General features: G+C 47.9%; 56 protein-coding genes (1 of these 56 running past the window's edge). 21 read left to right on the plus strand and 35 right to left on the minus strand.

Annotation, left to right across the window (positions count from 1 at the left end; all coding sequences use genetic code 11):
• The 5 genes from NG795_RS01590 to pdxA form a co-directional block, all read right to left on the minus strand.
• Nucleotides 1–1,309 (minus strand): WD40 repeat domain-containing protein (locus NG795_RS01590; RefSeq protein ID WP_367286917.1); only part of this gene is annotated, 1,309 nt, incomplete at its 3' end.
• Nucleotides 1,306–3,228, minus strand: a complete 1,923-nt coding sequence (locus NG795_RS01595) for an ATP-binding protein (RefSeq protein ID WP_367286918.1) — start codon at nucleotides 3,226–3,228, stop codon at nucleotides 1,306–1,308. The genes NG795_RS01590 and NG795_RS01595, both read right to left, overlap by 4 nt.
• A 185-nt stretch (nucleotides 3,229–3,413) precedes the next feature.
• Nucleotides 3,414–3,923 carry a hypothetical protein gene (locus NG795_RS01600; RefSeq protein WP_367286919.1) on the minus strand — a complete coding sequence of 170 codons (510 nt, stop codon included), beginning with the start codon at nucleotides 3,921–3,923 and terminating at the stop codon, nucleotides 3,414–3,416.
• Between the two features lie 343 nt (nucleotides 3,924–4,266).
• Nucleotides 4,267–4,479: a hypothetical protein gene (locus tag NG795_RS01605; RefSeq protein WP_367286920.1), complete on the minus strand. Its 213-nt coding sequence runs from the start codon at nucleotides 4,477–4,479 to the stop codon at nucleotides 4,267–4,269.
• A gap of 83 nt (nucleotides 4,480–4,562) precedes the next feature.
• Complete coding sequence (pdxA, locus tag NG795_RS01610) at nucleotides 4,563–5,609, minus strand: 4-hydroxythreonine-4-phosphate dehydrogenase PdxA (protein ID WP_367286921.1); 1,047 nt, start codon at nucleotides 5,607–5,609, stop codon at nucleotides 4,563–4,565.
• 475 nt (nucleotides 5,610–6,084) lie between these two features.
• On the opposite strand from pdxA, the gene NG795_RS01615 reads away from it, so the two are divergent.
• Nucleotides 6,085–6,654, plus strand: a complete 570-nt coding sequence (locus tag NG795_RS01615) for a plasmid pRiA4b ORF-3 family protein (protein WP_367286922.1) — start codon at nucleotides 6,085–6,087, stop codon at nucleotides 6,652–6,654.
• Between the two features lie 234 nt (nucleotides 6,655–6,888).
• On the plus strand, nucleotides 6,889–7,737 hold the full coding sequence (locus tag NG795_RS01620; RefSeq protein ID WP_367286923.1) for a hypothetical protein: 849 nt from the start codon (nucleotides 6,889–6,891) through the stop codon (nucleotides 7,735–7,737).
• 19 nt (nucleotides 7,738–7,756) lie between these two features.
• Here the strand turns inward: NG795_RS01620 and NG795_RS01625 are convergent, their stop codons facing one another.
• Nucleotides 7,757–8,677: a WD40 repeat domain-containing protein gene (locus tag NG795_RS01625; RefSeq protein WP_367286924.1), complete on the minus strand. Its 921-nt coding sequence runs from the start codon at nucleotides 8,675–8,677 to the stop codon at nucleotides 7,757–7,759.
• A 226-nt stretch (nucleotides 8,678–8,903) separates the two neighbouring features.
• Here NG795_RS01625 and NG795_RS01630 point away from each other — a divergent pair, with 226 nt between their 5' ends.
• Nucleotides 8,904–9,788: a DUF5895 domain-containing protein gene (locus tag NG795_RS01630; RefSeq protein ID WP_367286925.1), complete on the plus strand. Its 885-nt coding sequence runs from the start codon at nucleotides 8,904–8,906 to the stop codon at nucleotides 9,786–9,788.
• 5 nt (nucleotides 9,789–9,793) lie between these two features.
• On the opposite strand, the gene NG795_RS01635 is transcribed toward NG795_RS01630, so the two are convergent.
• The 5 genes from NG795_RS01635 to NG795_RS01655 form a co-directional block, all read right to left on the minus strand.
• The gene (locus NG795_RS01635) at nucleotides 9,794–9,916 is read right to left on the minus strand and encodes a hypothetical protein (protein WP_367286926.1); all 123 of its coding nucleotides are present in this window, start codon (nucleotides 9,914–9,916) and stop codon (nucleotides 9,794–9,796) included.
• The gene (locus NG795_RS01640) at nucleotides 9,903–10,382 is read right to left on the minus strand and encodes a pentapeptide repeat-containing protein (protein ID WP_367286927.1); all 480 of its coding nucleotides are present in this window, start codon (nucleotides 10,380–10,382) and stop codon (nucleotides 9,903–9,905) included. Before NG795_RS01640 ends, NG795_RS01635 begins: the two co-directional genes overlap by 14 nt.
• Before the next feature lie 152 nt (nucleotides 10,383–10,534).
• A complete protein-coding gene (locus tag NG795_RS01645; protein ID WP_367286928.1) occupies nucleotides 10,535–11,026 on the minus strand; it encodes a CYTH domain-containing protein in 492 nt (163 codons plus the stop codon).
• Nucleotides 11,027–11,123: 97 nt separating this feature from the next.
• On the minus strand, nucleotides 11,124–12,095 hold the full coding sequence (locus tag NG795_RS01650; RefSeq protein ID WP_367286929.1) for a carbohydrate kinase family protein: 972 nt from the start codon (nucleotides 12,093–12,095) through the stop codon (nucleotides 11,124–11,126).
• Nucleotides 12,096–12,232: 137 nt separating this feature from the next.
• Nucleotides 12,233–12,628, minus strand: a complete 396-nt coding sequence (locus NG795_RS01655) for a DUF4168 domain-containing protein (protein ID WP_367286930.1) — start codon at nucleotides 12,626–12,628, stop codon at nucleotides 12,233–12,235.
• A gap of 441 nt (nucleotides 12,629–13,069) precedes the next feature.
• Here NG795_RS01655 and pedR point away from each other — a divergent pair, with 441 nt between their 5' ends.
• The 3 genes from pedR (at nucleotide 13,070) to hisS (ending at nucleotide 15,063) form a co-directional block, all read left to right on the plus strand.
• Nucleotides 13,070–13,399: a photosynthetic electron transport-dependent transcriptional regulator PedR gene (gene pedR, locus NG795_RS01660; protein WP_367287146.1), complete on the plus strand. Its 330-nt coding sequence runs from the start codon at nucleotides 13,070–13,072 to the stop codon at nucleotides 13,397–13,399.
• A 13-nt stretch (nucleotides 13,400–13,412) separates the two neighbouring features.
• Nucleotides 13,413–13,691, plus strand: a complete 279-nt coding sequence (locus NG795_RS01665; protein ID WP_367286931.1) for an acyltransferase — start codon at nucleotides 13,413–13,415, stop codon at nucleotides 13,689–13,691.
• Nucleotides 13,692–13,764: 73 nt separating this feature from the next.
• A complete protein-coding gene (hisS, locus tag NG795_RS01670; protein ID WP_367286932.1) occupies nucleotides 13,765–15,063 on the plus strand; it encodes a histidine--tRNA ligase in 1,299 nt (432 codons plus the stop codon).
• A 230-nt stretch (nucleotides 15,064–15,293) separates the two neighbouring features.
• Here hisS and NG795_RS01675 read toward each other — a convergent pair whose 3' ends face one another.
• Together NG795_RS01675 and NG795_RS01680 are read right to left on the minus strand one after the other, a co-directional pair.
• Complete coding sequence (locus NG795_RS01675; RefSeq protein ID WP_367286933.1) at nucleotides 15,294–15,767, minus strand: helix-turn-helix domain-containing protein; 474 nt, start codon at nucleotides 15,765–15,767, stop codon at nucleotides 15,294–15,296.
• 101 nt (nucleotides 15,768–15,868) lie between these two features.
• Nucleotides 15,869–16,018 (minus strand): hypothetical protein, encoded by a 150-nt coding sequence (locus tag NG795_RS01680; RefSeq protein ID WP_367286934.1) that lies wholly within the window; start codon nucleotides 16,016–16,018, stop codon nucleotides 15,869–15,871.
• A 368-nt stretch (nucleotides 16,019–16,386) separates the two neighbouring features.
• Here NG795_RS01680 and NG795_RS01685 point away from each other — a divergent pair, with 368 nt between their 5' ends.
• Both NG795_RS01685 and NG795_RS01690 read left to right on the plus strand, forming a co-directional pair.
• On the plus strand, nucleotides 16,387–17,250 hold the full coding sequence (locus NG795_RS01685) for an SHOCT domain-containing protein (RefSeq protein WP_367286935.1): 864 nt from the start codon (nucleotides 16,387–16,389) through the stop codon (nucleotides 17,248–17,250).
• 259 nt (nucleotides 17,251–17,509) lie between these two features.
• The gene (locus tag NG795_RS01690) at nucleotides 17,510–17,668 is read left to right on the plus strand and encodes a hypothetical protein (RefSeq protein WP_367286936.1); all 159 of its coding nucleotides are present in this window, start codon (nucleotides 17,510–17,512) and stop codon (nucleotides 17,666–17,668) included.
• Between the two features lie 314 nt (nucleotides 17,669–17,982).
• On the opposite strand, the gene NG795_RS01695 is transcribed toward NG795_RS01690, so the two are convergent.
• From NG795_RS01695 to fabI, 3 genes are all read right to left on the minus strand, one after another.
• The gene (locus NG795_RS01695) at nucleotides 17,983–20,289 is read right to left on the minus strand and encodes a nitric-oxide reductase large subunit (protein ID WP_367286937.1); all 2,307 of its coding nucleotides are present in this window, start codon (nucleotides 20,287–20,289) and stop codon (nucleotides 17,983–17,985) included.
• A gap of 504 nt (nucleotides 20,290–20,793) precedes the next feature.
• Nucleotides 20,794–21,459, minus strand: a complete 666-nt coding sequence (gene hisB, locus NG795_RS01700) for an imidazoleglycerol-phosphate dehydratase HisB (RefSeq protein ID WP_367286938.1) — start codon at nucleotides 21,457–21,459, stop codon at nucleotides 20,794–20,796.
• Between the two features lie 194 nt (nucleotides 21,460–21,653).
• Nucleotides 21,654–22,430 (minus strand): enoyl-ACP reductase FabI, encoded by a 777-nt coding sequence (gene fabI, locus NG795_RS01705; RefSeq protein ID WP_367286939.1) that lies wholly within the window; start codon nucleotides 22,428–22,430, stop codon nucleotides 21,654–21,656.
• 482 nt (nucleotides 22,431–22,912) lie between these two features.
• Between fabI and ntcA the strand changes: the two genes are divergently transcribed.
• From ntcA to NG795_RS01720, 3 genes are all read left to right on the plus strand, one after another.
• Nucleotides 22,913–23,578 (plus strand): global nitrogen regulator NtcA, encoded by a 666-nt coding sequence (gene ntcA, locus NG795_RS01710; protein WP_436836017.1) that lies wholly within the window; start codon nucleotides 22,913–22,915, stop codon nucleotides 23,576–23,578.
• Nucleotides 23,579–23,988: 410 nt separating this feature from the next.
• Entirely contained in the window at nucleotides 23,989–25,746 is a 1,758-nt protein-coding gene (locus NG795_RS01715) for a DUF3084 family protein (protein WP_367287147.1), read from the plus strand.
• Between the two features lie 125 nt (nucleotides 25,747–25,871).
• A complete protein-coding gene (locus NG795_RS01720; RefSeq protein ID WP_367286941.1) occupies nucleotides 25,872–26,297 on the plus strand; it encodes a pre-16S rRNA-processing nuclease YqgF in 426 nt (141 codons plus the stop codon).
• A gap of 30 nt (nucleotides 26,298–26,327) precedes the next feature.
• On the opposite strand, the gene NG795_RS01725 is transcribed toward NG795_RS01720, so the two are convergent.
• The 4 genes from NG795_RS01725 to psbH form a co-directional block, all read right to left on the minus strand.
• A complete protein-coding gene (locus tag NG795_RS01725; RefSeq protein ID WP_015150867.1) occupies nucleotides 26,328–26,591 on the minus strand; it encodes a DUF3146 family protein in 264 nt (87 codons plus the stop codon).
• The gene (pth, locus tag NG795_RS01730; RefSeq protein WP_261208346.1) at nucleotides 26,588–27,223 is read right to left on the minus strand and encodes an aminoacyl-tRNA hydrolase; all 636 of its coding nucleotides are present in this window, start codon (nucleotides 27,221–27,223) and stop codon (nucleotides 26,588–26,590) included. The genes NG795_RS01725 and pth overlap by 4 nt, the downstream gene beginning before the upstream one ends.
• Nucleotides 27,224–27,527: 304 nt before the next feature.
• Nucleotides 27,528–27,797, minus strand: coding sequence for a TatA/E family twin arginine-targeting protein translocase (locus NG795_RS01735; protein WP_367286942.1), 270 nt, complete (start codon nucleotides 27,795–27,797; stop codon nucleotides 27,528–27,530).
• A gap of 107 nt (nucleotides 27,798–27,904) precedes the next feature.
• On the minus strand, nucleotides 27,905–28,108 hold the full coding sequence (gene psbH, locus NG795_RS01740) for a photosystem II reaction center phosphoprotein PsbH (protein WP_015150870.1): 204 nt from the start codon (nucleotides 28,106–28,108) through the stop codon (nucleotides 27,905–27,907).
• A gap of 82 nt (nucleotides 28,109–28,190) precedes the next feature.
• Here psbH and psbN point away from each other — a divergent pair, with 82 nt between their 5' ends.
• The gene (gene psbN, locus NG795_RS01745) at nucleotides 28,191–28,331 is read left to right on the plus strand and encodes a photosystem II reaction center protein PsbN (RefSeq protein WP_015150871.1); all 141 of its coding nucleotides are present in this window, start codon (nucleotides 28,191–28,193) and stop codon (nucleotides 28,329–28,331) included.
• A 283-nt stretch (nucleotides 28,332–28,614) separates the two neighbouring features.
• Here the strand turns inward: psbN and NG795_RS01750 are convergent, their stop codons facing one another.
• Both NG795_RS01750 and NG795_RS01755 read right to left on the minus strand, forming a co-directional pair.
• The gene (locus tag NG795_RS01750; protein WP_367286943.1) at nucleotides 28,615–31,239 is read right to left on the minus strand and encodes a two-partner secretion domain-containing protein; all 2,625 of its coding nucleotides are present in this window, start codon (nucleotides 31,237–31,239) and stop codon (nucleotides 28,615–28,617) included.
• Nucleotides 31,240–31,450: 211 nt separating this feature from the next.
• A complete protein-coding gene (locus NG795_RS01755) occupies nucleotides 31,451–32,170 on the minus strand; it encodes a glycosyltransferase (protein WP_367286944.1) in 720 nt (239 codons plus the stop codon).
• A gap of 85 nt (nucleotides 32,171–32,255) precedes the next feature.
• On the opposite strand from NG795_RS01755, the gene NG795_RS01760 reads away from it, so the two are divergent.
• From NG795_RS01760 to NG795_RS01775, 4 genes are all read left to right on the plus strand, one after another.
• Nucleotides 32,256–33,122: an SDR family NAD(P)-dependent oxidoreductase gene (locus NG795_RS01760; RefSeq protein ID WP_367286945.1), complete on the plus strand. Its 867-nt coding sequence runs from the start codon at nucleotides 32,256–32,258 to the stop codon at nucleotides 33,120–33,122.
• The gene (locus tag NG795_RS01765; RefSeq protein ID WP_367286946.1) at nucleotides 33,119–35,389 is read left to right on the plus strand and encodes a tetratricopeptide repeat protein; all 2,271 of its coding nucleotides are present in this window, start codon (nucleotides 33,119–33,121) and stop codon (nucleotides 35,387–35,389) included. Before NG795_RS01760 ends, NG795_RS01765 begins: the two co-directional genes overlap by 4 nt.
• A 161-nt stretch (nucleotides 35,390–35,550) precedes the next feature.
• Nucleotides 35,551–36,447 carry a HEAT repeat domain-containing protein gene (locus NG795_RS01770; protein ID WP_367286947.1) on the plus strand — a complete coding sequence of 299 codons (897 nt, stop codon included), beginning with the start codon at nucleotides 35,551–35,553 and terminating at the stop codon, nucleotides 36,445–36,447.
• Between the two features lie 485 nt (nucleotides 36,448–36,932).
• Entirely contained in the window at nucleotides 36,933–37,535 is a 603-nt protein-coding gene (locus tag NG795_RS01775; RefSeq protein ID WP_367286948.1) for a hypothetical protein, read from the plus strand.
• A gap of 242 nt (nucleotides 37,536–37,777) precedes the next feature.
• Here the strand turns inward: NG795_RS01775 and argH are convergent, their stop codons facing one another.
• The 9 genes from argH to NG795_RS01820 form a co-directional block, all read right to left on the minus strand.
• Complete coding sequence (gene argH / locus NG795_RS01780) at nucleotides 37,778–39,166, minus strand: argininosuccinate lyase (RefSeq protein WP_367286949.1); 1,389 nt, start codon at nucleotides 39,164–39,166, stop codon at nucleotides 37,778–37,780.
• Between the two features lie 107 nt (nucleotides 39,167–39,273).
• Complete coding sequence (locus NG795_RS01785) at nucleotides 39,274–39,528, minus strand: hypothetical protein (RefSeq protein ID WP_367286950.1); 255 nt, start codon at nucleotides 39,526–39,528, stop codon at nucleotides 39,274–39,276.
• Between the two features lie 120 nt (nucleotides 39,529–39,648).
• Complete coding sequence (locus tag NG795_RS01790; protein WP_367286951.1) at nucleotides 39,649–41,100, minus strand: PP2C family protein-serine/threonine phosphatase; 1,452 nt, start codon at nucleotides 41,098–41,100, stop codon at nucleotides 39,649–39,651.
• A gap of 659 nt (nucleotides 41,101–41,759) precedes the next feature.
• On the minus strand, nucleotides 41,760–43,415 hold the full coding sequence (ftsY, locus tag NG795_RS01795; protein ID WP_367286952.1) for a signal recognition particle-docking protein FtsY: 1,656 nt from the start codon (nucleotides 43,413–43,415) through the stop codon (nucleotides 41,760–41,762).
• A 131-nt stretch (nucleotides 43,416–43,546) separates the two neighbouring features.
• Nucleotides 43,547–44,176 carry a transcription antitermination factor NusB gene (gene nusB / locus NG795_RS01800; RefSeq protein WP_367286953.1) on the minus strand — a complete coding sequence of 210 codons (630 nt, stop codon included), beginning with the start codon at nucleotides 44,174–44,176 and terminating at the stop codon, nucleotides 43,547–43,549.
• Between the two features lie 26 nt (nucleotides 44,177–44,202).
• Nucleotides 44,203–44,937, minus strand: a complete 735-nt coding sequence (locus tag NG795_RS01805; protein WP_367286954.1) for a DUF502 domain-containing protein — start codon at nucleotides 44,935–44,937, stop codon at nucleotides 44,203–44,205.
• A gap of 586 nt (nucleotides 44,938–45,523) precedes the next feature.
• Nucleotides 45,524–46,396, minus strand: a complete 873-nt coding sequence (locus NG795_RS01810; protein WP_367286955.1) for a glycosyltransferase family 2 protein — start codon at nucleotides 46,394–46,396, stop codon at nucleotides 45,524–45,526.
• 306 nt (nucleotides 46,397–46,702) lie between these two features.
• A complete protein-coding gene (gene hpsJ-B / locus NG795_RS01815; protein ID WP_367286956.1) occupies nucleotides 46,703–47,521 on the minus strand; it encodes a hormogonium polysaccharide biosynthesis protein HpsJ in 819 nt (272 codons plus the stop codon).
• Nucleotides 47,522–48,030: 509 nt separating this feature from the next.
• Nucleotides 48,031–49,458 carry a TIGR04283 family arsenosugar biosynthesis glycosyltransferase gene (locus NG795_RS01820; RefSeq protein WP_367286957.1) on the minus strand — a complete coding sequence of 476 codons (1,428 nt, stop codon included), beginning with the start codon at nucleotides 49,456–49,458 and terminating at the stop codon, nucleotides 48,031–48,033.
• Nucleotides 49,459–49,711: 253 nt separating this feature from the next.
• Between NG795_RS01820 and pgl the strand changes: the two genes are divergently transcribed.
• The 4 genes from pgl (at nucleotide 49,712) to NG795_RS01840 (ending at nucleotide 53,664) form a co-directional block, all read left to right on the plus strand.
• Nucleotides 49,712–50,434, plus strand: a complete 723-nt coding sequence (pgl, locus tag NG795_RS01825; protein ID WP_367286958.1) for a 6-phosphogluconolactonase — start codon at nucleotides 49,712–49,714, stop codon at nucleotides 50,432–50,434.
• A gap of 166 nt (nucleotides 50,435–50,600) precedes the next feature.
• Entirely contained in the window at nucleotides 50,601–51,404 is an 804-nt protein-coding gene (locus tag NG795_RS01830; protein WP_367286959.1) for a double zinc ribbon and FHA domain-containing protein, read from the plus strand.
• Between the two features lie 575 nt (nucleotides 51,405–51,979).
• Entirely contained in the window at nucleotides 51,980–52,441 is a 462-nt protein-coding gene (locus NG795_RS01835; RefSeq protein ID WP_367286960.1) for an FHA domain-containing protein, read from the plus strand.
• A gap of 293 nt (nucleotides 52,442–52,734) precedes the next feature.
• On the plus strand, nucleotides 52,735–53,664 hold the full coding sequence (locus NG795_RS01840; protein ID WP_367286961.1) for a PRC-barrel domain-containing protein: 930 nt from the start codon (nucleotides 52,735–52,737) through the stop codon (nucleotides 53,662–53,664).
• 102 nt (nucleotides 53,665–53,766) lie between these two features.
• Here the strand turns inward: NG795_RS01840 and NG795_RS01845 are convergent, their stop codons facing one another.
• From NG795_RS01845 to NG795_RS01855, 3 genes are all read right to left on the minus strand, one after another.
• Nucleotides 53,767–54,801, minus strand: a complete 1,035-nt coding sequence (locus tag NG795_RS01845) for an RpnC/YadD family protein (protein ID WP_367286962.1) — start codon at nucleotides 54,799–54,801, stop codon at nucleotides 53,767–53,769.
• A 287-nt stretch (nucleotides 54,802–55,088) separates the two neighbouring features.
• Nucleotides 55,089–56,615: a ferredoxin:protochlorophyllide reductase (ATP-dependent) subunit B gene (gene bchB / locus NG795_RS01850; protein ID WP_367286963.1), complete on the minus strand. Its 1,527-nt coding sequence runs from the start codon at nucleotides 56,613–56,615 to the stop codon at nucleotides 55,089–55,091.
• A 364-nt stretch (nucleotides 56,616–56,979) separates the two neighbouring features.
• Complete coding sequence (locus NG795_RS01855; RefSeq protein WP_367286964.1) at nucleotides 56,980–57,231, minus strand: hypothetical protein; 252 nt, start codon at nucleotides 57,229–57,231, stop codon at nucleotides 56,980–56,982.
• 127 nt (nucleotides 57,232–57,358) lie between these two features.
• Between NG795_RS01855 and NG795_RS01860 the strand changes: the two genes are divergently transcribed.
• The gene (locus tag NG795_RS01860; RefSeq protein ID WP_367286965.1) at nucleotides 57,359–57,604 is read left to right on the plus strand and encodes a UPF0175 family protein; all 246 of its coding nucleotides are present in this window, start codon (nucleotides 57,359–57,361) and stop codon (nucleotides 57,602–57,604) included.
• A 64-nt stretch (nucleotides 57,605–57,668) separates the two neighbouring features.
• Here NG795_RS01860 and NG795_RS28410 read toward each other — a convergent pair whose 3' ends face one another.
• A protein-coding gene (locus NG795_RS28410) for a ParE family toxin-like protein (protein WP_436836018.1) crosses the window boundary here: on the minus strand, nucleotides 57,669–57,671 show its 3' portion. 267 nt of this gene lie beyond the right edge of the window; only the last 3 of its 270 coding nucleotides appear in the window; its start codon lies off the right edge, out of view — the gene reads right to left on this strand; its stop codon occupies nucleotides 57,669–57,671.

Below are 57,671 nucleotides of genomic sequence, written 5' to 3' on the forward strand. Positions count from 1 at the left end.
CGGTGGCCAAATCCCACAGTTTCAGGGTTTTATCCCTAGATGCGGAAACCGCTTGTTTCCCCCAAGGTGTGATGGCGACTGCATATACCCAGCTACTATGCCCCGTGAGGGTGGCCAGTTCCGACCCGGTGGTCAAATCCCACAGTTTCAAGGTTTCATCCCAGGATGCGGAAACCGCTTGGTTACCCGAAGGTGTGATGGCGACTGCATTTACCGGCCCACTATGGCCAGTGAGGGTGGCCAGTTCCGACCCGGTGGCCACATCCCACAGTTTGAGGGTGTCATCATTGGATGCAGAAACCGCTTGTTTGCCGTCTGGGGTAATGGCGACTGCGTTTACCGTGGAACGATGCCCGGTGAGGGTGGCCAGTTCCGACCCGGTGGCCAAATCCCACAGTTTCAGGGTGTTATCATTGGATGCGGAAACTGCTTGTTTACCGTTGGGGGTGATTGCAACTGCCATTACCGAGTCACTATGCCCGGTGAGGGTGGCTAGTTCCGACCCGGTGGCCAAATCCCACAGTTTCAGGGTGTTATCATTGGATGCGGAAACTGCTTGTTTGCCTGAAGGTGTGATGGCGACTGCATTTACCGACCCACTATGCCCAGTGAAGGTGGCCAGTTCCAACCCGGTGGCCAAATCCCACAGTTTCAGGGTGTAATCTCTGGATGCGGAAACCGCTTGTTTGCCCGAAGGTGTGATGGCGACTGCATTTACATCGTTACTATGCCCTATGAGGGTCGCTAGTTCCGACCCGGTGGCCAAATCCCACAGTTTCAGGGTTTTATCATTGGATGCGGAAACTGCTTGTTTACCGTCAGGTGTGATGGCCACTGCATTTACCCCGTCACTATGCCCGGAGAAGGTGCGAAGCAGGGGTCCTCCTGGGGGAGTGAGATGAGCCGTCAGGGGTCGAAACCAGGGTTTTCCTCGCCATTGTTTCGCTTGTTGCAGGAGGGTTAGAATCTCTGGGTCAGAAAATGACAACAACCGCCCCAACAACTGCCCTGCTAACTGGCTATTATCCTCTGCCAGCACATGAGCCGACAGCCGTAGCGCCCCTTGAATCCGTTTTAACCCCGGTTGCTCCTCTGCTGGCAGCAACGGCAAGAGTAAATCATAATCATCAATCAGGGCCGTGATTCCCACTGCGCCTAACTTCTGTTCCAAAAAGCCCCAATCCGTTAACCAGGCTTTCATCCGCTGCACCTGTTTTCCCTTTGCCCATAGACGGATTTGGTTGCGTAGTATATACAGCCGTTTTTGAGAGGACTGTTGCTGAATCCAAGCTCCTAATTTTGTCGTCATAGGGGCGCACCATCGGCTAGATTGTCACCCATGCGCCGGTTAATATCTTCTAAATCAATCCCTGAATCTTCCGCTTGCTCATTGAGAAAGTCGCTGAACGACGCATGATAAACGCTGTAGCACTTTTCTCTCTCAATCGTTTGAAAGCGCAAAAACTGCTCCCATTCTTCCAAAACTGAACGCACGCGAGATTTTGAGAGGCCCGCCAACTCCGCTAATAACGGGCGGGAAACAGGTTCTGGAGATTCTGAGAGAACATAAATGATGCGAATTTTATCAATCGGTAACGGGTCGGTATTCATCCCCATCAATCGCCAATGTTTTTGATAATACCGTTTCAACCCGAAGGGCAAACTGTCCAGGGTTTCACTCTCATACAGTCCCTTGTCAATGTCATTCAAGACATAGCGCAAATACATAAAATTATTTTCACTTTTCGCCACCAGTTCCGTAAAAAACTGCTCTGGGGTGGAGTGGCGCGATGTCACCCAGTCCTGAATCTGGGGACTCTGCTGCCAGCGTTTCTCGGCGTAGTGACGGGCATCCCGCGCACTTTCTGCGGGATACTGCATTAAATCAAAGGTGGTTTCATAGTCACACAGGGGCAGGGTTAGTTGTTTCGGGCGTTTGGAGAGGATAAAATAGACCTGATCCGGTAGGGTATCGGGTAAATAGAGGAGATTACTGCCCGGGGTTTGGCTGGAGGCATCCACCTCATCTAAGGCATCCACCACCACAATTAATTTTTGTCCTGGGGGTAAGGTTTTACTCGCTTCCCCCAACAATCGGGCTAACACATTGCCATCTTCTGTGGTCTTTTCTGGCAACTGAGGATAATCCAGGTGATAGCCCTCAATCAGTTGTCTGCAAATATTTTCTAGGAATTGTTGCGGCTTAATTATCCCTTGGGCTTGAATATTAAAATGAGTGAGACAGCGCCCTTGCCATACCTCGACTAATTTGGCGAGAATGGCACTTTTCCCTACTCCTGGGTCAGCTTCCAGGATAAAATAGCCCTTGGGGTTCTTGTGCAAAAAGTCCCGAATCGCGGCAAATACATATTTGCGCCCGACAAAATCTTGGATTTTCTCAGCAATCAGGGTTTCACATTCTTGAGGAATCGGTAAGCGGGGTTTGGTGAGGTCAAAATACTGCTGTAAAGTTCCCCGCAGTTGGCCCAGTTCGTCTCGGATGCCGGTCTCTAAGTGGGTTAAAATCTGGATGATATCTTGTTGTTTGAGCGCCTGTTGGTGGGTTTGGGCGAGATTATCCCGGAGTAAATCCAACACCATCCCACTAAACGCCGGTCCCCCTTCCCGGGCATCTTGTTTCAAGACTTCCCGCAGGTTATGGGAAAACCGTTGATGGAGATGTTGACTAATGGCATCGATCGCATCTTGGTATTCGCTAACCTCTGCCGGTAAATGGGGTTGGTGTTGTTCCATCAACCAGGTAATCAGCTTTTGCCAACTCTCTAAATCCAGAGTGGCGATCGCCGTTTCAGCAGCATTAGCGGCGAAAACATAGCGCAACTGGGGTTCTCGAATGGGGAGATAGTCCCCGGGACTCTGGCGATCGCGCTCAATTTGGAGCCAGTATTGTTCCGTTTCCTGGGCTAAACTCTTTAATACCGGGGCAATATCGCGATATTTGTCTTCTTGGGAGATATGGAGAATTCCCAAGGCGATCGCCCTTCCTGCCGCTTTGGGTAAATCTTCATTGGTTAAAACTTGGGAACTATCCCGCAGTTTTTTAGCCAAATCGAGTAATTTGGTAGCCGCCATGCTATTGAGTAGGGGTGAAGCAAACTCTGCTAACAGGGGGATTGCCGTTGCGCCACCGGCTACCACGGACCCGATGGAGAGGAAGGCGGTTACTCCTAAGAGTAGCTTATGTTCTTTAATAATCTGAAGCACCATAAGGAAGGCAAGGGGTATTAAGGGTGGGCAAAGTGGAAGTTGCGACTACAACAGGCTATCTGCTGTTTTATTGTACCCTTGGCAACCCACCCAGAAACCGGGTTTGGTGCATAACTTTTGCTACATCACCAAGATTGTCGAAAGAAACCCGGTTGATTGATGTCTTGGAATTAGGAAGAACTTTTTCAAGTCATCGGGACATCCGATCGCCGGTTAGTCCAGATTCCTCCAGGTTCCAGTGTCACCAGCCGATTATTAGGGGTAAATAACTCCCAATAGGACAAGTCAAAATCATCCTCTAAGTCGGGAAACACTTTCAACTGATAGCCATTAGTGAATCCCACAATCAGCACTAAATCAGGATAGTTCGTTTCAACATCCGTGATAGTCGTGCCTTCAATAACCTTCACTTTCTCCTTAAACACTTCTGCGGGTTCTGCTGTACTGGTAATGATACCACTAGCGGATTCCAGACTCCACTCAGAACCCCTTGTCCCTAATATCCATTCTCCTTTGTATTTACCCGCCATTACTTTCTGCTTATAAGGAATTTTCCCTCCGATATCCAGGGTTAGTTCATCCCCATAGCTTAAACGCGCTGCCCAACAGGTTTGACCAATAATGCTACGAATAATCGGTTTCAGTTCACTAAGGTCTGCATCTACCGTGATTTTTTGAATTGTATCTACTGTCATACTTTCCTCTTTCAGTCAATTTGATGAAATAACTTTGTATTTTGATAAAATAGTCTTACTCAACAACTTACTATTATAATATTGTTGATGCTTCAAATGACGGAATACTGTTTTCATCTGTTTAAGAATGGGGTAATTTTTGAGATTTACCCCATCCGTACTATTTTGTGAAGGTAAAGGTTTTAACCTCAAGTAGAATTAAAAAAATACTTCATCAGCAATTTTCTCCTAATAATTTACGACACATAAGGTTTCTTATCAATAACAGTTTTTGGGTATTTGTTTGAGATTTGAGGGATTTTTGGTTTAATTTTTCTTTTTTAATGATTAGGAGCTTATCAGGCTAGCTGGGTTCCCCAAAGAACTCACGAGCTTTTTCTATCAATTCTTCCCAGGTAAAATCCCCGCGATCCTTGCTGCCTCCACATCCGGCCTTTTTTTCAGCCTCAATAAAGTCTCCAAAGTCTTTTCTCTCGTCTCTGTTCATCCTAAATTTCCTGCCAATATCGTCAATTTGCTTTTTGTCTCTTTTAGGGGCCATTATTTTTTCATCCACGTAAAGTTACTGACCAAGCTCTTTAGCTTGGTTGAAAGGGTGTTTAGTGCCATAAGAAATGTACATCACTCCTTCGATATAGTTTACAAGTGACGCGCAGCTCCTCGCTGACTTGCTAACTCAGCGGCTAACTGCAACGCCGATTCCATACTAGCGCAATCGGCGATGCCTTGTCCGGCGATATCGAAGGCGGTGCCGTGGTCGGGGGAGGTGCGGATGAAGGGGAGGCCGATGGTGGTGTTGACGGCTTTATCGAAGGCCATTAATTTGACGGGAATTAAGCCTTGATCGTGGTAGAGGGCGAGATATGCATCATGGGCATTTGTAGCGGTTCCAAACCAAGCTTGGCCCGGTTTTACCCAGAGGGTATCTGGGGGAATTGGTCCATCAATTGTGGCTTGAGGATGGAGGGTTTGTTGTTGTTTAATCCAGGGAATTAACCAGTCTTTTTCTTCGGTTCCAAGTTGTCCGTTTTCTCCACTGTGAGGGTTGAGTCCGGAGATGGCGATGTGGGGGGTTTGGATGCCGAAATCTTGGCGCAGGCATTCGATTAAGAGGTCTAATTTCCAGGTGAGAAGTTCCGGGGTGAGGGCGTCGGGGACTTGGCGTAGGGGGATGTGGGTGGTGGCGAGGAGGGTGCGGAGGGTCCAGTGGCTGTGGGGGGATTTGGCGACGAATAGCATTCCGAAGCGTTTGATTTGGGCGCTTTCGGCGAGGAGTTCGGTTTGTCCGGGATAGGGATGTCCCGCAGCTTTCCAGCCGGTTTTGGCGATGGGTCCGGTGACGATCGCCTGGAAGTCTCCGGCAAGGGTTCGGGCGATCGCCGCTTGCATATAAGCAAAACTGGCGGCACCACTGGCAGCATTGCCGGTCCCGAGGGCGATCGCCTCCTGGTTAAGGTCAATATCTAGGATGGGAAACTGTTCAGGATCGGCGATCGCGGTTTGTGATTTGAGTTGTTGATAGCACTGTTGCAGCAGTTTCCGACTGCCGACGAGGGTGATTTGACAATTTTGGGCGATTTCGGGGTCTGCTAGGGCTTTGAGGATGACTTCCGGACCAATTCCGGCAGGGTCTCCGAGGGTGACGGCGAGATGGGGACGGTTGAGGGTTGAGGGTTGGGTTTCCATGAGGGTGCGGGTAGGCGATCGCAGATCCAGGCATATCTTCGTTACAACCCGCAGGCTAAAGCCTGGGGCTACACAGGCGAAGCCTGCCTTCGCAGGCTAATCCATAAAACCGACTGTTTACAACCAGATTTTGGTATTAAAAATCTATTGTACTCTTTAGCCTGCGAAGGCAGGCTTTGTTCGTGTAGCCCCAGGCTTTAGCCTGCGGGTTTTGGGTTCCTGGCCCTGAGTGGGTACTAATGGGGAGTTGTTTTGGCACGCAGCCCAGTTGCTAATATTTCTCAACCTGTTTGGTCAGTCGGTTGATTTCTTAAAACTTAACAATTTGAATGAAGTCTGATGGGATGACCATGATAATATATTAGAGGACAAGTGTTTGTTGCTATTTTAACGTTTTAGAGCGACGGCTCTTTATGATTATCGGTTAACAGCACGCAAACGATGCCTAAATAAAAGTTAACCCGGTTGGATCGCCATGAACCAGACAAAACCCAACGAGCATGAGTCAATTTATCAGTTAAAAGTCACCATCAAAGAAAGTGAACCTCTGATTTGGCGCGAAATTCAGGTTCGCAGTCACATTACCCTGTATAAACTCCAGCGGATTTTGCAAGTGGTGATGGGATGGGGAAATACCCATTTGCATCAATTCACCATTGATGGAACTTGTTACGGTCAATCTCACCCGGAATATGGCTTAGAAATGAAAACTGAGCGCAGGGCGAGACTAGATGAATTAGTGCCGGAAGAAAATGCCAGCTTTATCTATGAATATAACTTAGATGATAGTTGGTTGCATCACATTACTGTGGAAAAAATTCTGGAACCGACGCCTGGGGTACATTATCCCCGGTGTGTGGCAGGAGATCGCGCTTGTCCTCCTGAAGAATGTGGCGGCATTCGCGGGTATGCCGAGGTGTTAGAAATCCTCAAAAATCCTGAAGATCCAGACTATGCAGAAACCCGAGAATGGGTGAAGGAAGATTTTGACCCCGAGGTATTCGATATTGAGGAAGTGAATCGACAGCTTAAAGCGATTCGATAAATCCGCTTAAGGTTGGGGAAATAGACTCGACAATCTCTCTCGCCGTCTTGTCAGGGTAAATTTAAGATACCCTGACAATTGTGCTGTGGGAGAAGGGAGAAGGAGTCAGATGACCTCAGAGGAAAGGGAACAGAGATAAGTCCTCGGGGATTGGGCAAAATAGAGGGCGATCGCCTACAATTAACAAATCAGATTGAGGACCCTTGACCTTTTTATCAATCAGGACTTAGCATTATGGGGCTAACTATCAGTTATGATTTTGATTTAGGCTCAAACTCCATTGAACTGGCCCGGGAAAAAATCCACGCCTTGCACAAAGCGGCGATTAACTTACCCTTTGAAAAGGTGAGTGAAGTCGTGGAATTAGTCGCGGAACCCTGCCGAGATCAGCGAAATAAAATGGACGAACTGCATCGGTTTTTACAATTAGAGGCAGCCCGGGGGATAGAATACGAAAACTCCTACTTTTTTGTAGATCCAGTACAGTTGATTGCCTTTACTGTATTACCGGGAAAGGGATGCGAATCTGCTAATTTTGGACTGGCATTGTTTCCGGAAACGACGGAAATTAAACTCAGAAAACCTGAACCCGGTGCAGACCCGAATGAGATAAAACCCTGGGGTTGGGAGGATTTTAAAATAAAACTTGAGGAAAAAAGAACTGGGAAAATAGATGAGACCAAAGTAGAAATTCGTACTATACCCACAAATTTAACCCATTGGTCTTGGTCGAATTTTTGCAAAACCCAGTATGCCAGCAATCCGGAATATGGAGGAATGAAAAACTTTCTGAAATGTCACGGATTGGTTATTCAAATGTTAGATATTGCCCAGGACCTGGGAATTTTAGAATCAGTTTATGATGAAGGGGGATATTGGGACAGCCGCAACACCCAAAATCTCAGTCAGTCTGTGGGGAATTATAATGCGTTAGTTGCTGGAGTTGTGGGGGGATTGAAAACCCTATTGACCCAAGAGGGAATCAAGGCTCAAACCCAGGCCCCGATTACCGACTATCCCAATTATGAATATTTGGAGGCGGAAGGAGAACAGCAGATTAAGCGGCAGCAAGAGAGGGAATAAAGCCCCGATGAACTGAGGGTTAGGGTGGCGAGGAGGCGGGGTGAAGACGCCAGAGTTTAATGGTTTTATCATCACCGCCGGTGGCTAAAGTGCGTCCATCGGGGCTGAATGCGATCGCAAAGACATAGCTAGAATGGTCCCGCAAGGTTGCCAATTCTTCCCCAGTTTCTACCGCCCAAATCTTAATGGTTTTATCACTGCTGGCACTGCCTAAATAGCGACCATCGGGACTAAAAGCCAGGGAGCGAATTCCATCCGTATGTCCGGTTAAGGTATGAATTAATTCCCCAGTTTGGGTATGCCAAAGTTTCACCGTTGAATCGAGACTGCTGCTGGCTAACATTTCTCCATCGGGGCTAAATTTAACACATTCAATCGGATTAGAATGAGCCTGAATGGTGCGATAACTTTCCCCGATCGCCACGTTCCAGAGTTTGATTGTACGGTCCCAACTGCCACTGACTAAAGCCCTGCCATCGGGACTAAATGCCACAGTAACCGTGGGTTTTTCATGACCTCTGAGCGTTTGCAACGCCTGACCCGTGTTCGCATCCCAGAGTTTAATGGTGCGATCCCAACTGCCACTGGCTAAGGTTTGACCATCGGGGGAAATAGCGACAGATTCGATGGGTTTGCGATGACCTTCTAGGACCCGGGTGACCTCCCCAGTGCGAACCGACCAGATTCGCAGGGTTTGGTCGAGGGACCCACTGACGAGCACTTTACCATCACTGCGGAAGGCGATCGCGTTCACGAAGTCCGTATGACCGAGGAGGGTCTGACCTTCATCGCCGGTGTGGGGGTTCCAGAGGACGATGGTGGTATCCAGAGAGGCACTGGCTAAGGTATGTCCATCGGGACTAAAAGCCAGGTCAAGGATGGCGGCAGAATGGGCGGTGAGGGTGTGGCTACAGGTCCAGGTGGGAGAGGGATTGATCATGAACGTTGGCGATCGCGAAAATCTTAAATTTTTCAGAGTATCGAGTTCAAGGGTGCAATCGATGAATGCTAGATCTGCTCAACGGATCGGTGCGATCCGGCTCAAGAACCCCAATTGACTCATGCCGTATTCTACTATAGCGAGTTGACCCTAAGATAGACCTTAACCCTTTCACAATCACGAGACCCGGTAAACTGAATTAGAAGCAATTAATATGACAAGCACCATGAACCCTTCTGCGACCTTTGATTTCGAGGATGAAAAATTTAAGGCACCCCCATCTAAATTATTGCCTTGGTGTCAGATGATTAACCCCAGATTACATCTGGATGGACTCAAGCCTTATGGATTAGCGATTAAACTCGATCAAGCCAAGGCATCGGGGTTTACACCGGATGAAAATTGGCAACCTGTGGAACATGAATTTAGTACGGGGGCGATCGAAACCCTACTGATGACGACAACACCCAGAATGCTGATTGTGCGCCAGGGTCCAATTTGCTTAAAAGACCGGATGACTGGCGATATTGTCGGGCGGTTGTCGGATTTTTATGATGCATTTAAAGCCGCTCGCCCCAAATATAAAACCTTCACCCGCTATCTGATTTTCTTGGTGGGACAAGACCAAAAATTACTCCATCAAACTCCTCTGCGTTTAACCTTGAGTGGCTCGTCTGGAGCCGGTTTTGGCATGGCCTATCGCTATGGACAAGCCGGAACAGTCACGGGATTTACGGCGGAGTTGGAACAGGCTTATGCAGATTTTCGCAGACAACCCTATACTCCAAAAGGCTCGCTGTTTCATGCTCATGGCATTTTTTGTCCGACCTTTGAGGCGGTAGAAAAAGGAATGGGTAGTAATACAGCATGGGTGGCTAGTACCAGTGATTATGAGCATCCAACCGCCAGCAATTTAGCGGATTATATGATTCCGTCAAATTCGGAAGAATCCGCTTTAATTTGTGAGACTTTTGAGGAATATAAAGACTTTGGTCAAGATATTCCCAAAGTTGAGACACCGAAGGTGGAAACGGCAACTCCCACGAGTACGTTAGAGAGCAATGCTTATGCGTATGAGGATGAGTTTGAGTATCCGGAACCGCCTTATTAAGCGCATTAAGAAGGGTTCGGTCCCGGAAAATGCCCGGGAAAGATGCAAAAATGGGGCGTCTCTAGGGTGAAATTGGGGCGATCGCAGGGGGGATGATTTGCCGAGGCGATCGCCCTATTTTGACTCATCAACTGGGGGATTCTCCGTTTGCAGCCCGATCGCATATTTAACCTTGGTCCCGGTTAAATATGCGCCCCATAAATTTGCCCCGTCAAGGTTGGCAAAACTGAGGTCTGCTTCCGTTAAATCCGCCATTTTTAAATCCGCACCGCGTAAATCAGCGCGAGTAAAATTAGCCCCAAAAAGATTAGCACCATCCAGGAGGGCCTTATTCAGATTCGCCCCTTCTAAATTCGCCCCATTCAGAGAAGCTTCCAACAGATGAGCACCTTCTAAATTTGCCCAACTCAAATTTGCTTCAGCTAAAGAGACTTGCCTGAGATTTGCACCGCGCAGATCGCATCCACTTAAGTTGGCTCCATTCAAGTTACACTGACTCAGGTCAACTTGTTGTAAGTCAGCTTTGCTGAGGTCGATTTCGGAAAAAGTTCGGTCTCCTGCGGCATAGCGATCGATGAGTTCTTTAACGTCCATGTTTTATCCCTGAAAAAGCCATCTGATTAACTCCCTAGTCTACAAGGAATTGACAGATTTTTAAGCTGTTTTCAATACATTTTAGGCCGATCGCGCGCAAGAACCCGATGGATCGGTCGGTTTCCTGACGCCTTGGCGATCGCAGTCCTGTCTTATTCTGATGACACCGACTTGCCTTCACTCCACTGAGAATAGGGATAAGTAGACAAATTAACATTAAAGTAGCGCGGGTCATCAGAGACTTCTTGACCAATCCACTCCGGCAATTCTACCCCTTGATTTTCATTGGTGAGTTCAACTTCGGCCACAATTAAGCCTTGATTCTCTCCAAAAAATTCATCCACTTCCCAGAGTAACTCGCCCAATTTGATTTTATAGCGGTGTTTTTCAATTAAAGGGGGAGTACAGAGATGCTCTAACATAAATTGAGCATCTTCTAGGGGAATCGGATACTCAAACTCGGGCCGAGAATTGCCCTGGGATGGGCCTTTAATGGTGAGATAGCCTTGATTCCCCACCTGGCGCACCCGTACTGTGCGACCCTGACTATTGGCAATATAACCTTGTCGATAAGGAGTTCCCACAGCCAGCGATCGCCATCCTTGAGTTTTGACTAAAAATTTCCGTTCAATTTCTATAGCCATCTTTAAAGAAGATCTCCTCTAATTACCCTATTTTAAATTAGCCCGCAGATGCGGGCTTTGTCTTGAAAGAAACAGCGTTAAGGCTGCCAGACTTGATTTAATGACTCGCCAGAAAAGCCGTGACTTCCGTCGGAAGAGGTTGAGAGGCGATCGCACCGGGTCGGGTCGTCGTCAATGCTCCCACTGCCATCGCATATCGGACCACCTCTTTTGCCTGATTCGGGTCTTCTAAATATTTGACCCCATGCATACAAACCTGATGAATAAACCCGGCAACAAAGGCATCTCCGGCCCCCGTTGTATCCACCACATCCACTGAAAAACTGGGGATTACCCCTTCATTTTCCCCGAGACAATAGGTACAGTCTTTGGCTCCAGCGGTGACTAATACCCCTTCTACATTACCAAGACGATACTTAATCGCACCGGCATCAATCGTATCAAACAACCATTGCGCTTCATCATCGGAAATTTTTAAAAAATCAACCCGTTTAATTAGGGATTCAATTATCTCTTTAGATTCGCTCGGGTCGGACCAGAACATATCGCGGCGATTGATATCAATGGCAATTTTAATATCATATTGTTCCGCCATATCTAAAGCGCGGAAAACGGCTTTTCTGGACTCAGGAAAGGCCAGTTCTAAACTGCCTACAACTAGAAAATCTGCCTGAAAAAACAATTCATGGGGTAACTGATCCGCTTGCAGGCGAGTATCGGCAAATTCCGTGGTGTCAATTTTCCCGAACCCGGCAAAACTGCGATCGCCATCCTCAGAACGGACCACATACACCTTGCGGGTGGGGGCCGTATCATGACGCTGCACCCCGCTACAATCCACGCCAATATCCTTAAGCAGATTCACCAGTTCGTCCCCGGCGTCATCTTGTCCCACACAGCCAATAAATCCGGCTGGAGTCCCCAATTTCACCAAACCAGAGGCCACATTTGCCGGTGCACCGCCCGGATAGGGAGTCCAAGACTCAACCTCCTCATAAGCTTGACCCGGGCGATCGGCTAAACAATCAAATAGAATTTCCCCCAAACACAAAACTTGCGGATGACTCATCACTTTACTCCTAGATGGCAATATATGCTTCAATTTACAGCCTACAAGAAATCGAGCATCTCTCTCAAGTCAGGGATTGATGACCCTACAAGAAAATTAACCGGAGAGAATGGGGGTAACAACGAGTGGGTTGGGGTTTATTCTTGGTTTTTGGCTTCTTGAATTGCAGCAGCAATCCGTTCGCCAAATTCCGGGTCGATATTAGCCAGAGAAAGCATTTGTAAATACTCTTGTTTCGTCAATCCCGCTTGGGCGATCGCCTTGATTGAGGCGCTTTCAATTTCCCGTTCGATGCGTTGCGACTCTAGGGAAGTCGGTGCCGAGAGCAATTCTTGTTCTCGGCCCTCAATTTGACGCAAGACTTGTAAATAAGCCCGGACAAACTGAGAAACCTTCGCCGAGGGGATCGTGTTGGTATCAAGGGTTGGGCGATTGGGAGTCGCCTCGGATGCGCGGTCCGGGACGGTTAAGGGATCGGGAGCAGTTTCCGAGGCGATCGCGCCTCCGATTCCCCCGAACCATAAGGTGATCACTATTCCTAAAAGAACTATGAATTGCGGGAATTTTTGGGATATGAATTGCGGGAATTGATGCTGGATGAAATTTTTGATTTTTGGAGTCATGGTTTAGGTGATTTTAGGACAATTTTTGGGATAATTCATGGGTTGACAATCCCGGAGTCTAAATAGCTTCCCATACTTTAGGGATGGGGAGGATGGGGAGGTGGGGGAGGATGGGGATGATGGGGAGGATGGGGAGGATGGAGGGATAACGCCTGAAGGCGTTACTACGAACTGGGGATAACGCCTGAAGTCGGGATGTTGAACATCTCCCCCATCTCCCCCACCTCCCCCACCTCCCACCTGCCTCCAGATGACTAAAAGACAAATTAAGCGTAAAATCCATGAGATTTGAGACAGATTTCCGATAGAATCAGTACAATATAGGTAGATATACAGAGATAGGAAATGCTTATGACTGGCGGGGACTCTCAGACCCATGTAACCCTTTCGGAGCGAGAGCTACAGGTCATTGAACTGGTAGCATCTGGTTTGACCAATCAGGATATAGCAGAATCGCTAGAAATTAGCAAGAGGACGGTGGATAACCATATCAGCAATATTCTGAACAAAACCAAAACCGCGAACCGCGTGGCATTAGTCAGATGGGCCTTACAGTCGGGTAAGGTGTGCATCGATGATGTGAATTGCTGTACCTTACCGCAATTAAGCGACGAAGAACCGGAACCACAACCTGTTTATGAACGTATTGAAGACAGTCCAGAGATTGAGGACCTAGGGTAAGCAGTCATTAAAGATGGAAGAGTTAAAAACTCAGGGAACCGAAGACAATTCGGTGCAATATGAAATCCCAGGATTGCCATTAACGGTGTATCGAGAATTGGCAGCGCATCTGCGGCAGGTTCAAGGGGTAGAAGTTGAACTGATTCCCCAAACTGCCGCAGTGTTTAATTATTTTGACAGCCAAATCGCTGGACTATCAATCCAGTATGGACCGGATGCGGAACCGATCGCACCTCAACGGGTGGAACAAATCCTAGGATATTACCGCGATCGCCATCGTCGGAATTCCTAGGATATTTTGGGTCATAGAATCACCAACACGGGTTGATTTTATCTGGGAAATAGCAGCAATCGAAAACGAAGCAATGGGCGCAATTCAAGCATTACGAGGAACCCGAGACATCCTGCCAGCAGAGGTAGGTTATTGGCAAAAAGTAGAAGCCGTTGTCCGAGAAATCCTCGGCAAAGCCAGCTATCGAGAAATTCGGACGCCAATCTTTGAACTGACATCCCTATTTGAACGGGGAATTGGGGAAGCGACGGATGTCGTGGGTAAGGAAATGTACAGTTTCCAGAGTCGGGGAAAAAAACCCTACTCCATGACCCTGCGTCCCGAAGGCACTGCCGGAGTGGTTCGTGCCTATATTGAGCAGAAACTGCACGCCTCCGGGGGGGTGCAGCGGTTGTGGTACACCGGACCGATGTTCCGCTATGAACGACCCCAGGCGGGACGGCAGCGCCAATTTCATCAAATCGGGGTGGAAGTTCTCGGCAGTGCGGACCCTCGTGCCGATGTGGAGGCGATCGCGATCGCCACGGATATCCTGCAAACCTTGGGACTGAAAAACCTGCACCTGGACCTCAATTCCGTTGGGAATAGCGAAGACAGACAACGCTATCGAGAGGCTTTAATTGCCTATCTCACCCCTTATCAAGCCGAATTAGACCCAGATTCCCAGGACCGACTCACCCGTAATCCCCTGCGAATTTTAGATAGTAAAGACAAACGGACTGGAGAAATTGTCCAAGATGCGCCGAAGCTGGGAGACTATCTCTGCGACGAATCAAAACGGCACTTTGAGCGCGTCCAGAACCTGTTAACCCAATTAGGAATTCCCTATCAATTGAATCATCGCTTGGTAAGGGGATTAGATTATTATAGTCACACGGCTTTTGAAATCATTTCCGATGATTTAGGGGCACAAGCAACCGTCTGTGGCGGGGGACGATATGATAATTTGGTCAGCCAATTGGGGGGACCGGAAACTCCGGCTGTGGGTTGGGCGATCGGCTTAGAACGGTTAATTATTCTACTGCAAGAACTGGATACCCTTCCCCAAAGTCCCTTAGATTTTTATGTGGTTTCCCGGGGGGAACAGGCGGAAGAGAATGCCTTAGTCTTAGCCCAAAAACTGCGTCATGCCGGATTTAGCGCCGAAGTGGATTTAAGCGGCAGTGCCTTTGGCAAACAGTTCAAACGAGGCGATCGGTCTGGTGCCGCTGCCTGCTTAATTTTAGGGGATGAAGAAGCCCAGAATCAAACTGTCCAAATCAAATGGTTAGCAACCGGAGAACAGAAAGCAATATCTCAATCCGACCTCTTAGCCAACCCCGACGAACTCCGCCAACAATTACAAACCACCCATCCCCAACAATTGCCATAAGTTCGTAGTAACGACTTCAGTCGTTCTCTTCTATCTGTTAAAACTAACAGATTACACAGATTACACAGAGATTTTATCTGTGTTAATCTGTGTAATCTGTGGTTTATTAAGTGAATGGCATTCTGAATATGAAGGGAATTCATTATGAAATCCTAAGATATCCAAAAATCAAGGATTGATTAATCCAAGATTATCTTATTTATAAAACCTGCTTCTCAGATTGGGAATACCTAAATCTTAGGGTCAATTTCTGAGGCTTTATCGGTATTTTCCGAAATTGGGATTCGTAAATTTAAAACAATGACTAATTGATTACTTTGAATATTTATATTAGTGATATTTACCATGCTTTTATCCGGCAGTAAGTTATCGACAGCGAAGGATTCTCCTGAGTTAGTTTTATAGCCTGCTTCTTCCAACCACTCTGTAATATTCCTCCAATTTTCGACTTTACCATTAGTTTTACTAACTAAACCTTTCACATACCGATACAAAGTAGCACAAAGGTCTGTTTCCACACCCTTGGCATTCTTTCCTAACCGTTGTGCTATTTCACCCGGACTACAACCACAGAGCAATCCTCTTAGATGTAGCTTTTCGACTGGAGTCAGTCGCTTCCCCTTCGCTGATGCCAAATCAGTGTACAGCGCATCTAAGTCCCAGTGCTTTCCTGCCTCAATAAACTGTTCGTCAGTAGGTAACATTTGGTGGCTCCTCTGAATTCCTGATGGAATCTTAGCATAATTCCTGATGTAACTCAGGAAAATGTAGCCTTCTTCGCCACCGGGCCCTTAAATATTGCTGCTTAACAGGAAACATCTCCGCACCGTTGTACTATTTCTGGGGTAGGCCCCTTTCCCCTCGCTGATGCCAAATCGGTGTACAGCGCATCTAAGTCCCAGTGCGTTCCTGCATCCGGAAACTGTTCGTCAGCCGGTAACATTGGGTGGCCCATCTGAATTCCTGATGTAACACTAGCAAAATTCCTGATGTAAACCAGGAAAGCATTAATTAAAAACCGCTTATTCTAGAGTAGAGGAAAACCTCTAAAAGAGGGTAACAATGAGAGTCAATACAGACAATAGACACCAGATTAAGACCCGGGAAAGTAATCTTGATCTGCCTATAACCAAGCCAGACTAACTTCTTGAAATTTCATTCGGAAGTAAAGCCAATTACCCGACCTCAACAAGGTGAGTTGAAGGCTATACCTACTTCAAGATTTATCAATTTTCCCTGACTTTCTTTAGATTTTGTGTGCTTATGTCAATTCGTATTGACAAAAAATTAAACCCCGTGGTGAATCAATGAGGATCTTAAGTTATGACTAAGAAGACGTATCGAGATAAAAACTGCGATCTAGATGTCTTAAATAAACAGATCGAATCCTGGTTCTCAGACCAAGGATATGAAGTTCAAGGGAATAAAACTGCAGGGTCTTGGTATCTACAGGCTCAGAAAACAGAAGGCTGGAGAAAAGCAGTCGGAGCATCTAGAGCTTTTACAATTTTGATTGAGGGGCAGCCCAACGACTTCTCTGTTGAACTCGGAACCGGAGAATGGGCAAGCAACTTAGTGGCGGGTGGAGTAGCTGCGGTACTCACTGGAGGTGTAAGTATTATTGGGAGCGGTTTGGCAACTGGATGGGCTAAAAAGATAGAAGGGGATATTTGGAAGTTTATAGACGAACAGATTATTTTTAAAGCCAAAGTGAAATCCGAGCGAGAACTTACTCTATTAAAAGAGCAAGAATCTATGCAAGACAAGCTCAAGCAGCTACAGGATGCTTTCGACCAGGGTTTTATTGATGAAGTAGCTTATCAAGCCAAAAAACAGGAAATTGAACATAAAGCTCAGGATAATCTCAAAAATACTGAGTTAAATGAGAAACTGATAAAGCTTAAAAATGCTTTGGATTCGGGAATTTTAAGTTCCGAGGAATATGAAAATAAAAAAGCGGAATTAATTTCTCAATCTTCTCATGCAGAATTAGACAATAAGCTGTCTCAAATTCGAGCGGCTTTAGCCTCTGGAATTTTAAATCAAGAGGAGTTCGATATCAAAGCATCGCAAATTCAAAAAGAGATTGCTTTTGCTGAAAAACTTAAGCAATTAGAGAATGCTAAAAATGCTGGAGTTATCACAGTAGAAGAATTTGAGAAAAAGAAAGCCGCGTTACTTTCTTAAAAAGTGCAGATTCCATCTCGGAAATTAAGATAAGGGGGTAAAGCTATGTCATGCAATCTCTCCAGCTTTACCCCGCATCATCAATAAAATGAGCCAAAATGAATAGATTAAGGCAATGCTATTATTTCATCACTTAGAACTACTTCCCGTTATCATAGGACAACTTTCAACCTGTACCAGTCCTGACCCCACACAAATGGCTGCTATAGTCGCTTTAATAGGAGGAGTTTTCCTTTTTGGTGGTGCTGGTATTATAGCTATGTCGGCTGTTGCCACTATAATGGTACAACAAATCCTTGCGGGGGCTTCACTGATGGCGATCGCTGCTGCGATCGCCACAGATATGCAGACCACAGGGATGTCTTTAACTATTCTTTCCGGAATAGTCACAGAAATTAAAATGATATTGGGCTGCTAAGTTATGTGATAATTTTAAGCAAAAATTTCAACCAGACGGACAGCAAAAATGCTACATCCTCACGCAATTTATGTCGAGAGTTGTAACAACTTAGGCTTTTAAAAAATAGGACATATTGTCGGGATTTGGTAAATTAGGTAGCCTTGTCTAGGACCTCGTAGCCAACCCTGGCGAACTGCGCCAACAATTACCACCCACCACTCCCCAACAATTACTTGATGTTCAACCGAGGTAAAAAAACCACAGATTACACCGATTTTCCCAGAGATTTTATCTGTGTTAATCCGTGTAATCTGTGGTTCTTCCTCTAAAAATTATTTCTCAATCGGTTGAAATTCTTTATGGGGATAGGTTTTAACTGGGAACTGGAAGATGGCAAAAATGGCCTTCATGGTAAAGATAAACATGGATACGGTTCCCAAGGCGAACACAATATCCCCGGGTATCCTTAGCCAGACGGTCCATCGCATCCAGGGGGAACCGATGACTTCGGCACTTCGGGCGTACCAGGTTCCGTATTCTACGGATTGGGCGAGTTGATAGAATCCGTTGGGTATTAAGCCAAAGATTAGCATCATGACTAATCCGATATTAATGGCCCAAAATGCGAATTTAATCCAGCGATCGTCCCAAGCGTCATCCGGGACGAACTCGCGTAAGGCAAACAGCATCAGGGCGATCGCCAAGCAGCCATAGACCCCAAATAAGGCGGCGTGAGCATGAATCGGGGTGGTATTGATTCCTTGGGAATAATACAGGACAATCGGTGGATTAATCAAGAATCCAAACACCCCTGCACCGATTAGGTTCCAGATACAAGTGGCGATGAAAAATCGCAAGGGCCAGCGATAAAATCCTTCGGCTTCTTTGGACAATTTTAAGGTTTTTAAAATTTCAAAGCCTATCAGGGTTAGGGGTACGACTTCTAAGGCGGAAAAGACGGACCCGATCGCCGCAATAAAAGAGGGAGTTCCAGAAAAGTAAAGGTGATGCAAGGTTCCAATCACACCACTGCCTAAATAAAGCAGGGTGGTCAAATAGGTGGCACGCAGGGCCGATGACCGCCGTAAAAAGCCTAATTCACTACATAAATAGGCAATCACCACCGTGGCAAACACCTCGAAAAATCCTTCAACCCAAAGATGAATTACCCACCATCGCCAATATTCGGCAATACTCAAGGGCGTGTGATTAGTGTACATCAATCCCACGGAATAAAACAGGGGAATGGTGATGGCGCTATACAGGAAAAAGTGACTCAATCCAGTCGGGCTTTTTTCCTTTTGTAAAGCGGGTTTAAATCCGCGATACAGTAACCACAGCCAGAATATCATCGCGACAATCAGCAGGATTTGCCAGACTCGCCCGAGTTCAATATATTCATAGCCTTGATGTCCCCACAAGAAGCTATTTTTGACACTGAATAGCCCTTGCACTGCTGACCAAGACCCGATGAGGGAACCGACAACGACGACGGTTAATGCCCCCAATAAGATGCTATTGCCGAGGGCTTGTCCTTTCGGTTCATAGCCACTAAATCGCGGTGCAAAATAGAGTCCAGCGGCTAACCAACAGGTGGCAATCCAGAAAATTGCCAGTTGTAAATGCCAGGTTCGGGTGGCGGCATAAGGGAGATAGAGGTTGAGAGGAATGCCATAAAATCCTTCCCCTTCTACGGCATAATGGGCAGTAAACATTCCCATCATGATTTGTACGAGAAACAGTGCCATTGCTACGCCAAAAAATAGCGAGGTAACTTTTTGGCTGGGGGTGGGAATTCGCACGGCGGGACGGGCGGGTACGGGCAATACTTCGTCGTCATCTTCTTTTAAATAGATGAATAGAAAAATTCCCATTCCGGCAATTAAAATGATGACGGAAACGATGGACCATATCAGAAATTGGGCCGGGGGTTGGTTGCCAATTAAATCATCATGCGGCCAATTTGCGGTATAGGAAAAGGGTGCATTCGGACGATTGGCGGATGCTGCCCAAGAGGTCCAGGCAAAGAACGCGGTGACGTCGTGAATTTGACTATCATCTTTAAACCAACCGGAGGGGATGGAGTGAATTGCTGACCCTTTGGCTAGGAGTTCATGATAGTCTTTAAAAACCTCTTTAAGTCCTTGACTTTGAGCGTCAGTTAAGAGGAGTTCTTGGGTTTCGGGACTATACCGATTGGTTTTAAATTGTTCACTGACTCGCGCTTGCAAACTGGCGCGTTCGGGGGCGGGTAATGCTTCTAAATCCTTTTGAGAAAAGCTAGGATTGTTGTTGTATAATATGCCAGCGGTGGCTAATCCCCAGCGATGTAAGACATCAGCGGTCCAGTCCGGGGCGAGGTAGCTACCATGTCCCCAGATGCTGCCGATATCTTGTCCTCCGCGAGAGAGGTAGATTTCCTGTCCGGATTGGATGTTAGCTTGGGTGACGAGGATTTCTTGATTGGGCGATCGCACGATGTCGGGAACGGGTGGGGCATTTTTGGAAATGACCGCCCCCGCCCACAGTAATACACTAAAGGCAATGATACAAATCAGGGCTAACCAGGCGGGTAAGGTGAGTTGTCGCCTGACCGGACTGATTGCACCTTTGGCATCTAATAGGGTTGAATCTGCCATTGCAATATTTCCCCCAATTTATCGATGGATTATTTTCAACTAGCTCGATGGTAGCGAATTTAACTGGAAATTGACAGGTTTATAAAAGTTTATATTTTGATTAGGTACTTTGGGGCTAGAATTTGATGATTTCTACCCATTTGGTGTTGACAAGTTGCAGAAAACTGTCAATAAATGTAAGAATTTATGGGCGGAGGGAGAAAATCAATTCATACTTTATTTGGGTTGGGTATGAAGTGCAGAAGAGATGCAGGCCGATGATTGTATAGTTTAGGGGGTGGGATATAATCCCCCGTTGCTTGGTGCAACGGGGGATAACGACTGAAGTCGTTACTACGAACTGAAGAAACGACTGAAGTCGTTACTACGAACTGAAGAAACGACTGAAGTCGTTACTACGAACTGAAGAAACGACAGAAGGCGTTACTACGAACTGAAGAAACGACTGAAGTCGTTACTACGAACTGAAGAAACGACTGAAGGCGTTACTACGAACATTCAAGGTTAGAGAACGCCTTTAGAACTGGGGATGGTGGTGGCGCGACGGGGGTCGATTTCGGTTGCCATGCGGAGACTGCGGGCGAAGGCTTTGAAGGTGGCTTCGATGATGTGATGGGAATTAATGCCGTCGAGTTGGCGGATGTGTAGGGTCATTTGGGCGTGATTGACGATCGCCACGAAGAATTCCCGGACTAATTGGGTGTCATACGTTCCCACTCGTTGGGTGGGAATGTCTAAGCCATAGCTTAAGTGAGGGCGACCGGAAAAGTCTAAGGCAACTTGAATCAAGGCTTCATCCAGGGGGGCGACAAAGTGACCAAACCGGATGATGCCTTTGCGATCGCCCAGGGCTTTACCCAAGGCTTGACCTAATGTAATCCCCACATCTTCATTGGTATGATGGTCGTCAATTTCTATATCCCCGGTAGCTTTTACCTCCAGATCAATCAAGCCGTGAGAGGCGATTTGATGTAACATATGGTCAAGAAACGGTACACCTGTAGCAGCAGTACAGTGTCCTTGACCATCGAGATTAATCGTCACATGAACATCGGTTTCCCCGGTGGTGCGTCGGACGGTGGACATCCGGGGGAGTTGGCCTAAATTTTGTTCGGAGTCAGCTTTTGGGGTAGTTTCGGAAGAGGAAGTTGGGCTAATACTTGTCTGCATAATTGGCTTGGGTGGCGATCGCAAAAATAGTCTTAATCTTGATCTTATCTTGTCGGTGGGGAAACCTTGAAAAATTAAAATTATAGATGGCTTGAATCATGGAGAAGAGATCTCCCCAAACCCCCCCTTAAAAAGAGGGGCTTTTGGGAATTGAAGCCAGAGTTTTAATCCGTAAATTCTCTATTTTTCAGGGATTACATTCCCATGATGCAGTAGCCGGAATCGACGTAGATGATTTGACCCGTGATGCCGCTGGATAAGTCGCTACAGAGGAATGCAGCGGTATTGCCGACTTCAGTTTGGGTGACGGTCCGGCGCAGAGGGGCCATTTCTTCTACATGGTGGATCATGTCTAGGATGCCACCGACGGCAGAAGAGGCGAGGGTGCGGATGGGACCGGCAGAGATGCCGTTGACGCGGACATTTTGGGGTCCCATTTCAGCAGCAAGATAGCGGACATTCATTTCTAAGGCAGCTTTGGCAATCCCCATGACGTTGTAATTGGGGATAACGCGGACGCCACCGAGGTAGGTGAGGGTGACGATGCTGCCGCCTTGGGTCATTAGGGGTTTGGCGGCAGCAGCGAGGGAAACCAGGGAGTAGGAACTAATATCCAAGGCGCGGGTAAAGCCTTCGCGGGAGGTGTTGCTAAAGTCTCCGGAGAGTTCATCTTTACCGGCAAAGGCGAGGCAGTGGATCAGGATGTCGATTTTGTCCCAAGTTTCGCGGATGGTGTCGAAGGTGGCTTGAATTTGGGCGTCATCCTGGACATTGCAGGGGACGAACAAACTGGGGTTGAGGGGTTCGACTAATTCTTTGACTTTTTTTTCTTGACGGCCCTTTTCATCCGGGAGATAGGTGATGCCGAGATTGGCCCCAGCTTTGTGGAGTTGTTGGGCGATACCCCAAGCGATGGAACGGTTGTTAGCAATTCCGGTGACTAAGGCGTTTTTTCCTGTTAAATCTAGCATGGAGGGTTTATTCTAGTAAAAATTACTCAGGAGCACGGGTTGGGCTCCAGGGTGAGGCTGGGGGGATCTCAGAGTCCTCTCCACAGGAGGAGTCGCCCCTGATGGCAGTTGACCGGCTACGGTTGCAGCCTGGAAATGAGGCCAGAGGATGGACTCGTTCGAGTCTACCGTCCTGGGTCTGTTCCCTAATTTGATTGAATCACAACAGGGGACTCTGAAACGCGGGGATTCGCCGATCGCAATTCTGAGGAGGTGACCCCTCTTTGGAAATCGCAGATGAGAAGATTTTTATCCAGGGATTAGCCAACTGGGGGCAATTCTGTATCCCCAAGCACAAAAAAACCGCGAATCGTCCGTTTAAGTAATGTAAAGTACAAAAGTCAGAGAACTCTAACAAGAGCGGGTCGGTAATGACAATAAACCGTTAGCAAGTTATCAAAAAAGAAGATACGACATGACAACTAGAAGGAACGGATATGGTAATGACCCAAGATAGACCGCTAGCCGCAGTATTCCGTCAGATGGGAAGTGGATCGTTTCCCCCAGTGGTGGAGAATTACGAGCGAGGAAAGACCATCTTTTTCCCTGGGGATCCCGCTGAACGGGTTTATTTTTTACTCAAAGGTGCCGTTAAGCTGTCCCGAGTCTATGAAGCGGGAGAAGAAATTACCGTGGCCCTGCTGCGGGAAAATAGTGTATTTGGGGTACTCTCCCTGATTACGGGCCATCGTTCGGACCGCTTTTATCATGCCGTTGCCTTTACCCCAGTCGAGTTGCTTTCGGTCCCGATCGACCAGGTGGAAAAGGCTCTCAAGGAAGATCCTGAGTTGTCAATGTTGATGTTGCGCGGCCTATCTTCCCGGATTTTACAAACGGAAATGATGATTGAAACCTTGGCCCACCGGGATATGGGATCGCGGTTGGTGAGTTTTCTGCTGATTCTGTGTCGGGATTTTGGGGTGCCGACTGCGGAGGGGATTACGATTGATTTAAAGTTGTCCCATCAGGCGATCGCCGAAGCCATTGGCTCAACTCGCGTCACAGTCACCCGTTTACTCGGGGATCTGCGCTGTGAACAGATGATCTCGATTCATAAAAAGAAAATCACCGTTCATAACCCGGTGGCGTTGAGTCAGCAATTTACTTGATTTGAACAAAACAAAGGTCAACCTTAACAGCATAGGGTTCAGAAAATCAGGGGATCGGGGATCGGGGTGAGAATGAGTTCAGTCTTCCGTTGATTTTCTGCCCTGGGGGGATGGTCACTGGATACCCTTGGCTTGAAGTTGTTTGTCCCAAAACCGAGGTAATCAGGGGACGGGTAAGGAAAGAAAGGGCGATCGCCTCGGGATCGGGAACCGATGATCTGGGCATCGGGTGTGAGAGGTTGAGTCCATGCAGGCATTCAGCGAAAAAAGGGGAGAATACTGCTATCAGGATCGGCATTTGGATCTGTTATAGTGCAAAAGAGCGGAGCTTTGCCGGAGGTCCTAGCAGAGTGTTTTAGCTCCGAAAGTTTTTGTCTTGGCTAGATCTGGACGGAGTTGAATAAGTAGTGATGACGAGCGCATACGTCCTGATACTGGCTGTCTTAGTCTTGGGGGGGTTGCTCGCCACCCTGGGCGATCGCCTCGGCACTAAAGTCGGTAAGGCCCGGTTGAGTCTGTTTGGTTTGCGCCCACGACAAACCGCTACGGTGGTCACCATTGTAACCGGATTAATGATTGCTGCCTCCACCTTGAGTATCCTATTTGCCACGAGTAAATCGTTGCGAATCGGTGTGTTTCAACTGGATGAAAAACTCAAAGAATTGCGAGAAGCTCAGAAGGAACTCGTGGCAGTGGTGACGCAGAAACAGCAGGTGGAAGCTGAACTCAACCAAGCCCGAGAACAGCAGGAGGTGGCGCAACAACAATTAAATGAGATTGATCGCTCATTGCAAGGGGCGCTCCAAAAACAAGCGCTGACTGAGGCTCAACTGAATCAGACTCAGGGCGAACTGACTCAAACTCAGACCCAACTCAGCGGCATTCAAACCGATTTTCAGAAAGCTAGAACCGAGCTGAGTGTGATTGAAGGGAAATTCGATGGCGCTCAAACTCAGCTTGAGGAAGTCTCCCAACAGGCGCAGAAGTTGCGGGATGATATTGCCACCCTGCAATTGGAACGCAAGGAGTTGATTGAACAGGGGGAGCGCGTTAGAGCGACGATTGTCCAACGGGATCGGGAACTGGCTCTCAAACAGGCTGAGATTGAGGAGCAAAGGCAGGAAGCAGCACAGCAACGGCAGTTGCTCACGGAACAGAAAAGCCAACTGGATGAGCAAATTCGCCAACTGGCGCAACAGCAGCAGCAAATCGCTGTTCAAGAAGGGGACATAGCCGAGCAACAGGCGCAAATGGCGGCACAGGCGGCAGAAATTGCCGAGCAAAAGCAGGCGATCGCAACTCAGGAACAGGAGTTACGGGAACAGGAGGAGGAAATCGCCAGCCAGGAGATGGAGATTGCCCAACAACAGCAGGCGATCGCCCTACAGGAGGAGGAAATCGCCCAGCGCGATCGCCAGATTTCTGAGCAGGAAATGGCAATCTCGGAACAGCGCACTTTGTTGAAACAGTTAGGCACTCAACAAGCATTTCTCCAAGGGGAAGTTCAAAGTCTGGAACGGGATTTTCAACTGTTGCGGGAAGGAACAGTTGCCATTCGCCGGAATCAGGTGTTAGCTTCCGGGGTCCTGCGGGTCCTGCGCCCAGAAACTGCTCCCGAAGCGACGAAGCAATTGTTAACGGAAGCAAATTTGGCGGCGATCGCCTTGATTCGTCCGGGAACAACTCAACGGAATGAATGGGCGATCGCGATTACAGAGACGGAACTGGAGCAACTGATTGGTCAGATTGATGATGGTCAAGATTATGTGGTCAGAATTCTCTCCGCTGCCAATTATTTGTTAGGGGAACGGCAGGTAAATGTGTTTGCCGATGCAGTACCTAATCAGGTGGTTTTCAACGAAGGTGAACTGGTGGCAACGACTTCGGTTCGCCCCGATGAAATGAGTGAAGATGAGATTAAAGAACAATTGAATTTATTGTTAGCAGCAGCGAACTTTAGAGCAAGGCGATCGGGGATTTTAACCGATGCGATTCAAGTGGGAGATGGTCGTCTGGCGGCTTTGATGGAATTTATAAAGCAGCTTCCCGACAATAATGAACCGGGCATCATTCAAGCAATTTCTGCTGGTCCAACCTATACCTCGGGTCCACTGACTTTAGAATTTACGGTGGTTCACCAGGGAAAAGTTGTGTTTCGCACAGATTAGGGGAATCGGGTTAGCTTTTGCCGGTTTGGTTCAGGGTTAATCTGAATTAAGGCCAAGGAATAATAGCTGGAGTCATTGCCAGATTAGTTTCCAGTGATAGGGATAATTTAAAAGGAAAAGAAGCAATGGGTAACCCTCAAACAGACCGAGTAATTTTGGGCTTCGATCCGGGCCGGTTAAAGTGTGGAATTGCCGTGATGAATAGCCGGGGCAAACTGTTGGTCCATGAAGTGGTTCCGGCAGAAGAGGCGATCGCGGTGATTGAATCTTTTTTTCAACAATTTGGGGTTGACCTGCTGGTGATTGGCGATCGCACCACCTCGAAAAAGTGGCAAGAACATATTACCGAATCCCTGTCTATCCCGTTACCCATTGTGCAAGTGGATGAGCGCTACAGCACCTTAGAGGCGCGCGATCGCTATTGGGAAATGTATCCGCCTCGGGGATTGACAAGACTAATTCCCCAAGGAATGCGCCAACCTCCCAGGGCGATCGATGATATCGTGGCCATTCTCTTAATTGAGCGATATTTAGCTACCTTACCCGGTTGAAAATTCATCCCTCAACCCAAGGCAACACCGCTACAACTGCGCTCGAATGGTGAAAGAATAGTCTCCCCCGGGTTCGAGTTGATAATCGCATTTTTCTAAAAACCGTCCCAAGGGTTCTTGAATTAAAGCGCGTCCTTGGGAGGGTTCGATCGCCAATTTACCCACACGAAAACACCAGCGGAAACTCCAACTAAAATCTCCGGCACTGACTTCCCCTTCTAGGGTGCCCCGTTGCCAAGACTGATTCAGCACTCGAACATGGGCAGTCGTTCTAGGGACTCGCTTCCTACTCACGGCTTTGTTCCGACCACACTGCGACTATTGTAAAGACTCATGGCTTTTTCGCAGCCTTCCTTGAGACTGAGTTCGATCGCATCCCGAACCAAGTACATCACCTCCGATACCACAGGTTTCTCATCCGGGGTAAACTTCCCCAACACATGAGAAATCGTATCGGTTTCCGCTTTCCCATCCCCGGGTTTGCCGATCCCCACCCGTAACCGGGGGAAGTCCTGGGTACTTAAATGGGCGATCGTGGATTTGATGCCATTGTGACCCCCAGCGGAACCAGAAAGGCGCATCCGCAACCGTCCCACCGGCAAATCCATATCATCATAAATCGTCAGAACCGATTGGGGGGGCAGTTTATACCAATCCGTCACAGCGCGAATCGCTTGTCCGGACCGATTCATATAGGTAAGGGGCTTGAGTAGATAAATTTTATTGCCTTTTGGCCCTCGACCCTCGCCAAATAGCCCCTGAAAACGGCGGTTTTCTGCGAGGGAAATTTGCCAGGACCGGGCGAGCATATCGACGGCAGCGAACCCGATATTATGGCGGGTTTCATGGTATTTGGCTTCTGGATTTCCCAATCCAACAATCAGTTGAGGAATCACCAGAGGAACAGATGTCTCGCTTGCTGTCATGGCAGTTTTGAAGTCAGGTGTTAAGGTTTTGGGTTGAGATTGTCGGGGTGGTTGCTGATTTGTTCATGCCGCCTCACCTAGACTGGGATGGCACCCTGCGGGAGATAGGGGGAGGCATGAAACGAGGAATCCCGCCAAGGTAGGGGCTTGGGCTGGATTCGCCCCCTTCCTTCGTGGGATAATTTTAAGATTGGCAATGGAGCATGACAAGGGACAAGAAGCTGAGTTTCTACCATCGGGGTAGCTTTTTGGGTCCAGATTAGGTCAAGAAACTCAGTCGTCTAATCGTTACTGTACCGACACTCTAGCCTTGTTCAGAGGACGGAATGGCTTCTTCGCGGGAGACGGAACTAGCGACTTTCTGAGATTCAGCGGGTTTAGCCGGTTGAGATGCCTCAATTTGTTGTGCCTCGCGCTTGATTTCGCTTTCAAATTCCCGACTGGCATCCTGGAATCCGCGAATCGCTTTTCCCAGACTGCGACCGATTTCCGGCAACTTTTTGGGTCCAAAAATGAGAAGGGCGATCGTCAGAATCACCATGATTTCGGGCAAACCCATGCCAAAGATATTCACGCAGACCTCCAACAGAGCACTGGTTATTAGTATAGAAAAAAAAATCCCGGTCAAACCGGGAAAGCAGGGATACGGAGGATCCCTGCTCTAGGGGCGATCGCCGTAAGTTAGCGCCCGAGGGTGGTCCAATCCACATCGACTCCATTGAGGAGCAACGAAGAGTTATAGATTTGCAGGATAATCACTAAGAACAGGAAAAATAGCAGCATGAACACGCCCATCAGAGGGGTGGTGCCCCAACCCGGGGAGACTTTACCATATTCTGCGTTTAACGGTCTGAGTAGATTTCCCAATTTTGTTTGCTGTGCCATGCGTCACCTCGTTATTCTGGACGGCGAAAATTAATGTTTTGTAATATTCTATAGGAATCGGTCTCATAATTTTACTCAAAATATGGAAAATCTCGAACCGGCAACCGTTCTTAGCATCGGGATTGGCGCGATCCTCGTAGCGATCGCGGCTTTTTCTATCTACACCTCCTTTGGCCCCCCCTCTAAGGAATTGGCTGATCCCTTCGACGATCACGACGATTAACCCCTGGATCCAGCGTCTCCGGGCGCTGGACCGGGCTTAATTCAGCCCCTTGGTTTTCTTATCGATGAATCAACCCAGGAGGTTCGCCTGAGATAGACTACCCACGGTCAAATAAACCGAGGCGATCGCTTCCTTTCATTTCAACCCCTCAACCTAAACCGATATAGGTCTGTTTCCATCATTTAGACAATAAAGTTAATCGGTTAGAGTATTGAGCAATTTGCCCCTACATTTAGACGGGCTAACAAGAAAGAGTCAATGCCCAGTCTGGCGCTATTATTCTTCACATCTGAATCTGAGAAGTGGGAACACAGGGCTGTTTTGCTAAACCCCTTGAATTTTGTACCCTACCCCGAGAATTTCTTGCCACCAGTTCCATTCGTCCTTGAGAATTCATAATCCATCCTTCTGCTTCTACCAATTGCTCCATCGAGGTTGATTCAATTGAGGTGGATGCAACAGACTCAGAGGGAATTCGGCTATTTTTTCGAGGTAATTCTTCTAGGCTTTGCGGTCCTAAGTCTATCAAAAGAGCTTCATCACTAATCGCTTCCATCGGATTAGGAGGAAGACCACCCCTCCCTGTTATAATAAATTCACTTTGTTGCTGACCTGAACGACAACTAGAATCAATTTGTTGCGCGGGGTCGGCTAAATTAACCGCTAACTCAACTAATCCGGAGGTGGGGTCAACTTCCGGGGTATTAATTCTAACGGTTCCAATCAGGGAAGAATTGGCACCAGTTGCCGTAATATCACTCGTTAAATCATTGGTTTGGACTCTAAATTCGGTTCCAAAAATCCCTTCGGCTTGAATCGTGACAATACCTCCCTGGGATTGCTCAGAATTAGCGCTGATGTCACTATTTTCAAAAGCCCCCAGAATAGCGGTATCCAATATAATATTCCCACCTGTGGCGCTCCCGGTGGCGTTCGTGGTAATCTGGCTATGACGGCGCAGGAGAGTTGAATTTGCGGCGATCGTGATGTTACCTTGGCTACCGGATTCCGTTTCACCCAGTAAACTTGCTTGGTTGTCTAGCAAAATTTCACCAGCCCTCACCGTCAGCATCCCTGGAGAAAAAGCACCTTTAGCGCTAACTCGGATTTGAGATCCATCAAAAAGAGAGACTTGCTCCGCAGTAATAGTCACATCTCCTGCATTTCCATTTCCAATGGTTTCAGAAGAAATACTCGCGCCATTTAAAAGTAATAACTGCTCAGTTTCTACAGTAATACTTCCGGCATTACCCGTGACCCCGGAATTAACAAATGTCTCTAATTTGCTCCGGTTTCCCCAACTATCGGAACCCCTCAAGGTTACCGATTCACTAGCGCGCACTGTCAGAGTACCGGCATTACCTCGGGCATCTGTAGAAGAAGAAATGACGGCTCCATCTGATACGGTTAACTGAGTTGTATTAATCGTGATGGCACCCGAATCAGCCAAAATTTCCGGATTGGGAGTAACTTCAGTCTGAATGTCCAGGGAATTTTGAACTTCCATCGCAGAGGAAACAGAGGGTTCGGTTTCTACCTCAAGAGAACCCGAACCCGTCTGGATATAGCCGCCAAATCCTTCCCCATCTACCCCACTCATACTCACTGACTCCCTAGCCCAAATATTCAGAATTCCTGCATAACCTTCGCCAAAGGTTGTAGCTGAGATAATTGCTCCATCTAACAGGGTTAATTGACCCGTTTCTATCGTCACAATTCCCGCATTGCCAGTTGCATTGGAACGAACTTCAGCAAATAACCCACCGAATCCCCCGGAGGTATCTAACCCACTAAATTTAATTGCTTCAGTTGCCAGAATCGTTAAATTTCCTCCGTTCCCTTGACCCCGAGTAGAAGCAGAAATTAAGGCTCCATCAAAGGTTAAAACTTGGTCGGCTTCTACTCTTAAACTACCCCCATTTCCTGTAGCACCTGGAAAGACTTCTGCGATCGCCACACTGGGAAGCCCCAAGGAATTAGCACCGCTGAATTCCACTTGATCAGAAGCCAATAACCGAATATCTTGCCCGGGTTGATTTCCCAAGGTTAACGAAAGCAGGGCTGACCCTTCCTGGACAAAAAGCGATCGCCCTTGCAATGCGATCGGACCCCCCCCTTCACCGCTGGTATCTAACGAGGCAGCAGTTAATTTAATATCTCCAAAATTTCCCGCCTCTGAATATCCAAATTCCCAGAAAGGGTTTAAAAGGTTCAATCTAACGTAGCTATTAGCCCCCACACTTCCTAGTTCAATCTGTCCTCCAATGGCGGTTAAATTTCCTCCAATCAGCTCAATTTCACCCCCAATTAACGCTAAGGTATTATTCTGAACTTGTAAGCCGGTTGGTCTATTTTCCCTCAGAAGAGACCCCCGAACTGGCTCAGTTAAGGTCAGATTATTTCCCGGTCCCTGTACCATAATTTTCCCGGGATTTGGACCCATTTGTAAACCCACAGGTAGGCTCACTGTTAGTAAGGGTATAGTCTCAGTGGGTAAGGTACTGAAAGAGGTTCCGTCGGCAAAATTAAGGCGATCGGCGGTAGAAGCAAGAAAAGAACCCCCTATATTTAATTGGGCATGGGGTCCAAATACAATCCCATTGGGATTTAGGAAAAATAAATTTGCACTCCCATTTACCCGAATTAACCCATCTATATGAGAAATAGAAGAACCTGTAACCCGACTAAAGATATTTTCAATATCCAAAGGGTTGTCAAAAATTACTTGATTATTAGTAGGCAAAGAAAACTCTTGAAAACTATGAAATATATTGCCTTCAATTTGAGTTCCCCCGTTAATAATATTCGTGGTTCCTTGATGGATTACGGTAGTATTCACAGGTAGGGTAGCATCGGGGATAATTTGAGCTTGTACTGGGGAAGCACAACTCCAAAAAATCCACCCCAACAATTTACATGAATATATAATTACAGAACTTTTACAGCTAGGATAATTGTTTTTATTTTTGGACCTATTACTTCTGTTGAATTCGGGATAATTATTCATTCATCTTTCTCCCTAATGTTTCCCTATTGAGTTATTTTACTGATTGAACCCTTTTTAAAAGTAGAGGGGTCCTTATTAGATTCTGGTTTAACTCCAGAAACTATAACAAATTTTAGCATTTATTATAAAGCAGTTTATGCTTATTTCTTAAATAATGAATTAATTTAGCTTGGTTTTCTGGAATTAGGCACCGAGTGACCATTGAGTTGGCACGGACGCGGTAATCAAATAAGACTTCGGGGATATGATAAAACTCCCACCCTTGTTCTAGGGCACTTAGCCACAAATCCCAGTCTTCAAAACCTAATTTATGGGGAATATTGGGGTCATATCCGCCGCAGTCTTGCCAGAGGGTTTTTCTAAAGATGGCACAGGCATCGATATAGTTGCCTTGCAATAATCGAGTGGGGTCAAAGTCGGGGACTTGCCAAATTCCGGTGCGATCGCCCATAAATTCCACATCCCCATAAACCACTCCCACCCGAGGAAATGGGTCTAAAATATCAAGGCCCTTGATAATATAATCGGGTCTAATTTTATTATCAGCGTCTAAGGGTAAAATATACTTCCCTTGGGCTAGTTCTATGCCGACATTCCGGGCAATCGCCAACCCTTGATTTGATTGATGGATGAGTTTGTATTGTTGTTTTTGTAAATAATCCAGCACTTCCAAGGTTAAGGGTTCCGTTGACCCATCATTGATGATAATCAATTCAATGATAGCCTCAAAACAGTCCTCAACGCTGGCGATCGCATCTAAAAGATATTCCCCTTGATTGTAACAAGGAATGATAACAGAGAGCGCAATTTCATCCGGTTTTCTTGTACTCATGGTTGTTGCTTTGATAGGGATTGTCACAGGTTACCCAATTTTGCTACAATGCCGCAAGTAATCAAGAGCATAACCTGTATCTAAAATGGATATCAAAGTGTCGGATCATCCTAAACCCTTAAGGGGTAAAGTAGCAGTGGTGACGGGGGCGAGTCGTGGTGCAGGGCGAGGAATTGCCTTGGTTTTAGGGGAAGCGGGGGCGACTGTCTATGTGACGGGACGAAGTGTGCGAGGTTCGGCAACGACGGATCATCTGCCGGGGACGATTGAGGAGACGGCAGAAGCGGTGACGGCGCGAGGAGGCGTGGGAATCCCAGTGCGTTGTGATGCGACGCAGGATGAGCAGGTGGAGGCATTATTTAACCGGATACAAAGTGATGGACAGTTAGATATTTTGGTGAATAATGCCTGGGGGGGTTATGAAGGCTATGATGGGAAAAATTGGGCGGATGGGACGGAGTTTTTTGCGCCGTTTTGGGAGCAATCTTTGCAGCGTTGGGAGGGGATGTTTAACGCAGGGGTGCGATCGCATTTAGTGGCGAGTCGTTGTGCGGTGCCCTTGATGTTGTCCCAGCAGCAAGGGTTGATTGTGAACACGATCGCCTGGGACCGGGACAAGTATTTGGGGAATCTGTTTTACGATATGGCAAAACACGCGATCGCCCGGATGACGTTGGCGATGGCACGAGATTTGGAAGCGTATAAAATCGCCACAGTGGCAGTGGCACCAGGTTTTATGCGAACGGAACGAGTCTTAGATGCGCCGGATGTTGACTTAGCACAAACCGAGTCTACGGAGTATATCGGACGGGCGATCGCCGCCCTCGCCACAGACCCCAATGTGCTGGAACTTTCAGGAACTGTGCTGACAGTGGGGGATTTAGCGGTGGAATATGGGTTTACAGATATTGATGGCAGGCAAATCGCAGCATTTCGTCTGGAGGATATGTGAGTTCTCAACTGGATATCCTGTTAGCAGATGGGTTTACCTTGTATGAGTCGGGTTCTTTGACCCTTGCCGAACAAAAGTTTTGCCAAGTCTTAGGGATTGATGCAAGTCACCCCCAGGCATTGTGCGGGATGGGAATGCTGTATTATCAGCAAGGACGATATGAAGATGCCCTGGATTACCTAGAACAGTCTCTAAAGTTCGATGCAAATCAGGCAATTTGCCATTATACTCGGGGGTTAGTATTGGCAAAATTGGGTTATCTGGCAGAAGCGAAAACTGCCTATTATCAGGCGGTTATAGTTGATCCCAGTTATCTAAATGCCTATTCTGAGTTAGGAAATGTCTGTATAGAAATCGGAGAATTGACCCAAGCGGAATCTGCCTATCGAGAAAGAATTGCTCTAAGTCCAGATTGGCATAGTTATGTGAGTTTAGGGCATTTATTCATCGCCCAGCAGCGGGTTGATGAGGCAATATCCGCCTATCAAACCGCCTTAGAGCTCCAACCCCGTCATCCCGAGATTCTCTCGTCCCTTGGGATTGCTTTTGCTGCCAAAAATCATCCCAATTCTAGTCTGTATTTAGGGTTTGCTGCCTATCGCAAACAGGAGTATGAAACCGCCATTGCCCATTATCAACAGTTTCAAAACACTGACGAGGGAGAGATAGAGTTTTATCTCGCTCTTGCTGACTGTTATCAACAGTTGAATCAGTGGGAAGAAGCAATTTCCACTTATCGTCAAGGGATTGCCCTCCATCGGGAAGCAGTCGAACTTTATTTATCTTTTATTTTAGCTTTACAGAATTGGGGTAAAATTGAAGAAGCGCGGCAAATTGCCGATGAAGGCTTAGTATTTCGGCCCTATTGCTTATCCCTAAAATTAGAAAAAATTCGTCTGTTTCCAGTTCTATATGAAAACTTAGAGCAATTAGAGTTTTATCGAAACCGATTTATTACAGAATTGGATGATTTGATTCAAAATTGCGCTTTAAATACAGAATTCGCTCAAGCACAGGCATTAAATGCTATAGCAGTCAATACTAATTTTTATCTCCAGTATCAAGGTAAAAATGATTTGGAGTTGCAGCAAAAATATGGACAATTCGTGCATCAGGTGATGGCAGCAAATTATCCCCAGTGGGTCAAACCGTTACCGATGCCAACCCTGAAGTCTGGGAAACGAATTAGAATCGGCTATATTTCTGCTTGTTTGCAGTGGCATACCGTGGGAATGGTGTTTTCCGGGTGGTTGGAACATCGGAACCGGGAGGAGTTTGAGGTGTATTGTTATAATGTGGGACAACAACGCGATCGCCTCACGGACTGGTTCCGCATCAACAGTGACTCCTTTTATTCTATTCCCGATGATATTCCAGCAGTTTGTCAGCAAATCCAACAGGATAGTTTGCATATTCTAGTCTTTTTGGATATTGGAATGTATGCACCCATGACTCAACTGGCGAGTTTACGTTTGGCCCCGGTTCAATGTGTTGCTTGGGGACATCCAATTACCTCGGGTTTACCCACTCAGGATTATTTTATTTCCAGTGATTTGATGGAACCGGAGAATGCTCAGACTCATTATTCAGAACAACTGATTCGGTTACCCAATTTAGGAATTTATTTCCCCAAACCCCAGATTCCTGAAATTAATAAAAATCGGGCGGATTATGGGATTTCCGATGATGCCGTGATGTATTTATCCTGCCAATCTTTGTTTAAATATTTGCCGCAATATGATATAATATTTCCGGCGATTTGCCAAGCGGTGGCAAAAGCAAAACTGGTGTTTATCGGTCACAAAAATCACCTGATTACCGCGCAATTTTGCCAGCGTTTGGATGCTGCCTTTGCTGAAGTGGGATTAGATTATCAGGAGTTTTGTATAATTTTGCCCAGACAGAGCAAGCGGGACTATTGGAACCTGCTTTCAATGGCGGATATTGGGTTAGATACCTTTGAGTTTACGGGATTTTTAACAACCTTAGAAGCAGTTGCGGTAAATTTGCCCCTCGTCACTCATTTAGGCCCCTTTATGCGGGGTCGTCAGTCAGCGGGAATTTTGAGAAGAGTGGGGGTGACGGAGACGATCGCCCAAACCCAGGAAGATTATATTAAAATAGCCATTACATTGGGATTAAACCGGGAGTGGAGAGAGGCGATCGCCACCAAAATCAACGAGGGCCATCAATGGTTATACCCGGATAACACCGGACTAAAAGCATTAGAAGACTTTTATCGGGCGATCGTCCAGGAAAAAGGATAAACAGGGAAACATGGGCACTTATATCTACCTCCACCCCCTCCACCCAGGACAAATGACAAATGACAAATGACAAATCCCTGAAACCGAACCCCCCTCCCTCCCGTCCCATAGTCAAATAATTCGGTGCATCCCAAATTATTTCACCTCTTGAGAGAAACCAAATGTTCGCACCCAAACTCGCATTATTGACCCTTTCAGCGATCGTCCTGTCGATCGCCCAAGTTCAAGCGCATCAAACCGGAGATCTGGAAATCGGATCCTACCTCGAACAATTCAAAACTGAAAAAGGAGCCAACCGTCGGGAAGCAGTGAAAGGATTGCGGCAGATTGGGACTCCCGCAGTTCCCCTCCTGATCACCGCATTGCAAGATGCCGATGTAGGAGTCCGAGGAGGTGCCGCATTTGCCTTGGGTTCAATGGGTTCGGATGCAGAATCCGCCATTGCGTCCCTGATCGCTGCCTTAAATGACTCACAAGAGTCAGTGCGTCTGGATGCTGCCGTGGCACTTAGACGAATTGGCACTCCGGCAGTGGAGGAACTCGCCATTGCCTTGCAACACCCGGAGATAGAAGTGCGTCGGGGTGCTGCCTTTGCCTTAGCGGGAATTGGTGCCACTGCCAAACCGGCGATCGCCCCCTTAGTCACCGCCTTACAGGATCCAGATGAGCGCCTTGCCTGGAATGCTGCCATTGCCTTGCGCGCAGTCGGGTCCCCGGCAGTCCCCGCCCTCAACCAGGCCCTGATGCATGAAAATCCCCGAGTCCGGAATGCCGCTGCCTTCGCCTTGGGAAATCCCACTTCCCCCACTACTGGAACGAGATCTCCGGTGGCACAATCGGAGGATGAAGAAGTCCCGGAAATTTGCCGAATGTTGCCGAATCCCTTGTCCCCAGATTTGAGTATCTGTGAAGCAATGCCGGTTCGGGAACGTCCCCAGGAGTTGCGCGAGAATCTGGATCAAGTCAATCCCAATCCCTGTGATTTTTCACCGAATCCCTGCGAAAACATTCCGAGTCAGATTGACTCCTCTGCCACCCCATCTCGCCGCTTAATGTAATTCCATTGAGGAATTCCCCCCCGTTCAACGTCACGCCTTCAGGCGTTTCTTTGTTCGTAGTAACGACTTCAGTCGTTATCCCCAGTTTGTAGTAACGACTTCAGTCGTTATCCCCCGTTCGTAGATAGGACAAGAAACCGGGTTTCTTCCCCTAATTTTGTGCTAATTACCAGAGATTAAGTCAAGAAACCCGGTTTCTAACCTAACGGCCCTAGCTTCTTTCTGTTCATTGCCTTCTCAGAAATCCTGGGGTTCTCAAGGCGATCGCCCCCTTCAGGATTGAGTTGAGGGTTGTTTTGGGGGTAGAGTAGCTAGATTTTGTCTTAAATCCGGGGATAACGCCTTCAGGCGTTACTACGAACCAAGAGAACGACTGAAGGCGTTACTACGAACTGGGGAACTCCCGCTTACTGCTTTATTTTTGATGGGTTATCCTTGCTCTAGAAATTCGCTATACTCGAAGAGAGTTGAGAGCGAAGGGCCCGATGGGAAATAATCGAAATCAACCTCAACCTGATGATGCCGTTTTGGGGGGACAACACCCGACCCCCATAGGCGCTATGGTTCTGGGGGGGTTAGATGGAGTGAAGATGCGTTTGGCTTCTCCGGTGGTAGAATATCGTATTACTGCCCTATCCGAAGCGCTGCGGTATGGAATCGATGGGTTAGATTTAGTAATTGAGGCATTGGGCGATCGCTCTTGTAAGGTGCGTCATTCCGCCTATTTACTGTTGGAAAACCGCACGGAAACTCGGGTGCAACACGCTGTAAGGTTCTACAATTCTCATCATAGTTTGGTCAATCGTGTTGTCGAAACTGAACCTCCTCTCCATGTTGAGCATATTGATACGATGATGCAAAATTTGGAACAGGTGGAGGGAAGTAAAATGGGTAAATTGGTTGACCAATCTCTTAGTTTAGTCCAAACTTCCGAAGGACAAGAGCGCATCAAGCATTACTTATTTAATGGGACGGCCAAACAAAAAGATTATGCCGCTCGTTATTTTAAGGAAAAGGGCCGAAAAGATGTTTTAGTTTCCGCCTATCAACAGCATTATTTGAAGTCAGAAAAATCTGTATCCGGTTGATTATTTTTTATTTCATCTACAGCAAAACCTGGCGGGGGATTTATCCCCCGCCTAACAAATCAAGCACCATTCTCAACACCGGCGGGGGATAAATCGATTGGCGGCCTCATAGCTTAAGTCGGTTAAAAACCGACTGCAAGTCTGATACAGTGGTGTTTTCAGTCGGTTTCAACCGACTTGAGCTGTTAGGCCGCCAATCGTTTAAACCCCCGCCGGGTGTCGCCACTGCTGCAAGATGTCAGTTACACTTGTTTAAACCGCATCTTCGCCTCAGTTAGAGCTTGTCTCACTTGTTCAAATCCGGTGCCCCCGTAGCTATTGCGGGCGGAGACGACTTGTTTGGGGGCGATCGCTGCATAAATATCCGTCTCAAAGGCGGGATGCAATGCTTTCCACTCTTCTAGGGTTAAATCTTTTAACAATTTCCCCGCTGATAGAGAGGTTTTCACGACTTTTCCGACCAAATTATAAGCTTCTCGAAAGGGGACACCTTTGGCAGCTAAATAGTCCGCCACATCGGTGGCATTGCTGAAGTCTTCGGCAACAGCTTCAGCAAGGCGTTCTTCGCGAAATTGGATGCCTTCACTCATTAAAATTGTCATCGCTTCTAGGCAAGCTTTAACAGTTTTTACGGCATCAAAGAGGCATTCTTTATCTTCTTGCAGGTCTTTATTGTAGGCTAAAGGTAAGCCTTTCATTAACACTAACATTCCTTGCAAATGCCCGAAAACGCGGCCTGTTTTGCCCCGAACTAATTCAGGAACATCGGGATTTTTCTTCTGCGGCATGATGCTGGAACCCGTGGCACAGCTATCAGTGAGGGTGATAAAGCTAAATTCTTGCGATGCCCAGAGAATGACTTCTTCAGATAAGCGACTCAGATGGACGAGAATCAGGCTAGAAGCACAGAGAAACTCGATCGCAAAATCGCGATCGCTCACCGCATCTAAACTGTTATTATAGGGTCGGCTAAACCCCAATTCTTGGGCGGTGAAGTGGCGATCAATGGGAAACGTTGTTCCCGCTAACGCACCGGCCCCTAATGGGCAAATATCCACACGCTGATAAATCTCTCCCAAACGGTCCCAGTCGCGCTGTGCCATTTCAAAATAGGCCAAGAGGTGATGGGCTAAACTAATGGGTTGGGCGCGTTGCAGGTGGGTGTAACCGGGGATTAAGGTTTCTACATGGCGATCGGCTAGTTCAAGCAAAACACCTTGAAAGTCGCGAATGTGTTGGCGAATTTGCTGGATTTGGTCCCGGAGATAAAGTCGAGTATCGGTCCCAACTTGATCATTACGCGATCGCGCCGTATGAAGTTTTTTCCCCACATCTCCCACCAATTCCGTCAAGCGACGTTCCACGGCAAAATGGACATCTTCAGCATCGGTTCCGGGTTTAAATAACCCTTGGCGATATTCTTGGCGAATTTGTTCGAGTCCCTTGATCAGCTTGTCTGCTTCATCCAGGGAGATAATGCCCGTTTTGCCTAGCATTTTCGCATGGGCCATCGATCCGGTCAAGTCGTACTCAATCAGTTGAATATCAAACCCGATACTCGCATTGAAGCGGGCGATCGCCGGATGTAATGCACCTTCAAATCGTTGACTCCAGGTTTTTTGTTCTGTCATGCTCAATTAACCGCCTTCTTAACTCGCTCACAAAAACATTGTTGCTCTTTTCGAGCCTGAAGTTGTTTCTTGTTTGAAACCGTACCCAGGATAAATGACCCGTGACTTTAACTACCTCGGAATCCCCGAAATAGATAACCCAGAACCATACCAATGATTAAGGCCCAAATTTGTCCAGTTTCAACAAAGTTATCCCAGGCGTTTTTAATTTGACCCATAATATCCGGATCGCTGACTTGTTGAGCCAGGACGATCCCCTGGCGCAAAGAGTCCCCCATCAACCCAAAGAGGACTTCACTGCTGTTGGGAGGGATAGCGAATTGAGCAATTAATTCCTGAATACTAGAAAACAATATTGTCATGATTTTTTAACACCCGTGAGAGGGGATGAAGAGGGCTTTTTGCAGTATGCCGGATGAAGTTCCCCCTGTAAACGACCCGATCGCAATTCTTCCATGAAGTGGCAACACCGGGCGGGGGGTTTAACCCCCATCCCCCTCCTCAGACCCGGTTTTTGCTAGGTCCTCCTCCCCCTTGACTTGCAGGACAATCAGGGTCATATCATCAGTATTTTGCGTATCCGGGCCGATAAAATGACCCACCCGCTCGAACAGGTGTTCTAAAATAGCTTGGGGCTTTTGATAATGTTGACAAGCCCATTCCAAGGCCGCTGTCAAGTTTTCCTCATCAAAGCGATCGCCCACTTGGTTACTGGCATCCGTAAACCCGTCCGTGTAATAAATCAGCGTATCTCCAGGCTGTAGCTGAATCTGTGCTTCTTGATACTGAGTATCCGGATCTAACCCAATCAACATCCCCAAGGTATCTAACCGCTGAATCGTCCTTGTAGATGCCTGCCATAATAACGGCGGATTATGTGCCGCATTGCTATAGGACAAAATCCGAGTTTCCGGGTCATACTCCGAATAAAACAGCGTCACAAACCGATGAGAATTCTCCAAATCCGCATACATCACCCGATTCAAATGCTGAAGAATTCGCGAGGGAGAATGGCCGTTGAGGACCTCCGCCCTTAACATTCCTCGGGTCATGGTCATAATCAACCCCGCAGGTACCCCTTTCCCCATCACATCGCCAATGACGATGCTCCAGCGTCCGTTCGGTTTTCCGCCTTGATTTTTAGATTGGGCAAAGTCGTGGGTTGTGGGAATAAAATCGTAGTAGTCTCCCCCCACCCGATTGGCGGTTTCACAACAGGCAGCCAGTTCAATCCCGTTAATCGTCGGACATTGACGCGGCAGGAGTCGCAGTTGGATTTCTGCCCCAATTTCTAATTCTCGGTCCAGTCGTTCCTTCTTCCGTAGTTCTACGGTGAGCTCGTCATTTTCGATCGCCACCGCAGTTTGATCCGCCACTAACCGGACCAACTTCTGGCGCGTCGGAGTCCAAGTATAGTCCGGGTCCCGACTGAACACATACAGACGACCGCGTTCGGTATTTTTAACCAAAATGGCAGTCCCAAATAACTGCACATCTGACCCCAAATAGGGGCTCACTTGATAATCCAACGCCGAGGGAGGCAGACTTGAGGTGGCCAGGTTAGAATCATCCATGATTTGACGAGTCAGGTTTTCTAATGCCTGCCGAATATCATGACATTCGTGACCATCCTGGCAGTGAAGTTGCTGTAACCTCACTTGACCATTGGGTTTAAACAGGATCAATGCTCCCCCATCTGCATCGGTGACCCGACTCGCCACCAGGGGAATCAACTCCAAGAACTGATTCAAATTGTTGAAGCTGCGCAGAGCAAATCCCAAGGATGACAGCAAATCTTGGACTTTCTTTTGTTCCCGATGCAAACGCGCCACCAGTTCTTTGAGGGCAAAGACGGGGGTGACGTCTGCGGATGCGCTGCCGTTGTCGGGTATATCTGGCTGAAATGGCTGTCGAGGGAGAGGCAAAGAAGTCATTGAGTCAAGCTCGCTCCAGCGGGAGGGATTATATCTTTTGTTTGGGGGTAGAAATTACCCCACACCACAGAGTCTGGTGTTAAAGAATAGCTGCCAATTGGGTTTGGCGATCGCCCTTATGGATTATTTAAGGGCTGATGATGTTAAAGCAGTTCTAAATTAACCCTTATGCAACCGATTTAAACTCCGTTGCAAGATAATATTCGCGTCAAAAGGTAGGAATTCGAGTGTTTGGCATCCGGGGGAGTCTCCCCAGTGTCTTGAGTGGGTTGTAACAAAACTCACACGATCGATTTCCGATGCGGATCGCGGGGGTGGACTGATTTTCTATCCAGCAGGCGGCTTCAGCGTGATGATTCCTCAACCCTGAGCCGACTGCATGAAGCCTCAATCCAGATTTCTACAGACATCGCATTAAAGTGGATTCATGATAGCGCTATTTATAAGCTCTGCCAATCCACTAATGGGGGGGTTTTCCCACCTCGATTCCTCAAAGAAGCGATCGCTGATTTGTTCGATTTCTTGTCACCCATTCCTCAATGCCAGACTCTACCCGGCGGGCGAATGACCTGCCGGGACAGACTGCTTGCAAACCTTCAGTCTGATGACTTGAGCCCATTGAGTCTGAAGGTTTAACGTCTCTATTCTCGCTCTAGATCTTAGCCACCAATCAAGGCTTCAACAAACTCGTAGCTGGAAAAGGGGCGCAGGTCTTCGATTCCTTCCCCGGCACCGATAAAGCGGATGGGTAATCCCATCTGCTGCACGATCGCCAAGGCTATGCCACCTTTAGCAGTTCCATCCAATTTTGTCAAGATTACCCCACTCAAATTAATCGCTTCCGAAAATACTTGAGCTTGACGGAGGCCGTTTTGTCCCAGAGTTGCATCCAAAACCAGGAGTGATTCTACCACTGCATCCGGTGCTTTTCTATCCACGATTCTACGGATTTTTGCCAATTCGTCCATCAGATTCTTTTTATTCTGCAAACGTCCGGCAGTATCCACCAGCAGCAGTTCGGTCCCTCGGGCTTGCGCGGCTGAAATCCCATCAAACACCACCGCTGCGGGGTCAGAATTTTTCACCGGGTTGGCAATCACTTCCACATCGGCGCGACTTCCCCAAACCTTGACTTGCTCCACTGCAGCGGCGCGGAAGGTATCGGCTGCCGCAATCAGGGTCTTATAACCGGATTGTTTGGACAAATGGGCAATTTTACCGATGGTGGTAGTTTTACCGGCCCCATTGACTCCGGCAATCACCCAAATGTTCAGAGTTTCTTTCTCCGGGACAAAGTTAGCCTTGTACTTTTCCTGAAAGGGGCGATCGAGCATTTCCCGGAGGATTTTTTTCAGGTAGGCGATCGCCTCTGCCGGGGGAAGTGCCTCTTCTTTTAACTTCTGCTGAAGGGCCTCAATAATCAAATCTGTTGCCTCTACCCCGACATCCGCCTGCAACAGGGCCGTTTCAATTTCCATCACCGCTGCTTTATTCAGCGGCCCCTGTCCCACGATCGCCCGCAGTTGGTTAATTAAACTCCGACGGGTTCTATCCAACCCCTGGCGTAACTTCTGTAACCAGGTAATTTCTTCAATGGAAACCTGATCAGGACGGCGTCCCTGCGCCGCCAGCACTTCCGCTGACCACAAAAAGCCCTCATCAAACGCCAGTCCGGGAATTTCTGTCCCTTCAATCTCCGGTTGTCCCGGGGTCGTGGGCCGTCTGAAGTCCTCCTCTACCGGGGCCTCCACAGCAGTTTCCTCTAACCGCTGCATTCTCGCCTGTCGTTCCGCCTCCGCTCGTGCCAGGAATGACACCGGAGCCGGTGCTGGAGCAGCCGGTTCCAAGGTTTCCGTCTGTTCTGAGGTTTCCATAGCCAGAGCCGCTGCCGGTTCTATAACCTCCTCTGGGACTGCCTCGGGTTCTGTAGCTTCCTCCGAGGCAACTAAAGGCTGTTCGGCGATCGGTTCAAGGGCCGGGTCCTCCGTTTCAGCTTCCGGTTCTACCCGTTCTCCCTCAGATTCGAGTTCTTCCGGTTCTCCCTCAGCTTCCGGTTCTCCCCCCGCTTCCAGTTCTCCCCCCGCTTCCAGTTCTTCCGGTTCTCCCCCCGCTTCCAGTTCTTCAGAAGAAGAAACCTGTTGCTTTTGAATATTTTGATAAGCAGCTTTAGCCCAGTTCAGATAATCTTCGGCAACTTCTGGGGTCGTTTCTTCAGCCTCAGATTCCGGCTGCTTTGCAGTCGGTTCTATTGCCTGTTCTTGTTCTTGTTTTTGTTCTTTATCGTTGAACTGACGGCGGAACCAATTAAACACCATAGCACTTACCAGCAAGAGAGCTTTGCCGACTATTTTAAAGGGTCGGGGAGAGATTTTTGAAGAGAAATAGCCCGGGTCCTATCCCCCGGACAGGATTGAGATAGTTGCGATCAGAAGCAACGGGGGAGAGATTATTCTTGCGGCACTGTCTCATGAAACTGTTCCGTGACCCGACGCAAGACGCCATTGACAAAGCGATAGCCATCTTCACCGCTATAGCGTTTGGCTAATTCTACTGCTTCATTGATGGCGATGCGTTCTTGGAGACCGAGATAGCGCATTTCAGCCACGGCAATTCGCAGGATATCGCGATCGATGCGAGCAATCCGATTTAGCTGCCAATTGACGATCGCCTGTTGGAGGATGGCATCAATTTCTTCGCGATGGGCGTTAACTAGAGTTAGGGTTTCTAGGGTGTATGCCTTAACTTCTTTTTGGTTCGTCAGTTGCAGAAACTCAGGCAATTCCATTGCCATTGCCAGTCGGTTAATGGCGGTTTGGGTGAGTTCTACGGCTTCGTAGACCATTGTCCGAGAACTTTGCACCGTGGTGGCTTGAATTTCGCTGCCTAACAGGCGATCGTTGCTGCGTTTGAGTTCAGCCGCAGCGGTTTCTAGGATATCGTGGACTTCAGTCGTCAGGGCGCGAACCGCAGCGAGGACTAGATCGGAGAGTTGTTGAGCGCTGAGTTTTTCCAGATTGGAACTCAGCTGACTCATACTCAGCAGGGCGAGTTCACGAGCGACTCTTTGAGCTTTCATAATGCCAGGAGTTAACTTGGGTGGGTTTAGATATATTCTTTTTGTTCTTCAGAAACGAGGGTCTGCCGTTTGACCTCAGGTCTGAGTTCCTGTAGCTTGCGATCGCTCGATGGAGGTAGGGGCAAGGGTCCAGTCATGGGCGGGCTAACAATGCCACCGGAGACGATGACTTTAAAGGCATCTTCTACAGACATGGAGAGGTTGACCACTTCTTCTTCAGAAACGACAGCATACCACCCACTGGTCGGGTTAGGCGTGGTGGGAATAAAAATACTGACCATTCCCCCGGATAATTGGGATTGGATTTCTGCGGCGACACCCCCAGTGACGAAGGCGATCGCCCAGATTCCTTTGCGCGGATACTCGACTAAAATCACCCGTCGAAATTTCCCATTGGAATCTTTCAGGACGGTTTCTAAAATTTGCTTGAGGGTTTTATAAACCGAACCCGCCAGGGGAATGGCTTGCAGCACTCGTTCCCCCAAGTCGAGCAACCATCGTCCGGCGATGTTGCGTGCCATCAACCCAATCAGCAGAATACTCAGGAGGGGAACGGCTAATCCCACTCCTAGGTTAATCAGGTTGACTAAAATGGGGTGGAGGTTGTCAAAGGGATTAAGCTGCTTGGGAATACTGGTCAGGAAATCGATCACCCATCGAGCAATAGTAATGGTCAGCCATATCGTGGTTGCCAGGGGGATGATCACCAGCAGTCCAGCAATCAGGTCATTTTTTAAGTCTTGTTTAAGGCGTTGGATCACAGCTTACCCACTCTCCTTTTGTTCGGAAACATTACGCGATCGCCACTTTTAACTGCTTCATTCTCAACAAACGGTATCATTTTCGGTCTCCCAAAAACCGTCTGAGTCGGCCTCAGAATTCTTTCGGTTCGCCCCCTCCCTCGGGAGATCAGCACCGGCGAGGGAGGATCCCGCGAATCAATCGCCACAAAACCCTGATTCGGTGAGTGAGCACTTTTGCGGGCTATTTAGCCCATCAGTTCCCTTGCAAAAGTCCAGACTGAATCGGTTTCGGTTTCTTTGCAGAAACGGAAACGGGATTTCGTATCTTCTGATACTATACCCTGGGTTCTGAGTAAAGACAGTATCCTGTTCCACAAGGGCGCTTCTCTTCTCAATTGTAAAGAATTATTGCCCAGTCATGAGGCGCGAGAGGGAAAAAATGGTCCGGCTGACTTGAAACGGAATCCGGGACCCGGTTCGCCGGGTAAAGCTGGAAGAGCAACCCGCAGATCTGGAAGAGATTCTTCAATCCCTCCCATTCCAGATCTGGGGGTTGAGCGGTCAATCGGGCTAGGGATGGAAGGCGGGGGTGATCCGGCAAGAATTAAGACGGGTTGGATGGGGTGGCATTGCTGGTAGGTTGCGGGTCTAACTGAGGCGTGGGCATATTTTGGAGTTCCCACACTTTGAGCAAGATCAGATATTCATAAAATGCCTGTAAGGTACACCAAGCAAACCCGGCACGTCCATCGAGGATGCCCCCGAGCATAAAGTACATATAAATAAAGCGCAACAGGGGACGAAAGGGGAGGCGTAGGGAGAGATCTTTGAGTGCTCGGCGTTTTTCCACTTCCGATCGCCCAAAGAAGAGATTATTCCAGGAAACTTCTCCTTTTTGCAGTTGGCGCAGGGTTTCTTGAGCTTCATCACTGGAGTAGCGGTTATGTTTGTCCAACCAGCGACTCAATCCTTTGCTACTGGTGTAGTGGGGATAGGTTTCTTTGAGAAATCCCGTGGGACCATCACAGACTTCCCGTTCCGTATGTCCGTAATCCGTGAACCATACCTTGTCCTTGCGGAATAAACGGAGTTGATAGCGGGGGTACTGGGTGCTGTACCGAATCCATTGGTTCATAAACATGACGCGCTCGGCGACATAGTAGGCGATGATCTCGCCTGGGTTGGCGATCGCATCGAGACATTCCTGAAATAATTCAGGAGTCATGCGTTCATCCGCTTCTAGGATGTACACCCATTCATGCTGGGTGGGAATCTCTTGCAGCATCCAAGTCCGTTGTTTGCCGTGACTTTCAAAGGGATGCTGAACCACCTGTACGGGATATTGACGGGCAATCTCCACGGTGCGATCGCTTGACATCGAGTCCACCACGATAATCTCATCACTCAGCAGGGCGGACTCGATGCAAGCAGCAATATCAATTTGCTCGTTATGGGTCAGGATATAAATCGAGAACATGGGGGGCAATTGCCAATAATCGGCTGAATTGTGAATAGTTGTTGCGATCGGCGATCAAAACTTCTCGGCGACGCCGGTACCGGCGAGGGAGTTGAACCTCACCACCCTACATGGCAGAAGGGTTGCACTGGGTGAGCGCCCTTACGCACCCATTTCGCCCTAATCGTAACTCAACCGAGACGATTGGAACGAGGGCAACCTCGGCAAATTAAAAGACTCAGACTTGAATAGAATTGCGCGCAAGCTAACTTCCCGACTTGACTGGGTATCCCTGAGTGATGCCTGAGGGGCGATCGCCGATTTCTTCTAACGACCCATCGTTTTACGTCGTCCTCCCCCAACAGTCCCCATACTTTTTAAGCCCGTCCAGCCAATAATGCTATAAGCCACGGATAACAACAAACTAGAAATCCCGGTTTGCACGGCTAACTTGGTCAATCGAGTTTTGGTCTGACTTTCCAGTTCTTGCTGACGAGAGCGAATCTGGGTGATTTGTTGAGTCCGAAGATTATCCGCACTGAATTGTTGGTTGAGAAACTGATCCAAAGCTTGGGGATTTTGCTGAAATTGTTCCAGTAATTCCTTCTCTTGTTGCGGCACATCAGGACTTTGTAGCGCTTCATTCAGTCGGTCTGGATTCGAGAGTAATTCCCGAATTTGTCCCCCAATTGCACTTCGGCGTTGCTGAATTTCTGTCTCTACATTTTCGTTTTCAAGTTGGCTTACGATTTGACCTTCCGTCTGGCTGGCCTGTTCTCGAATCTGCTGCAATGCCTCAGAACGTTGCAGGCGCACGTTATTCAAATGCAGGGGAAATACGACTAAAAATACCACCCCAAGAATTGTGGATAATACAAAAGACCAAAATCTCAAATCTTGGAACGGGTTGCGTTTAGCGGCTCCACCCCCTTCAGCACGATCCATCCAAGATCCGGTCACTAAAAAAGCTATGCCTACTAAAGGAATAATTCCTCGTTCTACAAGTTGAGCGGCATAGGCAATTTGCCATTCTCTCGACCCGGGCTGAAAGGGAATGGCTAACAGTACATAATCTACCAGTGATGATACAATTAAAATCACCCCGATTACTTTTAGGGACATTGAAGCTACAGACTCTTGATTCATGATTCTCCTATAATTTTCCCGATATATTCCCCAAACCCGGGGAAGTTTTTCTCTCCGATTTCCACTCGGTGGCCGATGTATTTTTACCCCGATGAGGTTGACTGAATTTCGAGTGTGGGGACAAGGGTACCTCGGTAGAGCGCTTCCCCTGAAACCAGTGGAATGCATATTGGGATTCAGTCTTACCCCTTGAACTCCTCCGGTTAATCGACTCGCCCTGATTGCCTTATGGTAGTATTAATAGGCCAGGTTTTGCGATCCATCAAATGAGTTTTTCGGGAGGCTACACCGTTGAAGGGTGATTGATTGAATCCTCCGATTTAAGTTTAAACTTAAATCCCAGAAATTTTAACCTTAATTGGGTCAACTTTACCCAAAATTTATTGTCGTTTTTGGCGGGGGGTAAAAGCCACCCCAAGAGATTGAGGTTCGGTTAAACCCTGCCGGTACAGGAGGATGGATTGGGGGAGTTGACCCAGGACAGACCACCGGCTCAACCTCATGTTTCCCTATTTTACTGCTGTGGTGCGATACCAATGCGCTAAACGGGTCGGTGAAATCCCCAAATAATATCCCAGAATCATCAATTGATTGATCCCAGTCGTTCGGAGAATGCCTAATTTCTGCCATCGTCTGGCACTGGTGAAGGCAGGGGTCGGGGCGATCGCCACTCTTCCACGCCGTTTCAAGCGGCCCACAAATTCAAAGTCTTCCATGATCCCCATCTCGGCAAATCCCCCGAGTTCCCAAAAGGTGGCGGCGCGAACAAAAATTCCCTGATCCCCATAAGGCATCTGCCCCAGGCGCGATCGCAACTTCACTCCCCATTCAATCACCCGCAGCAAGGGTTCTGGCCCCTCAATCTTCAATTCAAAGGCTCCCCCCACGACCTCCGGTGACTCCAGGATCCGCCGGATCTCTGTCTCAAATCCCGGCCCCAACCGCGTATCCCCATGTAAAAATAGCAGGATTTCCCCGGTTGCCTGAGCAGCCCCCAGATTCATTTGTCTCCCTCTCCCGGGTTCGCTACGGACAACAGTAACCCCATAAGATTCGGCAATCTCCCGGGTGCGATCGCTCGAACCGCCATCGACAACAATAATTTCCACCTCCGAGACACCACAAACTGCCGCTAAGGTAGACCCAATCCCTGCCTCTTCATTCAAAACCGGCACAATCATTGAGATTTGGCCCCGGTTGGGTGTCCCGGAAAATCGGGACCCTAAAAAAGCTAAATCTTCCGGGCGATCAATATCCCTGAGTTCCGGTAACTGCGCCACAGTCAGAGACTCAGAACTCGCCACTGCCAGGGTTTGGGCCAAAACTTCCCCAGTCCCCCAAGCTATCCCCTGGAAGACTTCCGGAATGAACCGAGATAGTCCAATCAGATAATATCCCCCATCCATTGCCGGTCCTAACACCAAGTCATGAGAGTGCAGGGACTCAAACGCTTCCATGAGGATCCGGGCATCTAAATCCGGGCAATCGGTGCCAATGATCACCACGCGAGAGCATCCTGCCTCAAATGCCTCCTGACAAGCTGCTTGGAGGCGATCGCCCAAATCTCCCTCGGACTGGGGTCGATACAGGCAATCTTCCCCCAACCACCCTTGCATCTGTTCCAAGGTTCCCCCAGTAAATCGGATTTCCACCGCGATCGGTTTCGGCAACTTTTGCTGCAACCCCTCTCGAACGGTAGCGAGGGTATGCGTCCCCAGTTGCCGATGCAAGAGGGCCGCCCCCCTTGCCCCCAATGCCGGAATCAGCCTGGTTTTAGTCATTCCAGGATAGGGAAGGCGGGTAAAAATAATCAGGCGATCGGGATTGGGGTGAGAAAGCATGGGGAGGATGGGAGAGATGGGGAGGATGGGGAGGATGGGGGAGATGTTCGTAGTAACGACTTCAGTCGTTGCCAAGAGTGTTATGGCGGATGTCATAACACGAGCAATCTGAGGGTCTACCACCTGCTGGGTTGGGAACTGGAGTTTAAGCCTGATATCGGGGCGTTACTTGGCAGATGCCAAGTAACGCGGCAACGACTGAAGTCGTTACTACAAACAAAAGAGGATAACACCTGAAGTCGAAATGTTGAAAATCCTCCCCAACTCCCCCAACTCCCCCAACTCCCCCATCCCCTCTTGACCAGATTGCCTAAAATAGGGTGGAAAACCCTCATTTTAATCCAACCGGATGAATCATCACGTCGAAGTCTTAGCGGATAAAACTGCCCTAGTTAAGCGATCTCTGGAACTGGTGCGGGCCAAAATTGACGAAGCGATTCAACAGAGCGATCGCTGTACCATCGTTCTGGCGGGTGGCAGCACCCCCAAACCTTTGTATGAATCCCTCGCAACTGAGAACCTTCCCTGGGAAAAAATTCACATCTTTTGGGGGGATGAACGCTATGTCCCCCCAACGGATCCTGACAGCAATCAGCTCATGGCACGTCAAGCATGGCTCGATCGCGTTAACTTTCCCCCCGCTAACATTCACCCGATTCCCACCCAGGGAGAAGATCCGGCTAGTGATGCCCAGCACCATGAGGCCCATTTGCAACAATTCTTTGCCATTTCTCCAGGAGAGTTCCCCAATTTTGATATCATTTTGCTGGGAATCGGCGATGACGCTCATACGGCCTCCCTGTTTCCCCATACCGAAGCCTTACAAGTGCGCGATCGCCTCGTCACCGTAGGCAATAAAGACGGACAGCCCCGCATCACCTTTACCGTTCCCCTAATTAACCACGCCCACAATGTCTTTTTTCTGGTGGCTGGTTCCTCCAAACAACAGGCCCTCGAACAAATTTTCGCCGCCGAAGCTGACCCTCTAACCTACCCGGCGCGGCTGATTCAGCCTTTAGGCGAGTTATCGTGGCTATTAGATGAACCGGCAGGACGGGAGTTAGCCGTCTAAACGGTCTCTCCCTTATGGCACGGCGGCCTGATTAGGCCAGAGGTCCGATGGACTTTTGCTTTCAACCGCTCGTTGCTATTCTCTCCTGAAGCGATTGAACCGCCGCCATAGCAGCAGTTTAAACCCGTCTTTTCTCCGATCGTATCGCAGCGAGAACTTAACGAAGATGATAGTTTGTCCGAATTGCAACCACCAAAATCCCGATGGAGCCATCCAATGTGAGGCTTGTTTGACTCCTTTGCCTGCCACCATGAACTGTCCCTCCTGTGGCGCAACTGTCCAAACTGATGCCGCCTTCTGTGGTCAATGTGGTTATAATCTCCAGGTCAATACTGCTGAGGAAAGCTCCTCCGTAGAATTCCCAGAAGCGGTGCCGACGGTAGTTTCTGCTGCCTCGGGTTCCTCTACGGGGTCAATGCCGGACTTGGACCCCCCGGAACCCCTGGTGTCTCCAGACCCCCTAGCCGGATTTTCCACCTCGGAACCGGAAGCGCAGACTCCTCCCCCGGTTGCACCTACTCCCCTACCAACTCCCGACCCCACTCCGGCACCGCCTCCGGTTGCTACTCCCGATCCCACTCCGGCACCGCCTCCAGTTGCCACCCCGGTTGCGAGAAGTTCGGCAACTCAACTTCAGGCAATGCCACAGGCGCGACTGTTCCATGTACAAACGAATACCCCGATAGAATTACCCTCGACTCTCTCCGTGGTTCACATTGGCAAACCCAATGATCTGGTTCCCCCGGATGTGGATGTGTCGGGATTTCCCCATTCTGAGGTGGTCTCTCGGATTCATGCGGATATCCGTGTGGAGGGAACTAATTTCTTTCTGGAGGATGTGGGAAGTTCTAATGGGACTTATGTCAACAATCTGCCGTTGCCGAAAGGAAATCGCCAGCTTTTGCGTGCGGGCGATCGCATTGCTTTGGGTAAGGGGGATATGGTCACCTTTATTTTCCAACTGTCCTAGGGTTTAGAAAATCGGTACAGTTGGAAATCTCCAGGACAAGCAACCGGGTTTTTGCCTAAATCTGTTACGAATTGTTAACGATTTGGTGCGGAAACCGGGTTTCCAACCCATCGGGTGCCGATGCGCTCGGGAATGGATTTCCCTTCCTGTTAAAAAGAACCTTCTGGGTTTCTGTGCAAGGGAGAATCTTTTGCTAGAGTCTCGGTTCAGGATTAGATAAATAGGACAGTTACCGGGTTTCTGGCCCTCAATGGGTACAAATTGCCACAGATTTGAGCCAGAAACCCGGTTGTCTTAACGCTACTGTACGGACAGCCCTAGGGCTAAAATAGTATCTCAAAAGTATCTCAAAAGAGGCGATCGCTTTGTTATGGGATTCTCAGAATTGGAAAGTGGGTCTCACTCCATATCGCAGGGAAACCGTCTGAGAGATAATGAGAAGTAAGAAAAGGTCGGGTGACCGGGCTATCTTTAAAAGAGGTCCTTTTTTCAAACCGGGAATTTTAACTGCCCTGTTGCGACTGTACCTTCAGCCCTTGTCATCAAAGGTAGATCTACTGAATAGGGATGCTCCTGTGATTACATTAACTTTATTGCATCCGATTAAGTCTACGCCGATTCAGAGTTGGAAATTTGACAACGAATCTGTAATTCGGATTGGGCGTGCTACGGATAACAATGTCGTACTCTATAGTGCTGTTGTCTCTCGACATCATGTAGAGTTGCGACGGGCCGGGCTCCAGTGGAAAATTATTAATCTCGGCACGAATGGGACTTATATGAAGGGGTCTCCCATTACTCAAGTGACCGCTGAAGATGGGGTGATTTTTTCTCTGGCGCGTTCGGGTCCGCAAATCCAAATTCATCTGGCAAAATATCAGTCTAAAATTTCATCCGACTTGCAAAAATTGGAGTCTGAAATGCGTCTGCCAGACCGGGATGGGGACACGGTGACTGCTGAGGATGTCACAAAACCCATCCCCCTTCCCCAAACTTCTTTGGAACCCGAATTGGCGAAAAAGGGCTATCCATCCTGAGTAAGGAGCGGCTCCCTCTACGATTTTGTTAGGATCGGTTCATGAAGTATCAGACAGACTAGAAGGAACGAGCCATTCAACGGAGCGATCGCATTGAGCTACTTTACTCCCTTATCTCCTACTTACCCCTCGGGGTAAATCTCATGACTCTTAGGTATTGCTCCGGCTTCCAGACTATCAAAACCCCAGGGTTTGTTAGCAAGGCCTCCTAATACTTTTAGCCGGTTGCACTCAGGCGTCTGACCTCAACCATCCTCATCAGGGATGAGTTTATAATTTATAGGAGCTTTAACATGGCAATCGAACAACAGGTGATCCAGTATTCTCAGTTGATTAATCGTCGAGTTATTGATCGCGGTACAGCAGAAGAAGTAGGCCGCATTGATGAGCTCTGGCTTAATTCAAAATCTCATCACATTGTCGGATTTTCCTCCAAATCAGGCGGCGTTCTAGGATTGGGAGTGAAAAGACATTCTTTTACTTGGGAGCAAATTTATAGTATAGGGGCGGATAGTATTGTAGTCAACATTAATGCCGAGGTTGAAGACCCGGAAAAGTCTCCGGAAATTAGTCATCCGATTATTGGTCATGAAGTCTTGACTGAGAGCGGAAATACCGCAGGGGAATTGCGCGATTATATCATTGCCACTCAGACTGGGGCGGTGGTCGGTTATCTTTATAAATCCAGCGGTTGGCGGGGTGCAGTAGAAGGCACTTATCTGCTCTCGCCGGAGGATATTTCTAGTATCGGGAGTAAGCGAATTCTGGTCATTGATACAGCCATCCAAGACGCTCAACCCTACACCGATGGCATGAATCAAAAACTGAATAAAGTGGGCGAGTTGCTCAAAGATGATTATACGAAAACAATGGGAGATTTGCGCGGCTTAATGAAGGGAGCGCAAAATATCTCGGAACAAGCGAAAAGTAAAGTGCAAGAAGTTGCGGGACAAGCGCGAGAAGGTACGATGTCCTTGGCTGAACAAGCGCGAGAAGGGACTGTATCTTTTGCCGAACAAGCCCGAGAAAAAGCCAATGAAGTCGCGAATCAAACCCGCGATCGCGTTGCCGAAATGAGAGGAGAATCCACCGCTACTCCAGTCCTGCCGGAATCGCAAGTGGTGGCAGAACCGGATGTTATAGTTGAAGCTCCAGTTGTCATTGAATATGAGGTGATTTCCGAGGCCCCACCTAAAACGGAAAAATCTGAAAATCAGGCATAACCTGTTGAGTTAAAATTCGGTTTTCCAGTTTTGAAGCTAGGGACACGGCACTGCCGTGTCCTCAACAGCATGAATAGCGAGATGGGACATAGATTTCCCTGTTTATTCAACTGATGTTTTCACCGAAGTCAACAAAACTTGGAATTCGGCGAGGGAGGCGATGGCGATCGCCTGCCGGAATAGCGGATTGAGGATATCCATCTCTTCAACTCCATTAACCGCCTCTAGGACGGACGGTGGTAATTCCCCAAACCGGATTTGCAAAATTTGCAGGATATTCTCTCGCAGCTTTTCCACCATTCCCTCTTGACGTCCCTCTTGACGTCCCTCTTGACGTCCCTCTTGACGTCCCTGCTCACGCGCTTCTTCTTGGATCAGTTCTTCCATTGGACTAAGAAACGGCATTTGTCTTTCCTCCTGATAGCGAATCACTTCAGTTCTTAATTGCTGTTCTAGTTCCTTCGGTAGGCTCATCATCCGGTCCACAAACCGAAATAGATTTACCATCTCGTCTCTAGTATAACCCTTCTCAAACAGCGAGCGAATCAGTATCCACTTCCACTGTTGTCGTTCCGTCATCTTCCCGTTAGTGGCTTGGGTTTTTAAATGAGCCCTCACCATCAGCGCAAACGGGTTTGCTTCCAATTCTAACTCGTCCCACCGACTCTCATAGTCCAACAGCTTAACCGTAGGAAATTCCATCCGGAGTCGATACCCATCCAAGCTATAGGAATATTCCCGGGGACGCCAGGATGGACTATCATCCCCTAAAATAGCGACGCTAACAACGGGTTGGTTGTATTTATCAAAAGCGCGATAGTTGTACCGATAGACCCGTTGATTAAACGCCGGATCCGTTTGACTCTGCACTTCAACATGAATCAGAATCCATACGGTCTGTTGGTTGAGGAGTTTCACTTCAAACAATTTATCGGCAAATTGAGTCCCAACATCGGAATCCCCCACCAGTTCCATCAGTTCTTTTTCCAGAGAACGATAGGGCACAGTCCAGTCTATTTGACTATGAATTTCCGGGAAAAAGAACGATAAAAACTGTTCAAAGTAGAGGGAAAGTGCTTCTTTCCAGGGCTTATCATAATCGGCGGGAACTGAGATGTAAATTTTTGGTTCACTCAAATTTGTTTTTCCTCCAATTTATCTAACGATTCTTGCAGTTACAGTTATGAGGTAAATTTAGGGGAGTGCGAGCATTTTGCTTGCTATTTTTAATAGCAAGCAAGATGCTCGCACTCCTCTAAATGTTTGCAGTTCTCCATAAGTTAGAGACACTACAGCCTGTTTAAAATTAAGTGAACTATGTCTCAATATCGGGAGAGATGGTCTGGCGATCGCCTCTTGTCCTATTAGGCGATCGCCCCCTTCTAATTGGGGTCAGGTAGATCACTCCCACCCAACCCTCAACTCTACGCGCCTACCGATTCTTTCGCCGCATACATCACTTCCAAAGAAATCTGGCTGAACCCGCGTTCCCGGGCAAATTTCTCCGTGTTCCGCTTCACTTTACCGCGCACAAAACCGGGAACCTTGTTCAATTCTCCTTGTGCTTCCTTGGTCCAGTTTAAATCAGAATCCGCAGAAATTGTTTTCTGAATCACCTCTTTCGTATCATGTCCACCAAAGATTTCCAGCAGGTGGTCTTCCATCCCCAAAGTAAACGAATTATAAACCAAATCCGTGACTTGATTTGTCCCTTCATACCCGAGGAATGGTTTATATCCAATGGGGAAGTTTTGGATATGAATCGGGGCGGCAATCACGCCACAGGGAATATTTAAACGCTTGCCCACATGACGTTCCATCTGCGTACCAAAGATTGCCGAGGGTTCAATGCGGGCGATCGCATCTCCAATTTCCCCATTATCTTCACTAATCAGCACTTCATCACAATATTCACTCACCTGTTCCCGGAACCAGTCTGCATCATATTTGCAGTAAGTCCCGGCCAAAACCACATGAATTCCCATTTCCCGCGCCAGCACCTTTGTCATCGCTGCGGCATGGGTATTATCCCCAAACACCACCGCTTTTTTACCCGTCAAATTCTGACAGTCAATGGAGCGAGAAAACCAGGCGGCTTGGGAAACAAACATGGTTTGATGATTGATATACTCTTCATAATCCACATTCGCCCCTTGCTCATTAATCACCTGCTGAATCTTGCGAATACAGCGGGCTGTTTCAACCACTCCCATCGGGGTAATATCCACATAAGGCATTCCAAATTCTTCCGCCAGATACTGGGCGCTCATCAACCCAATTTCCCGATAAGGGACCAGATTAAACCAAGCGCGAGGCAGGTTTTTCAACTCAGTAACAGAGGCACCTTCCGGGATAACGGCATTAATTTCGATGCCCAAATCTGCCATCAACTTCTTCAGTTCGATGCAATCATGCTGATTGTGGAAACCCAAAGTCGTCATGCCGATGATATTCACCGAAGGTTTTTCGGTTTTGCCTTCCGCAATTTCCCCTTTTTTGCGACCTTTGGCAATATAAAATTGCAGAATTTGTAGCAGGGTTTTGTCTGCTGCTTGGAGTTCATTAACCCGATAATGGTTCACATCCGCCAGCATGACATCGCCTTTGGACTCCATCTGCGCCCGATCTACAAAGTTTTGTAAATCTTCTTGAAGAATACTAGAGGTGCAGGTGGGGGTGAGCACAATCAAGTCTGGGGTTTCTTCTTGGTCCTTGCGAACGATATTATCGATGACTTTTTCTTGAGAACCCCGGGCGAGAACATTGCGATCGACGATGCTAGTCGTTACTGGGGTATAATTCCGCTCCCGCTCTAGCATAGACCGCATCACGTTAAAATAGTCATCCCCAAGGGGCGCGTGCATGATGGCATGGACATTTTTGAAAGAACTCGCGATGCGGAGGGTGCCAATGTGGGCGGGACCTGCATACATCCAGTAAGCCAATTTCATTTGAGTGTTCTCCCTTGTTCGGTTTAAATACAGCGTTTTGAGCGCCTGCGATAAGCTGTTGTTGATTATCTCAAAATTCCAGGGGTTCTGAGACGTGACTTTTTCAGGTATAAATTCCTAGGGAGCGTCGAAAGACCCTAGGCGACTGCGATCCAGATTAAAACTAAAACAATATTTTTGTTGCTTTTGTAAAAAATATTAATATTTTGATAACTTCCGTAATGGAGATTTTGAGGAGGGAGGAGAAGAAGAACCACAGATTACACAGATTTTCACAGAATTGAATCCGTGTAAATCTGTGTAATCTGTGGTTCATATTCCAGGCTGTGAAAATTGGTGTAATCTGTATTAGCGCAATATTTTATCAATCTACTCGCCAATTGTATTTACGACGTTGTTCATCCGCAAACTCATCAAATGAACGAAAGCGTCCGGCTTCAAAATCATCCAATCCCCTCTGAATACCTGCGATCGCTTCTGCGGTGTCTTCTGCCTCCCACTCTAAAACGTTAGCAAGGAGTTCAGCCGCAACTAAGGCCACATCACGCCCTTGCTGTGCCGCTCTTTCGCGAAGTCGAGCTTCTACATCTGGGGCCAAATTAACAACAATTGACATCGATTGGGTTTCCCATTAATCAAGCCTGTGCCTGTTATTCTAGCATGGAAATCAGAACTGATTTAAACGGATGTGAACCGCTGCTGATTTAACGGTTTATAATAGTAGCATTGCGAGGAATAGAGCCATGAGTATTGTTATCCCTAATGAACTGCTGACAGCAACCCGCATGACGGAAGCAGAAATGAAACAAGAAATCGCCGTCATGCTTTTTCAGAAAGAGAAACTCACCCTAGGAAAAGCAAGTCGATTTGCAGCCATGAATCGTATCGCCTTTCAACATCTACTCGCCAGTCGTCAAATCCCCGTTCATTATGATGTGGAGGATTTTGAGGAAGATATTAAAAATCTGCGGGAGAGGGGTAGACTGTGATTATTGTCAGCGATACCTCTTTTTTCAATAACTTGGCGGCAATTTACCAACTCAATGATATTTTCTA

Origin of the sequence: Laspinema palackyanum D2c (genome assembly GCF_025370875.1) — a bacterium.
GTDB lineage: Bacteria > Cyanobacteriota > Cyanobacteriia > Cyanobacteriales > Laspinemataceae > Laspinema > Laspinema palackyanum.

Bases quoted from the DNA above. Each gene is read 5' to 3' on its own strand.
- NG795_RS01595 (WP_367286918.1), bottom strand. From the start codon at position 3,228: ATGGTGCTTCAGATTATTAAAGAACATAAGCTACTCTTAGGAGTAACC.
- NG795_RS01600 (WP_367286919.1), bottom strand. From the start codon at position 3,923: ATGACAGTAGATACAATTCAAAAAATCACGGTAGATGCAGACCTTAGT.
- pdxA (WP_367286921.1), bottom strand. From the start codon at position 5,609: ATGGAAACCCAACCCTCAACCCTCAACCGTCCCCATCTCGCCGTCACC.
- NG795_RS01615 (WP_367286922.1), top strand. From the start codon at position 6,085: ATGAACCAGACAAAACCCAACGAGCATGAGTCAATTTATCAGTTAAAA.
- NG795_RS01620 (WP_367286923.1), top strand. From the start codon at position 6,889: ATGGGGCTAACTATCAGTTATGATTTTGATTTAGGCTCAAACTCCATT.
- NG795_RS01625 (WP_367286924.1), bottom strand. From the start codon at position 8,677: ATGATCAATCCCTCTCCCACCTGGACCTGTAGCCACACCCTCACCGCC.
- NG795_RS01630 (WP_367286925.1), top strand. From the start codon at position 8,904: ATGAACCCTTCTGCGACCTTTGATTTCGAGGATGAAAAATTTAAGGCA.
- NG795_RS01635 (WP_367286926.1), bottom strand. From the start codon at position 9,916: ATGAGTCAAAATAGGGCGATCGCCTCGGCAAATCATCCCCCCTGCGAT.
- NG795_RS01640 (WP_367286927.1), bottom strand. From the start codon at position 10,382: ATGGACGTTAAAGAACTCATCGATCGCTATGCCGCAGGAGACCGAACT.
- NG795_RS01645 (WP_367286928.1), bottom strand. From the start codon at position 11,026: ATGGCTATAGAAATTGAACGGAAATTTTTAGTCAAAACTCAAGGATGG.
- NG795_RS01650 (WP_367286929.1), bottom strand. From the start codon at position 12,095: ATGAGTCATCCGCAAGTTTTGTGTTTGGGGGAAATTCTATTTGATTGT.
- pedR (WP_367287146.1), top strand. From the start codon at position 13,070: ATGACTGGCGGGGACTCTCAGACCCATGTAACCCTTTCGGAGCGAGAG.
- NG795_RS01665 (WP_367286931.1), top strand. From the start codon at position 13,413: ATGGAAGAGTTAAAAACTCAGGGAACCGAAGACAATTCGGTGCAATAT.
- hisS (WP_367286932.1), top strand. From the start codon at position 13,765: ATGGGCGCAATTCAAGCATTACGAGGAACCCGAGACATCCTGCCAGCA.
- NG795_RS01675 (WP_367286933.1), bottom strand. From the start codon at position 15,767: ATGTTACCTACTGACGAACAGTTTATTGAGGCAGGAAAGCACTGGGAC.
- NG795_RS01680 (WP_367286934.1), bottom strand. From the start codon at position 16,018: ATGGGCCACCCAATGTTACCGGCTGACGAACAGTTTCCGGATGCAGGA.
- NG795_RS01685 (WP_367286935.1), top strand. From the start codon at position 16,387: ATGACTAAGAAGACGTATCGAGATAAAAACTGCGATCTAGATGTCTTA.
- NG795_RS01690 (WP_367286936.1), top strand. From the start codon at position 17,510: ATGTCGGCTGTTGCCACTATAATGGTACAACAAATCCTTGCGGGGGCT.
- NG795_RS01695 (WP_367286937.1), bottom strand. From the start codon at position 20,289: ATGGCAGATTCAACCCTATTAGATGCCAAAGGTGCAATCAGTCCGGTC.
- hisB (WP_367286938.1), bottom strand. From the start codon at position 21,459: ATGCAGACAAGTATTAGCCCAACTTCCTCTTCCGAAACTACCCCAAAA.
- fabI (WP_367286939.1), bottom strand. From the start codon at position 22,430: ATGCTAGATTTAACAGGAAAAAACGCCTTAGTCACCGGAATTGCTAAC.
- ntcA (WP_436836017.1), top strand. From the start codon at position 22,913: ATGACCCAAGATAGACCGCTAGCCGCAGTATTCCGTCAGATGGGAAGT.
- NG795_RS01715 (WP_367287147.1), top strand. From the start codon at position 23,989: ATGACGAGCGCATACGTCCTGATACTGGCTGTCTTAGTCTTGGGGGGG.
- NG795_RS01720 (WP_367286941.1), top strand. From the start codon at position 25,872: ATGGGTAACCCTCAAACAGACCGAGTAATTTTGGGCTTCGATCCGGGC.
- pth (WP_261208346.1), bottom strand. From the start codon at position 27,223: ATGACAGCAAGCGAGACATCTGTTCCTCTGGTGATTCCTCAACTGATT.
- psbH (WP_015150870.1), bottom strand. From the start codon at position 28,108: ATGGCACAGCAAACAAAATTGGGAAATCTACTCAGACCGTTAAACGCA.
- psbN (WP_015150871.1), top strand. From the start codon at position 28,191: ATGGAAAATCTCGAACCGGCAACCGTTCTTAGCATCGGGATTGGCGCG.
- NG795_RS01755 (WP_367286944.1), bottom strand. From the start codon at position 32,170: ATGAGTACAAGAAAACCGGATGAAATTGCGCTCTCTGTTATCATTCCT.
- NG795_RS01760 (WP_367286945.1), top strand. From the start codon at position 32,256: ATGGATATCAAAGTGTCGGATCATCCTAAACCCTTAAGGGGTAAAGTA.
- NG795_RS01770 (WP_367286947.1), top strand. From the start codon at position 35,551: ATGTTCGCACCCAAACTCGCATTATTGACCCTTTCAGCGATCGTCCTG.
- NG795_RS01775 (WP_367286948.1), top strand. From the start codon at position 36,933: ATGGGAAATAATCGAAATCAACCTCAACCTGATGATGCCGTTTTGGGG.
- argH (WP_367286949.1), bottom strand. From the start codon at position 39,166: ATGACAGAACAAAAAACCTGGAGTCAACGATTTGAAGGTGCATTACAT.
- NG795_RS01785 (WP_367286950.1), bottom strand. From the start codon at position 39,528: ATGACAATATTGTTTTCTAGTATTCAGGAATTAATTGCTCAATTCGCT.
- NG795_RS01790 (WP_367286951.1), bottom strand. From the start codon at position 41,100: ATGACTTCTTTGCCTCTCCCTCGACAGCCATTTCAGCCAGATATACCC.
- ftsY (WP_367286952.1), bottom strand. From the start codon at position 43,415: ATGGTGTTTAATTGGTTCCGCCGTCAGTTCAACGATAAAGAACAAAAA.
- nusB (WP_367286953.1), bottom strand. From the start codon at position 44,176: ATGAAAGCTCAAAGAGTCGCTCGTGAACTCGCCCTGCTGAGTATGAGT.
- NG795_RS01810 (WP_367286955.1), bottom strand. From the start codon at position 46,396: ATGTTCTCGATTTATATCCTGACCCATAACGAGCAAATTGATATTGCT.
- hpsJ-B (WP_367286956.1), bottom strand. From the start codon at position 47,521: ATGAATCAAGAGTCTGTAGCTTCAATGTCCCTAAAAGTAATCGGGGTG.
- NG795_RS01820 (WP_367286957.1), bottom strand. From the start codon at position 49,458: ATGACATCCGCCATAACACTCTTGGCAACGACTGAAGTCGTTACTACG.
- pgl (WP_367286958.1), top strand. From the start codon at position 49,712: ATGAATCATCACGTCGAAGTCTTAGCGGATAAAACTGCCCTAGTTAAG.
- NG795_RS01830 (WP_367286959.1), top strand. From the start codon at position 50,601: ATGATAGTTTGTCCGAATTGCAACCACCAAAATCCCGATGGAGCCATC.
- NG795_RS01840 (WP_367286961.1), top strand. From the start codon at position 52,735: ATGGCAATCGAACAACAGGTGATCCAGTATTCTCAGTTGATTAATCGT.
- bchB (WP_367286963.1), bottom strand. From the start codon at position 56,615: ATGAAATTGGCTTACTGGATGTATGCAGGTCCCGCCCACATTGGCACC.
- NG795_RS01855 (WP_367286964.1), bottom strand. From the start codon at position 57,231: ATGTCAATTGTTGTTAATTTGGCCCCAGATGTAGAAGCTCGACTTCGC.
- NG795_RS01860 (WP_367286965.1), top strand. From the start codon at position 57,359: ATGAGTATTGTTATCCCTAATGAACTGCTGACAGCAACCCGCATGACG.